Source organism: Ruegeria sp. ANG-S4 (assembly GCF_000814005.1).
In the GTDB taxonomy this organism is placed as follows: Bacteria; Pseudomonadota; Alphaproteobacteria; order Rhodobacterales; family Rhodobacteraceae; genus Ruegeria.
In genome coordinates this window covers 1-57,671 of record NZ_JWLK01000003.1, presented here as the reverse complement: position 1 = coordinate 57,671, position 57,671 = coordinate 1, and the positions used below count along the sequence as shown (strand labels likewise).

The following is a 57,671-nucleotide window of genomic DNA, read 5'->3' as shown; positions in this document are numbered from 1 at the left end:
TGCCCATGACTGCAAGGATGGTGAATACGTAAGGCATGGCGTTCATCAAATCTGATTTTTGCGGAGGGTGTGCTCGGATGGTGCATCCGGTTTAGCGACGGCAGGATCAAGCGCAGACAACACCGCTTGTTTCTGAACGGGTCGCTTTGGCTCGGCACTAATGTCGTAGCCAAGGAAAAACAGCAGCATTTGCAGGCCTGCGATGATGGGCAGAACGGCGAACATAACCGTACCGGTCGAGGCAGGTACGCCGCTGTGTATTGAGATGATCCATTCAATACTGCCAAATATCAGACCAAAGACCATAAGCAGGCTGCCAATGATGAGATTCAGGGATGCTATATTGAAATCGCGCATGACATAAAGATACGTGAAGCGCCGGATCGTCGCCTTGATGTGCTTTGTCAGGAATTCATGAAATATCTGGCGGATATGCAAACCGCTCACCTCATCTCCGTACACGGCCCGCATCGGGATATCGATGATCACAGCCCTCAGATCGCCCAGCCTGATTAGCATGTCAGTCTCAAAGAAATAACGTTCCGATATCGCGTCTAGATCAATGGACGCCAAGGCACGTACATGAATTGCGGTGTATCCATTGGTAGGGTCGAAGATGCTCCAATATCCGCTGGACAGCTTGGTCATGAAACTGAGCGCAGCATTCCCGAACAACCTGACCTTGGGCATGCTGCGAACCGCCCCGGCAGAGAAGAAACGATTGCCCTTTGCATAATCTGCCTCACCGGCGATGATCGGACTGATGAACAAAGGGATCAGGGACGGGTCCATTTGCCCGTCGCCATCGACCTTGACCACGATGTCCAGCCCTTCTTCCAGAGCGGCACGATACCCAGTCATCACGGCCCCCCCGACGCCTTTGTTGACCGGGTTGCGAAGGACTCGAACACGACTGTCAGTAACATTCTTTTCGATAAAGTCGGCGGACCCTTCCGGGCAGCAATCATCTACAGCAAGAATACGTTCCACCTCGGGACCGATTGAATCGATCACATCAAGAACAAATGCTTTAACTTTGTAACAAGGAATAACAACAGCAACACGCACTGAACGCTCCTATCGGATTAGGTAATTTAGGCATAACTTGCCGCGGTGTTTAAGACTAATCCTTATTTTCCACACTTTTCCAGACTGTGCCATGTCCACCCGCATATGCGACTATGGCGGTTTGACAACTGATTCCGGTATTTATCCGGGCCGTCAATCTGGGATATTGCTTTCAAAATCCGATTCGCCTTGAGAGGAACACCAACAGGGTTGTGACAAACATACGCGAGCCGATGATATCAGTCTTCAAATGATCTTAACGGCCACGCGTCCACTCGTCACCGCCTCTGCGCAGTCGAACCGCAAGATGCACGCATAAGTAAACAGCACAATTGAATGGTTGCTGCAAAAAAAGCTTCAATAAATCCGATTTGGACAAGCTTCCCTTTTGATCGTTTTGCATAAGCGCAGGGTATAGACGATTCACCTCGTCTACCCCCGCATCCTGCCGGCGGCGCACACGAACGAGATTTGTAAACCCTTCGACCATGGGCCATTCATACGCGGCTTCGACCTCGATCCGCTCATGCGGCGCGAATGTAAGACGTACGAACGTATCGTCTGAAATAATAGAAGGGAATTCTCCCCAACGTTTACGGCCCGCCACATTCACAGCAAAAAGCCCGGCTCCAACCGCGCCGTCCTGGACGAACGGCAAGCGGACCCAAAAACGCGCATATGCACGGGTCACCCAACTCTGCGCGCGCATGACGTGTATGGTTCCTGTCGCATAGGTCGGTTCAGCAATGCCGAGAGCTTCCTGCAACTGTCCAAGCAACTCGGGGCTGCAGATGACATCCGCGTCCAGATAGATGCGCGCTGTGTCCATTGCCACTTGATCTGCACAATTCAATGCGTTCGCTTTGCCTGCCTGCGCAATGCTCAGTATTGTCAGACCCCAACCCCGATCTGCGAACCGGCCGCTGTAGCCGCGTGCAAGATCTTCGGTTTGGTCAGTACATGCGTTTGCGGCAACAATAACAGTCAAAGACGCAATTACACCCTGTTGCTTCAACAAAGCCTCAAGACAAGGACCGATATACAACTCTTCATTATGGGCGGCGATGATGATACTCAGGGCATCCGCGGCACTATTCGCAGAGGGCATATTGCCTGTCGTATTTTTATCCAGGACTTGCATAAAATCGCTATACTCAAAACCTATTGAGGTGCATCCGCACGTCGTCAGGATTCATAAGTTTTGTAACCATTCTGGACATATGATTGTGGCTCGGTCATCAAAGAGGATATGGATTTTATTATAGCAAGTGCTTTCGGATGCCTGAACTGAGAACTCCATTGCGCCCGGATTTTTTAGCTTTGGTCAACCAACCGACGCATGCAGGGCTTACTCAAAGCATACTTGAGCACTGGCAAGACGGACGTGGATTTACGCTCGCAACGCTGAACCTAGATCACATCGTCAAAATGCGCCAAAATCCAGTTTTTTTAGGATCGTACATGGCGCAGAGCCATGTCGTGGCGGATGGAAACCCGATTGTCTGGCTTTCGCGCCTGGCTGGGAGGCGCATTGAACTGATCCCGGGATCAGAGTTGGTTATGCCTTTGGCTGCCTTGGCCACCGAGCATGACATTCCGGTCGCCCTTTTGGGTGCAACCGAAGAAACGCTGCAACTGGCCGCCGATAGCCTGAGGAAAGATTATCCCAAATTACAAATCGTGGCGCAGATTGCTCCACCCTTCGGTTTTGATCCGACCGGAGCAAACGCGGATACGTATCTGGAAACTTTGCGCCGCGCCAATGCAAAGCTGTGCTTTTTGGCTCTGGGCGCCCCAAAACAGGAAATATTTGCCTCGCGCGGTATTTCTCAGGTACCTGAGTGTGGGTTCGTGTCTATAGGAGCCGGTTTGGATTTCATTGCCGGTCAGCAGACCCGAGCCCCGCAATGGGTCAGAAAACTGGCGTTGGAATGGGTTTGGCGCATGCTGGGTAATCCGCGTCGCCTGGCTCTGCGTTATACACGTTGCATATCGATTATGCCGGGGTTGATCTGGCAGGCCATTAAGGACAGGGCTCATTCATGAATGACCTAGAGGCAGGCATTTCTGCATCCGATCCGGATTGGAAGCGGGAAAATCCGCAAAGATTCTGGGATCCGTCCCGCAAATTTCTGCGCAGCATCCGGCGTTATCAACACGCCATGGAAACACAGACGTTCTGGGCAGGGATCGCCCGAAGAAAATGGGCCCTTACCCATCAATTCTGGTCTCTTGTAACACAGGCAGAGATTCCGAAAGCCACTAGGCTTGGGGGTGGGTTACTGTTGCCTCATCCAAACGGGGTTGTTATTCATCCCGAAGCGGAAATTGGCCCTAATTGCATTTTTTTTCAACAGGTGACTATCGGCGCTGTCGCCGGGAAAAAGGGCCTTCCCGTCATTGGTGGGCATGTGGACATCGGGGCTGGTGCGAAAGTATTGGGCCCGGTTCATATTGGTGATCACTCAGTGATAGGAGCGAACGCTGTCGTCACAAAGGATGTACCTGCATATTCCGTGGCGACCGGGATTCCCGCGCAGGTTCGCCCGCGATAATCCTAGATCAGCGAGGGGCCGACCTAGATTATGGGCTGGCCTGCAACATCCTGTTCCCGTGAACAACAAATAGTAATTCTCGACGGCTGTGGTCGATGACAACACGCCCTACAGCCTGGCGAGGTTGGCCATGACCACGCCTCGGGGTCCGGCCCGTGCCGCCCGCGGATATGCCAGCAATCATCTTTATGTTGATCCCAAGCACAAGGATCACGATGACTTTGATCTGTTCCTAGCGACCTGGCCTTAGATGGTCATATCTCAGGGGTCTTCCGGCTCAGATTAGCCGTTTTTAATGGCGTTGTTAATGACCCTTGCCGGCTTCAGGCCCGACACGCGCGGTTCTGGAGCAAGAGAACCTGATTGCACCAACACTTCGGATGATTTTACGTCGAACCCTGAAAGGTAGCCATGGGCCGGACACCTATCTTACGGCCCGCAGCCATCCAACCGTATTTACCGCCGAGCACCTGTCTGCGGACCGCATGCTGCCGCGATGACCCCCAAAGATGTTCCACCCTTGATACAATTACAGGTGCTTGGACCTGTCATTGAATTGTTCCGCTCCTTTGACTTGGTATTTTGCCACAAAGGAGAAACAGCATGGCACCGAAACCAACCCCGGAATTCCGCGCCAAAGCAGTGCGTGTGGCGTTGACGAGCCGTCACCTCTTAATATACAATCCTGCCCCCTGCCGGGATCCACCCCTCTTTCGATCCGTCCCTGGAAGCGGCCCTGTCGCCAGCGCAATGTTGGTCGCCGAGATGCCCGAACTGGGCCATCTCTCAGGAGAACAGGCCTCAGCTCTGACTGGCCTTGCTCCGATTGCACACGACAAGTGGTACACTGAGAGAAAAGCGAGCTATAAGCGGTGGGAGACTGCTTCTGCGGCATGTGATGCTCCACACCACTATCGTTGCCCGCCATCACAATCCCGTCGTGAAAATCTTTGCCGACCGACTTCGCGATGCAGGCAAACTTCACAAAGTCATCATCACGGTCGTCGCTCGCAAACTGGTCACAATCGCCAAGTCCCGTCACATATGGAGTGCTCATAGCGCCTGAGAAATACCGTTTCTAGGCGAACGTAGTCATTGGAAATTCAATTTTCTATATGTTAATTCTATTGAACGTTTTCTCCGGGATATTCCGGATGATCATCATGATCAAACGCCAAACTGAACGGACATAGATTACGTTCTGTTTTTTCTCAACGGCACGGGTGATGGCTTTGCCTACTTCTTCCGGCTGTGCGGTGAGTTTGGCGGGCAAGTCCATGCCTTCGGTCAATTGTGTGGCAACGAAGCCCGGCAGAACGGTTACGACATGCACGCCTTTTTGGGCCAGCCTGTTCCGCAAGCCCGAGAGAAAGGCGGTGAATCCGGCTTTGGCAGAGCCGTAGACATAATTGGTGGCGCGACCTCTTTCGCCCGCCACCGAACTGATACCAACCAGGGTTCCGTAACCGCGTTCTTCGAAACAGTTGGCAAGAGCCGCGAGTATGCTGGCGGGGCCTTCGAAGTTGCTGCGCATCACGCGAGTAGCAGCTTCCAGATCACGCTCGTTTTCCGACTGGTCGCCCATCAACCCAACGACGCAAACAGCGGCCTCAGGCAATTCCGGTAGATGATCAACGAAGCTGTTGTGAGACTGGATGTCGAGGGCGTCGAATTCATGTAGGGACACCTCGACATTGTACCTAAGTGAAATATCTGACCGATCCGCTTCTAGCGTGCCTGCACGCCGGGCTGCGAGTTGGATCGGATGACCAAGGGATGCGAAAGCATGAGCCGTGGCCTTGCCAATGTCAGAGCGCGCGCCCAAGACCAGAACAGGTGATTTTGTCATAGGGCGAGCCTTTCCGATTGCGCAGACGCGAAAGCGTCTCGCCAATTGTTATCTTTTCGCTCTGCGCGAAACGCCTTGATCCTGTTATCAGAGGCGGCAAAGGTCTCTGCAGACATTCGGCTATCCTTGGCCAGATAGAAGCGGCCGCCATGTCCAAGAGTGATGCGGTCAAGTTCGGTAAGCAGACGTAGCGTCTTCGCGTTGATCGGGAAATCAAGCGCCAGGGTATAGCCTTCCATTGGGAAGGAAAACGCGCTGTCTTGTGCGCCAAATCGCTTCAGAACAGCGAGGAACGACCCTGCTTGTGCCTTGGAGATTACTTTGAGCAGTGCAGAGAGACCTGCTTCGGACGAATCCAGTGGTAATACACATTGGAACTGAGCAAAACCTTTGCGTCCATAAATGCGGTTCCACTCCAAGATCGCGTCAAGGGGATAGAAGTAAGCATCCCAATCGACAAGTTGCTGCCCTGCCTTTCGCGATCCCGCCCGGTAGTAGAGCGCGTTGAAGGTTCGGACGGTAAGCCCGTTAAGCACAAAGCCTGGGAAGTCAAACGGAGCCTTACGCTTCGGCTTTTTGGGCACGATGAAAGGCATCTGACGATGTGTTTCGGAAAGATCATCGCGCCGTACATGCTCGCCGAACATGACCAGTGATCGGCCCAAATCTGCCCCGCCCGCCAAGCAATCAATCCATGCAACCGAGTATGTCGCCCCCTGGTTGGCTTCAAACATATCCATCGCAGCCTTGAAGTTCCGCACAGGGTGTATGGTTTGGCAGATCCAAGCTGTTTCCACAGGACGCAAACGGATCGCGGTCTGTGTGATGATCCCGGTCAAGCCCATCCCTCCGAGTGTATACTCAAAGAGCATGGGGTTTTCCGCACGACTGCAGCGAGCGACCGAGCCGGAGGCACCCATGACGTCAATCCAATCGACGCAGGACCGGAAGCTACCGTCTTTATGATGGTTCTTACCGTGCACGTCCGCTGCAATGGCTCCGCCAAGCGTCACGAATTTCGTGCCGGGTGTTACTATGGGAAACCAGCCCCTCGGAAGAAAGGCAGCGATGATGTCGCCGAGTAAAACACCGGCTTCGGCCGTCAACTGGCCGGTTTCGGGATCGAATGCCAACATGCGGTTCAGGTGGCATGTTGTGACCGTGGCGGCTGAATTGATTGCGCTGTCACCATAGGCACGCCCATTGCCGCGCGCTATGAGAGTAGGCTCCGACCGTACAAACTCCTGCAGCGCGGCCACGTTGCGCGGCGCGTGAATGTTGGCCTCCAAAATTGGATAACGCCCCCAACCTGACAGTTTCATGCGGTCACCTCTAGGCGGCTGTCGGTAAACACAAATCGCCTGTCGAGATTGTATTTCACAACATAACCAATACTCAGACCAAGAACGGCACCGAGTTCCCGCATGATATCTGTTTGCCAGACCAACCAGAATACAGTCTCGGCACCCCAGAAAATCGCCGTCGTGATCAGTCCCATTGCTGTGTAAAAGGAAAATTTCTGGCTGTGAGCCCTCGCACCGGAACCGAAGTCGTAGAAGATCCATCTTTTGTCGAGAAGATATTTGATGAACAGGCCCACAAACGTCCCCGCTCCAACCGCTAGCGCGAAAGTTTTTCCATCGGTTCCTTGGGTGAGGACCAAACGCTGAACACCCAAATTCGCGAGGGACGCAATAACAGCAAAAGCTGCGTATCGGAGCACAAGCACAAGAAGGGTCAAAGAAACGATCCTGCTATTACAAACATCAGTATGATCAAGAAACAAGTCTGACTGACGTGATCCTTGGCAGCGTAGACAACCGGATCGTCATGCATCCTGCCGCGATGGGCGATCATAACGGTACGGGTAATCCAATAAAGCAAGATGGAGCATACACCCCAAAGCGCCTTGGGTTGAGGATACAGCTCAATCACAGCAGGCGAATTCACATAGAGTGCCATAACAAGCACAGAGACATATCCAGCGCTTATGGAAATCATCGATATGATAGGCAGATCATCCACGTGATATCCACGCCCAGAGGCTTCGAGCTTGCCGTGTTTGACACTGTCGACAAGCTCTGCCTGCCGTTTTACCGCCGCCAACGACAGAAAAAAGAAGATCGAAAACGCAAGGAGCCAAACGGATAGAGGAATCCCAGTGGCAGCCCCACCTGCCACGATGCGTATCGTGTAAAGTCCCGCAAGCACGCAAATGTCAATGACGGTACGTCGTTTGAGATACAGGGAATAACCTGTGGTCAAGGCGTAATATCCGATCAAGACGCCCAAGAAGGCAGGACCTAAAAACGCCGCGATAACCGCTCCTATCGCCAAAAGACCTACTACCATCCATGTGCCGGATTCAATCGGAATGATGCCAGCCGCGAACGGCCTCATACGCTTACGCGGGTGAACGCGATCTGCACTTAGGTCGAGCAGATCGTTCAGAACATACACGCTGGATGCGACCAGACTAAAGGCGATGAGGGCCAGCAATGACGCAAGGAAACTGGGCCCGTCAATTTGGTGTGCCGCTAGCATGGGCAGAAAGACCAATGCGTTCTTAATCCATTGATGGGGTCGGATGGCTTTGAGATAAGCACCTATCGTAGGCGTATGAGTCTCAAGATGCTCAATCTCATCGGCTATCTGTGCGGCGCGTGTATTTACCGACTTAGGAGTGTTGACGGTAATTGCCCTTTTTGCATGTTTCCAGACGGCAAGATCGGCCTCTGAATCGCCCATATAGGAAAATTGCTTCTCGCCATATGCCTCGCTCAAAAACTGCGCCTTGCGTTCGCCTTTCAGGTTTTCTGTGCCGTTCGAGCCGTGAATTTCGTCGAACAACATGAGGTGATTGCCAATATCCTGAGCAATTTTTTCATCAGACGCTGTAACCAGGGCAGTACGCCCACCTTCGTCGCGCCAAGTCGCAATGTAAGAAATCACCTCGGCATCATATGGAAGTGTCGACACATCAACCTGCGCCGACCCGGCAAGATATCGCTTCAAAGATGCTTTCCCCTGAAGCAGAGCCGCAGCGGAAAGGAAAGGACTACGCCAATCCTGACTGAAAGCGGACCAGAAACTTTCAAAAAGCATATCGCTTTTCAAGAGTGTATGATCCAAGTCAACAACAAGAATTTCGGGCATAGAAACCGGGAAAACTACCCTTAGACTAGTTCACGGCTCGGATATGCGAAAAATCTGGCTTTGTCTCCCCCCGACGAAAAAATTCTGGTTACCTGTTCTGTTTCTAGTGGAATTCGTTGCAGCGAGAGTTCTGTGGGCGAGCTCCACAAACTCCTTCTCCGTGTGAATGGGAAGCCGCCCGCGATGGTTTGTGAATATACAGACAACTAAAGACACCAAATCCTGAGTCTCTGTCTCGAACATGTCTACAGCTAGAAATTAAAGTCCCCGTAACAGAGCTATTGCACCTAGAACTTCTCTTTTGCGAGACGCTAATTCATCCTCATCAAGCCGCGTGGTCGTTGTGACAGATTTGGACTGGGCTTTCAGCATCGGGTGATTCTTCACGATCAGAAACCGGGAGCCGGCCCAGTGGGCCGCGCTTTCACAAAATCAATCTTAAGTTGGAGGCTCGACCAGTCGCAAGTCCGAAAGATTGTCGGTACTACAATCTGTATTATTCTGCAAAGAAACCATAGTTTGGATTGGTAGACCAGCGGGAGGCGCCAACTGCTCCCATCCGTTGCAGACCGACAGCCGCTGTTGATCGGGCTGAAGCAATCTTCAGAGGTACAAAAGAGATTAAAATCCAGTCAATCCAGAAATGCTGCGTGCTGCGTAAGGGGAATGCGGCGCAGAATGAAACAGAGTCGCTCCTGATGCCACGATTTCGGTCAGCCGCTCGTGCTCTAAATCATTTGATGGCTAACACGACTGCGTTGGTATAGGGTCGCCTTTGGCTCGAAAAGCGTGCAACAACAAGACGACAAGGAATTAGGTGGTATGCGTGTACTGTTGACCGGCGGCGCCGGGTACATTGGAAGCCATACTCTGTTAAAACTGCTACAAGATGGCATTGACGTACTGGCGCTAGATAATTTCTCCAACAGCTCGCCTGAAGTGTTGCGCCGCGTCCAGAAACTATCCAACTCAAGCTTTAAAACTCACGTTGGTGATTATCGCGCCCCTGATGTGCTTGATGAGGTCTTTGAAAAATTTCGCCCCGACGCGGTCATTCACTTTGCGGGATTAAAAGCGGTTGGTGAGTCCAACGAAAAACCACTGACCTATTACGCGCAGAATGTTTCGGGCAGCATAAACCTGCTGGACTGCATGCAGCGGCACGGTTGCCAGAGTATCGTCTTCTCATCTTCTGCCACGGTTTATGGCGAGGCGCAGTATCTTCCGTATGACGAAGATCACCCACTAAACCCCACCAACCCGTACGGTCGCACAAAGTACTTTATCGAAGAGATTATCCGCGATTGGATTGCTTCACGACCGCACGCGTGTGCTGTCCTCTTGCGATATTTTAACCCAGTTGGGGCGGATGAGTCTGGCGATATTGGAGAGGATCCGCGCGCGATCCCAAATAATCTGCTGCCCTACATCTCTCAGGTGGCAGTCGGCAGACTCAAAGAGCTCAGCATTTTTGGAGGCAACTATGAAACTCGAGATGGCACGGGCGAGCGTGACTATATCCACATCGATGATCTTGCGGTAGCTCATCTTGCCGCTGTCAAATACGCTCACGAAAACCATGGATGCGAAGCCATTAACGTCGGCACCGGAACAGGCATAACTGTATTGGAAATGGTGAAAGCGTTCGAGGAGGCCTCAGGCAGAGAAATCCCATTCAAAATCGCGGAAAGGCGCCAAGGCGATGTAGCGCGTAGTTTTGCCGAAGTGTCCAAAGCACAAAGGCTACTTGATTGGACCGCTGAGCGTGGCTTAACTGATATATGTAGAACAGCATGGAACTGGCAGTCTAAAAACCCGTCAGGCTTTGAGCATTAATCGATACCTTGAGTTTTTGATGCTGCCTGAGAAGCAATGAACAAAGTTACCCATATCTTTACTTAGGGATCAATAGCTGGCGACCTGAGCCCCAAGTTTCCTCCAACCTTCGGAGTGTCCTAGGGTTTGGTTTGATGGCCCTACGCGGCCAGTTTGTCCATGTCCATTTTCTCTGCAAATTCCATCGGTGTCAGGTTGCCCAACGCCGAATGTGGTCTTTGATGGTTGTAATCCTCCTGCCATGCTTCCAGCGTTTCACGGGCCTCGGCCGGTGGGCTGAAGAGCGTTTCATTCAGGCATTCGTCACGCAGCTTGCCGTTGAAGCTTTCGATGAATGCGTTCTGGGTTGGTTTTCCTGGCGCGATATAATGCCAATCAATCCCGGTGTCCTGAACCCACCGCAGGATGGCCATGCTGGTGAATTCGGTGCCGTTGTCGGAAACGATTGTCCCCGGCGCCCCGCGTTCGGAAATGACCCGGTCCAACTCCCGCGTGACCCGCAAGCCCGACAGCGACGTGTCGGCGACCAACGCGAGATTCTCGCGTGTATAGTCATCCACCACGGCCAGCATGCGAAAACGACGACCGTCCGTTAGCGCGTCAGACACGAAGTCCAAGCTCCATCTTTGGTTAGGCCCATCCGGCACAACCATCGGCCTTCGTGTGCCCAATGCACGCTTCCGTCCGCCCCTGCGACGCACTTGCAGTTTCTCTTCGCGATAGATCCGCCGGAACTTCTTGTGGTTCACTTGCCAGCCCTGCCGTTCCACCATCACATGCAGCCGCCGATAGCCGAACCGGCGACGTTCCTTGGCGACCGCCTTCATGGCATTACGCAGCTCCGTGTCATCGTCCCGGCGCGACTGATACCGCACCGTCGACCGATCCACGTCCAGAGCAGAGCACGCCCGACGCTGGCTCACCTGATGGACCTCCACCAGATGCGCGCTTGGCATGCTCGACCATTGTCCTCGGACCAATGACGGACAAGGTCTCGCCGTTACCACTTTTTTTGAGTTCACATCCCGAAGCATCGTATTCGCCATTGTCGCTCGGACCAATGGCGCGACGTTGCGAAATATGATCCGAACGAGAAACTGGCCGATTGGGTGCGCCATGCTGCGGATGGTCAAAGCTGGGCGCTCGACACAGAAGGGCGCACTAACTCGGGTTTAAAGAAAAGCTATCAACCAGCGGGGAGCCGTGAGCACCCCGCCCTGGAAATGGTTCTAGGCGTCGTCAATTAGCCTTTTAGTACCCATAGCTGTCTGTCTTCTCAAGGTATCGGCACTTGTTCAGGACGACACCCATCAGATTGCTGCGGGCGGAAATCTCGCGCTGGCATTTTGTTATTTCCTCTGCGGTCGTACTCTCTGCAGCGGCAACCAGCATAACGCAATCAATCTGATCCAGAAACGCAATCGTGTCATCGCAGGCCAACATGGGAGGCGTATCAAACAGCATGACATCCGGTTGGTAGCGCGCTTCCATGTCATCAATCACATGGGCTGCATCTTTGTCCTGTAGCAGCTCGGCAGAGTTCGCAACAGGCTTCGTATTCGTCGCGAAAGCCAGTCTTTGCTCATAACATATCAGATGCGCTTCCGGAGCGCTGCGGCCTTCCAGGGCATCGGCAAAATTGTTGTCCATTTCCGGTTGCAACAGCTTCCCGATTGTTGGGCGGCGCATGTCCAGATCTATCACCAGGACTTTTATGCTGCGCTGGCGTGCAAGACCGAAGGCAAGGTTCAGACAAAGAGTGGTCTTGCCGCATGCTGCCCCCGCTGATGCAATCGCCACCCTGCGCCAGTTATTGGCATTCATCTGATGCAACATCCGGGTGCGCAGGACATCAAAGGAAGCTGCCTGACTATTGGCCTCTACCGCAACAATGCGCGCTTTCTGCAATTGGTGAGAGGACAGCCTGATGTTGTCCAATTCGCTCCAGCGCTGGTTGACGGCATCTGCAACTGACGCCTCACTCTTGTGATCCATCTCGGGCACTCGCGGAGCCGATGACTGCGCTGCACTGACGATATCCGTCTGGTCCTGACGCGCTTCCCGAGCCTTTTGAATTGCGGATTGGATGCGTTCCATAAGAGTTCCTTTCAACCAATCCCAAAGCGGTCGAGAAGCCCGCCGATCCCCAGTTTTTCTGCGACCTTTTCGACAAAAAGATCAATGGGCAAATAGTGAAGGTGGATGAGATACAGCGCGACACCCAAACCAACGATGGGTGCCAGAGCTCCAATTGCGATCAGGCTTCGACGCATAGCCCTTTCACGCGCCGTGTGAACGTAAGGTATCGTCGTAAAGGCCGGAACACCAAATCTGTTTTCCAGATCAACTGACCGGCGGACAGTATTGTTGAGAATCTCGAGTACCAGGAACAAACTCACAGCCAACCCGACACCTCCGGCGACACTTGCTGCGAGTATGAGTTTTCGATTTGGCTCCGCCGGGTCGGACGGCACGACAGCTTGCTCGGTGACCGTTATTCGCTGACCCCGAGACTGAGCCTCAATCTGGTTTCCGGTCCGCGCTTCGGCCAAACTGGCGGTCGCTTGCGTATATTGCAGGCGCAAATTCTCATAATCTCGTTCCAGCGTCCCCAAGGAAATCGCGTTGGAGGGAGTCGCGTCAATGGATTTTGCAAGACTGCCGAGCTCAGTAATGATGATGGCCTTTTCTTCTTCGATAAAGTTAATCTGCCCATCGATATCCGAAAGTTGCAGCTCAAAGGCCGTGATATTCGGCGACGTTTCAGTGCCCAGCCCCAATCGGATATTGGCGGCCTCCAAAGCGGCGATCTGACCCTCGAGGGACCTTATCCTGGGGTGGTCCTGAGAATATATAACAAGGGCCGAAGCCCGCTCGTCCTGCAACTGCCGTAATTGACGCTGTTCGGGTGTCAGACTTTCACCGGCCAGGTCCGATCTTCCGGTACGGTCAAAAATTTCAACCAGGCGCGCGCGCCGATCCCGCAGACCGGAAAGCTCGCGATCCAGTTGCAAGATACGCTCCTGCAGTGATGATTGCCGGGTGCGGCGATAATCCAGGCTGTCTGGCAAGGCCTCTTTATGGGCCTCTTTGAACTGTAGTATTTTAGCTCCCTGCTGGCTTAATTCGTCGTCCAAACGCGCTACTTCCTGCACAAAGAACTCCAATGTCTGACCCGTCGCATTTGTGCGCATTGCTACGTTTTCCTGCAGGATCTGGGTCACAAGCTCATTCGTCACCGCGGCGGATGTCTCACCGTCCGGGGCGGCAAAGGTAACGGCCACAAAAGAGGCCCGGTTCTGGGAATGAAACGGAAGCTGGATTTCAATGCGGGAACGCATGTCGTTCACGATCGCATCCGGAAGAAGATCAGGTTGATCCGCGTGCACGTTGAAGCGTCGCGACAGGTCCAGAAGGTTGGCTCGGGTCAGCAAGCGCTGCTGAATAACTTCCAGGATTTCAACAACACTTGCCTGCACCGTCGTCGAAGCAAGTTCCCCTGGAATTTGGGGTGATTCCACAACCAACTGAGCCCGCGCTTTATAAACAGCCGGTGCGGTAAAGGCCACGACCAGCCCCGCGATCGCACAGCAGATGACAATCAGCAGCAGAAAATGTATCCGGCGAATAAAAAGGGAAAGGTAAAACCGGAACTCGTTCATCATGGCGAATTACCACCTTCATCAAAGCTGGAAGCAAAGAAGGAGCCGTCATCGAGAACTTGTTGAACCGTGTGCCGGGTGATACTCTGGTTGCCGCGCGTAAATGCGTAAACCATCGACAAATCACATAGCTGATTGACCAGACGAGGCACACCGCCGGTTGCGTCATGGATCAATTTCATCGCGGTGGTGCTGAACAGATTCCGCTCTGCCCCGGCGACGTACAGTCGGTGTGAAATATACTTGCCTACTGTTTTGGCCCCCATAACAGTGAGATGAAAACTGGACGCGACGCGCTGCGCAAACTGGCGCATTTCAGGGCGATGAATAATGTCTCTCAGTTCTGGCTGCCCAACAAGAACAAGCTGTAGAAGTTCATCCTTATTGGAATTGATGTTGGTGAACATGCGCAGTTCTTCCAGAGATTCTGCGCTCAGGTTTTGGGCTTCATCGAAAATAAGGATGACCCGATGGCCGCGGGCATATTCTTCAATCAGAAACGATTGGAAGGCAGAAAACAAATCGACATAGTTCATCTCAGCGGGGGCTGGCTGGTTCAAGGCCATCAGCACCCAGCGCAATAGTTCCCCACGATCACCATGGGCATTCGCAATCAAGCCTACGGTTACATCGTCGCTCACGGACTTTAGCAGATGGTGCAGCAAAGTGGTTTTCCCAGTCCCGACTTCTCCGGTGATCACGGTGATCGGTGCCCGGGTCAATATCCCGTATTCCAGCATTGTATAGGCACGTTGATGGGACGCGGACCAATACAGAAAATCGGGATCCGGCAACAACGAAAATGGTCGCTCGCTCAGCGCAAAATGGTCGGTATATATGTCCAGAGAACTACACATTGCACGATCATCTTGCCCGGATTCCGATTTGGCATTCAACGCTTCTGGCTTTCTCGGCTGTCCTTCTGAACTTTGGTCGCCGGCGTCACACCGGATTTCCCTTTCTGGGGGGAGAGATTCCATAGACACCTCAATCGACGGTGCATCGTCGGCGTCATTGTGTTGGCACGGCCGCTCTCGGGGCGCGCGCCATATTTTACGTAAAAAGGGCGGAGTACGTAATGTCCTGCCCTCGGTCGGAAGACGATACGACATCTACCTACACTACCTTTCCGATTCAACTCACTACAGGCTGCCACCTTGCAGTCATTCTACTACAACACAAATTCAAGCGTTGGTGACTGCATCAGCTTTTGAGAAAGCAAAGTCATGAACAATATATGTAAATTAGATCAAACATATAAGTCCTGAGCGCACAAAACTATTTCACATGGGTATACCAAAACAGCCCAGCCAATCAGATAATCTCCATAATAAGTCTTTTCATCTTACTGAGAATAAAGAAACCTTCAGGGCGAAGGTCTTAAGGTGACGCAGGCGGGGCGGCTTGGTACGGGTATGCTATCTGACCGCCAAAACTATGCCGATTTAAAGCCCAATATCCACAATTATGACGGCTTGGCGAGGTCAGGGAAACAATAAGCCTACTCAGGTTGAAACCGTTGTAAGAGTAAGCAAGCCACCTCAGGCTCCAACGGGACAGGCCGTAAAGCTGTTCCGAATTGGTTCAGACATCCTTTAATCCGTTTCGCCGCATGGGCTTGTGGGCCCATACGGCGAAGAGCAGCTCAAGACTATCTCAGATGCGACTCGCGGCCATTTTGGTGCATCGCCCCCCGCGAGATCGGGTCAGCTAACGCGTCTGCGGCGGCGCAAGACACCAAGCCCGGCCAGACCACCGATCAGCAACAATGCTGAAGCAGGCAGTGGAACAGGTGCAGGTGCCACAGTGAAGCTAGCGACCACAAAGTCATCATTGTGTTCGAACGCACGAACCGAGAATCCGTTTGTCAGAACATTTCCGAAGAAGAACGTCCGGCGATCCGTGCTTGAATATCCAGCATTATCACCGCGAACGTTGATCCAAGCGTCATCGTTGTCGTCGATGTGGAAACCCTGGCTCCAATCGAAATCCAGCGAATACGGAAAGAAATGACCGAAGGTGATGGAAACCAGGTTAACAGCCGTATCAAAGCGGAAAGACAACCAATCGCTTCCATAGGCCCCGTCGATATCCGGACTATCCCCGCGGCGTCCATTATCAACCCCGACCCCGCTGTAGCTGCCGGTGATTAGGGCGTTGCGACCCCGATCATACGTCGAGCGCGCTCGAACGCTGCCGGATACACCATCTTCACTGAAGTAAGCGGTTTGCACCCCGGTGCCACTCAAATCTCCGCCATCGTGGCCAGTGAGATTAATTGTTGTGGCTTGCGCGCCTGTCGCAAACACAAAGACAGTTGATGCAACTGCCATTACTTTCCTTATCATAGCCCAGAACCCTTAACGATAAAGCAATAGTTAACCTGCCTTTATTTTTAGCAGACGATTGACTGCTTCGCAAAGACTTACCTTTGATTTGGCCCCTAAAATTTCCGTGTATCAATTCATTGGCCCAAAAATGGAAACAGATTCCAATCATTCGCGCCCATTGAACCCTGCTTCATCGGGCGTAGACATCTCGTTCAAACAGCCTTCTAGATCCCGGGCGCTTAAGAGTCGCAATGGAGCTCGTGTTTGTCGGTGTCCATGACAACCCGTGGTTCAGGGCAAAGGCTTCCATCAGATCACTTGTCACGCAAAGTCCGGTCGGACGCGCAAAGTATTGCCCAGAATCAGCGCCCCCTTGCCAGTTCAAGGCTGGCACGGTTTCCAACTGGCTTTTCAACATCTCTGTGTTTTAGAGTACCTTTTAAGATCGGCTGCAAAGCTGTCGAAAGCGAAAATAAAGGGCAACACGGTGATCGGGGCACTCTTGTTGGGTATGTTTTCCGGAATGCTTGCGGGCGTTCTGTGCCTTTTGCTTGGGTATGGTTTCTGGATTGCGCTGATAAGCTATTCCGTCATTGGGATGATTTTCCTGCTCGGGGCCTCGGTTGCACAAAAATTCTGCAGAAAGACCCAGAAAACCAAAGCCCCCAAAGCCAAACTTGCGCGCTGATGCGCCTTACTCCACCACTTTTCTGACCCAGCCCAGAAACGCCTTGTCCGCGCTCCTCAGTGGCCTCCGACCATTGCGGGTCCACCAAGCTTGCCAGTCGCTTTCCAGAGCGTAGACATCCCAATCCGGGGCAAGACGGCGGGCTTCCTCCAGCGTCTCCGGCTTCAGGGTCAGGCCCTGCCCCGGCTCTACCACCACATCGCGGCGGCTGACGCGGATGATATCACCCGGTTCCTCCTCCAGATGATAGTCCGGCAGGTGGTCGGCCGAAATCATGTCGCGCAGCATCTTGCGGAACACCCGGCGGGGTGAAGCGGATCCAGACTTCTTCAACAACGTCCCGACCGACACCCGCCACTCGGGCTGTCGGCCGCAATGCTTGCGGGCCAGTTCGTAGATTCGCCGTTCCAGCGGTTTGCGCAGGCGGAAGTAATCGCGGCTGAGCGTCAGCACCGATTTCGCAAGCACTGCCCGGAACAGCCAGTCCGACAGCTTGACCGAGACGCTGACCATGCGCCCTGCCCGCGTGTGGCGCACGATCTCCCAGCTTTCGATCAGGCCAAAGCCGGTGGTCGTTTCCAGCCCGCCGGTCACCATGTTGGTGGTGATCCGGGTGCCAGCCAGACGCTCGAACGCCTCACGCAACCGCTTGTACCCATCGCCCGAGGTTTCTCGATTGGTCGCCACCAACAGGTCATGTGCCTTGAGGTGCAGTACCCGGCTGACCGCGCGGCCCGCGTTGATCGCCGCCATCAGCTGGCTGATGCAAAAGATCAGGATGTCCTTGTCATGGATCGTCGCCAGCCCCCGCACTGAGGGCGTGACGGTGATTTCCACACCGTTATGCTCATAGTTCAGGATGCGCCGATCCGGGCGCGTGGATAGCGAAAACATGGGATGCTCCATCGACCCCATGTCCGTCTTGGGTAGCACATCGAAGATGTCGCAGACGAAAAAATCCGCGGTCGGATACCGATCCGGTAACAGCCCCCCTGCCCCGGCAGGGATGTCCCTGCTCATCAAAAATCACTCTGAACTGAAACGCTCCAGCCCATATCTCTGCCCCTGATCTGCCCGAATCTTTTTCGTGGTTTTATTGACGCCCACCCTAAAGTTATCCACAGGCCTGGTAAAGCACCGGATCGTGGGTTCAGAGTCGGAGCATCGTGGGTTCAGAGTCACTTGATCGTGGGTTCAGATTCACTAGACTTCAAAAAGAGCCAATGAATATATTATTTTTCAAGGGGTTATAGGCGTCATATGACTCCCTTAACCAACAAATAACCATATTCTAACTAAAAAAATGGGATACCCTTCAAAATCTGCCATTTTCAATGATTTCAGCGCTTTGATTTCCTTAGAAAATATCTGGTCATGTCGATAGTTCTTTCATGTGCTGCGTTTTGTGGTACACTGAGAAAAAAACGGCACATCGAGCAAAAAACCATGGCTATATCTTCGAAGGACGGGCTGCCCCCGTATTTCAATATCGATCCCGACGGCGCCCTGATGGAACTGGGGGCGCCTTCGACAACAGCGAATTTCGCCACTATCGCCAGCGCCTGTGCCCAGGGTCGGGAAGATCTCGCCAGCCGGGGTCTGAAGGATGGCGACGACCGGCAGCTGCGGCTGTTTTCAACCTGGGAGATCACCCGCTATCTGATCCCCGTTGCCGCCCCCCATTTTCGCCGGGTGCTTAAAGCCAATCCAGATCTGCCTCAGGGCCGGTCCGAATCCGAAGGCGGTGCCAAGTGGTTCACCCTGGATGAGGTGCTGCGGCTACGCGCGTATTTTGCCTCAGAAGGCTCCAAAGCCAAGGAGTACCGCCCCTACCGTCCTGAAGGGCTGCCAGCCAAACTGGTGTCCGTTGCAAATTTCAAAGGCGGCGTAGGCAAGACCTCGACCTGCGCGCATCTGGCCATGTCGGCAGCGTTGGACGGCTACAAGGTGCTGGTGATTGATTTGGACAGCCAAGGGTCCATGACTTCGATCTTTGGCGGCAAAGTCGCGGATGAATGGCAGACGGTGTTTCCCCTTCTGGCCCGTCACTATGCTGGGTATCTGCGCCGCGAAAATCAGGGGCGGCTGGACCGGGGTGAACCCCCCCACCCTATCGATGACACGCTGATGGAGGCGCTTGATACCCGCGCCGATAACCTCATCCAGAAAACGCACTGGCCCAATATCGATCTGATCGGAGCACAGTTGAACCTTTACTGGGCCGAATTCCAGATTCCGGTCTGGAGGATGCAGGCCCGTGGCTGGAAGCTGTGGGATGCGCTGACTGAAGCGCTGGAAACAGATGGTATTCTGGATGACTACGATCTGATCTTCCTCGATACCCCACCTGCCCTTGGTTTTCTGACCATCAACGGGCTGGCGGCGGCGGATATCCTGCTGGTGCCCATGGGGGCCTCATTCCTGGAGTTTGATTCCACCGGGCGGTTTTTTGACATGCTCCATTCGACCTTCCAGTCGATCGAGGACGGAGAGAACGTGGCCGCGCGTGCACTGGGGCGCGATGAGATGGCCTTTGAATGGGATGAGGTACGCACCATCATCACCCGCTATGACGGCACCCAGCAGGCGGAACTCGCCGGGCTGATGCAATCCTATCTGGGTGGTGCCCTGTCGCCCCACCGGCAGGAGTTTACCGCGCTGATCGGTCAAGCCGGGGAACAAGTGAACGGCATCTACGAGGCCGATTACCGCGATTTCAACCGCGAGACCTATGCGCGGGGCCGTGAGACCTTTGATGAAACCTATGCCGCCTTCAAGCGGCTGGTTCTGGGTATCTGGCGGCGCGAAGAGCTTGCGCGGCAGGCTGAAGAACAGCCGCAGGTGGCGATATGAACCCCCCTGCCCTGCCCCGGTGAATGTTTCGTGCGCGAAACATCCGCGCCCCGCACCGTACGGACCGGCAAACGGATGGCATACAACAGAGTCTATGATCGGTGGATAAGGAGGATTTGACATGGCAAAACGCAAACGGCTGACCCCTGCCCGCTCTGATCTCCAGCCTGTCGGAGTTCCGGGCACGGCACCCGAAACGAAATCCATGTTCCCGCCCGTTCAATCCGCACCCCCCATTGCGCAGGTGGCCGGTGATACGGCATTGCAGGCGGCGGTGGACGATCTAAGTGCCGAAATCCGAACCGCCCGGGCCGAGGGTCGGCTGGTGCAGCAGGTGCCGCTGACGGCTATCGAAGAGACCCATCTGGTGCGCGACCGGATCGCGGTGGATGGGGACGAGATGACGGCCCTGATCGAAAGCATTCGCGCGCGTGGTCAGCAGACCCCCATTGAAGTGGTCAAGCTGGCCGAGGGCCGGTTCGGCCTGATCTCTGGCTGGCGCCGCCTGACCGCATTGAAGACCCTGCATGCAGAAACTGACGAGGATCGTTTTGCCACTGTACAGGCGCTGCACAGACGTCCGGAAGGCGCTTCGGACGCCTATCTGGCGATGGTCGAGGAAAACGAGATCCGCGTCGGGCTGTCTTATTACGAACGCGCCCGGATCGCGGCGCGGGCGGCCGAGCAGGGGGTCTATGCGGACGAAGGAAGCGCCCTGCGGAGTTTGTTTTCGACGGCTAGCCGCGCCAAACGGTCAAAGATTGGCTCATTTATAGTAATCTACCAAGCACTTGACGAAGATTTGCGGTTTGCTGCTTCAATACCCGAGCGTTTGGGATTGGCTTTGTCAAAGGCTCTGAAGGACGATCAGAATTTGAGCACGCGCATTGCGCAAAGGCTGAGCGACGATCCTCCGGAAAGTGCCGATGACGAAGCCAAGGCGATAGCTGAACTAATCTCCGACGTAGGGCGTAATGGGAGGCCACAAATGCCTGCCGCAGAAAACAGCAGTAACCCGGCGGAGGTCATAGCTGGAATCCGTATTCAACAGATTGAGCGGGGACAAAAGCTGGTACTGAGCGGTGACAAATTGGATGCTGGTTTCATTGACCGGTTAAAGATCTGGCTGGAAACTCAGGCCGACTGATGTTTCGCGAGCGAAACATTTTTCGATACAAGTGATAAGAACTTTGCTCATTGCTCCGGTAGATCCATGCCTTGATCAATCGCCTTTTCTCTTGAGGCATATTCGTAAATACGCGCACCCTGATCGGCCGCAAGAGCGGGATCGTGTGTCTAGGGATACAGCGTATCTTTGAAGAAACTATGGACCAGCCTCCAACCAGATAAAGCCAGTCGCCGCTCGGGCGTTGATGCCAAGACGATCAATGGTCAAAAGTTCGCAATGGATTTCTTTATGGTGACAGAAGACGATAAAGACTGATTTACTCAAATTACGCATTTGGAACTGAGTATGACCTTTCTAATCATTGTCATTAATTTTCTTACAACACCTTCGAATATGTTCTTTTGCCTCATTTTTCTGGGGCTTTTTGCATTGGTGATTTGGTGGAGGAGGACCGCCCTGATCTGCCTGGCAATGGGTGTGGCGGGGTTTGGACTTCTGGGTTACACGAGTCTGAGCGAAGTGCTGATTGCACCTCTCGTTGCGCGGTTTCCTCCTATCGTTCTGGAGGACGCGTCACCGCCGTTTGGGTTGATTGTGCTCGGAGGTGGCATGAATGAAGTACACGCGGCCCATAACAATGCTTTGATGGATCTCGGCGATGGAGGGGAGGCGGTTCCAATAGCTGTATTGCTGGCCAAACGCTTTCCGAGTGCAAAAATACTTTTGATAGATGGGGCAGGTTCCACACCGTCTCCATACCGGCCTGCCGAAGGAATGGAGCGGGTCATGACGGCATTTGGCATTTCACCCGACCGTATCTCCATCGACCCCGTGACAATGACCACTCAGGATCGCGTGCGCAGTGCCCTGTCATTGATCGGTGACGACAGAGATCAGGATTGGTGGGTCATAGCGCCATCCCATCGCATGCCGCGCATTATCGGGGTGTTTCGCGCGCATGGGTTCGAGCCGATCCCATACCCGATTGATTTTGAATGGATTCCGCCTTTTGATCCGTTCTATCGTTATGCCCTGCTTGATGGCTTGCGTTTGACTGACAAGGGGGCGCATGAGTGGCGAGGATTGTTGTTCTATCACCTGCGCGGATACACATCCGAATTCTTTCCGGGGCCGTAGCTGACCCTGAAATCGAAGTTGGCGTATTTCAGAGGTTGCAGCCTTGTAAAGAGGGGTCTGTTTGACAAGCTATGGAATGCGGCTAAGTCGCAAAAAATGGGATGTACGTCGCTCAAACGTCGTTTCGAAACAATGTTGTTCCGAGAACGCGCGCGCGCGTTGTGCCGCCTCTACGATGCGATTGCGATCCGCATGCAACCCGGCAATGACTTGCGCAAGCGCCTTATAATCCCCCAAGGGGGCCAGAAAACCGGCCTCGGAAAGCGTGGCAATCCCTGCGAAGGCTTCATTGTCGTATCCTGCGATCGGTAATCCGCAGGACATTGTTTCGGAATATGTGCTTGATGGGTCCCCTTGCAGATGACAGCAAATGAAAAGATCGTACTTTTCCTTTAGCACGGGGACCCAACCGGTGAGGAAATCCGTTGGCGGGAAGATTGAGACGTGAGCGGACAGGCCATTTTCTTCAATTGCGCGCCTGAGTGGTGCTTCCTGTTTGCCGGCACCATGTATTGACAATTCGAATGGTATTCCAAGCTTGCGCAGTTCCAGTGCAACTTTTGGAAGGTGCATCACGCCTTTCATGGGAAGGAAACGTCCGCCAAACACCAGTCTCAACTTGCCTGAAGACAACACCCGTTCAACCCTTTTCTGCAGCAAGCAAGAATTAATTAAGTCGGACTTTCTGACGCGATTATCAAAGTATAATAATGCACCCGGACAAAGCGCTCGGTAGGCGTCATAGGTAGGCGTGCCATTGCATTGTAGGCCGGCGGACAACCGTATCAAATATCGCTTGGTCCGCGCCGCCCGCCATGCCCAAAGCTTTTGCCGCAGTTTTATAATGGAGTTTGTGGCACCGGAGTCGATAATCTGCCATTCGGTCCTGAGCGTGTATTCCGACACATGTACCACCGGCACCCCGATTTTGTTACACAACTCGGTTGTCGCCCGCTCGAATGGTGAAAGGAAGCCCACGACAAGTGCTGCTGTCTTCAGCCTGTCGGCCAGCTTGCGCGGGTCGGACGGTCGGAATTCGATGTTGTGATTCAAAACCATGTCACTGACATCGACTTGATCCATGTCGGTCAATGACCACGCAGACACCTCAAAAAGGCTGGTTACGGGCCCAGGCCAGTTTTTTGCGTATTCAGCCGCGCCATCAAGGTATTTTTGCGTTACAACAAGTTGCCCGTCCTGGGTCCGGTGGGCCTTTAGTACCGGCAGCAAAATCAATTCCGTCGCATGAAGTGGTTTTGTCATGTGAGCAGATCAATCAGACGATCCAGATCGGTAAGATCAACGTTGAAACCGTTTTGGGCATGGTCTCCAACCAGAAAGGCGAAGCGCATATTCATCCGGTCGGTGAAATCCTTGTAAGGCATCGCAAAGCGATCCGGGGGCTCGAGAACAAGAAGTGCGGCATCATCAGCCATAGTATAGATGGCATGTGCAAGATGGCTGCCTTCGACACTTATGACCAGTTTTGCGTCTATCATTCTGCGGCAAACATCTTGGGTGCTGAGGACCGCAGGTTCTACGATATCGAAGCCCAGATTAGTCAAATGTTCTTCGAGATCATGCTCATTCGCAACGATGCGAGCTTCGCCCGTTACACCGCGTTTGAGATACACCCGCTTGAAGCTTTCGGAAGCAGTTTCATTTATCGAGTGACGCAGGCGTTGTCGCAGCGTCTGATAACGACCCTGTTTCAAGCTGTTTTGCGCAAAATCTCTGTAGACGATGACTTCGTGGCACCGGGCGCGACCGACCCGCAGCGGACGGGGCAATCCCAGTATCTCCCGGTAACCAGCCTCGTGTTCGTAGGCTTTGGTCTGTAGGCCGATCCTATTGTCACCAGCTTTTGGAAGTAGTTCCAGCGGGAATTCATCGAGAAGAAAATTGCCAAAAAAGTTGCTGCCAGGTGAATTTGATACTAGGTGGACATGATCCAGCTTTGTGAATTCCCTCGGGTGACGCTGGAACAGCTTGTCTGGTCCGAAACCATGTTGCGCCTTGAATGCTTCGCTATAAATCCAGGCGCCATTTATTCTGACATCGCGCAGCAGATATGCTGTTGAACGGGCATGCGTCGCCGTGCCCCCAAGCACTCTGGGTTTTTCGTATTCCTGAGAGGACCATGGGGAATAGGCGCTGATTTTATCCAGAGTACCATCCAGATAGATCGCGGGTGCCACGGTTGTTGTTTCCTCAGCACACAGGTCCCAGGTTTTGACGGCAATGTCCTTGAGGTCTGGCCGATGCCCAGACCTTAACCGGTGAAAGGCCCACAATACCTTTGCATAATTCAGCAAGATGGATCTCGTAAAAGACTGATGACCCAATTCTGGTCTGTCGGGTCCAATTCCGGAAAAAGGGGTAAACACAGGATGCGCGCCGCAATATCTTGGGCAACCGGAAGCGTTTGTGGAACTGCCGATGGCAGGTCGCGATAGGGCTGCATATCCGAAATAAGCGGGTAAAAATAACGTCGGGCAAAGATATTATGCTGTGCCAGAAAGTCGTTTAGGGCATCGCGGGACAACGGATAGCTCTGGTCGACCATAACCGGGAACAAATAGTGGTTCGTCGTGACATCGGCTGGTGGCCGGGCAAAGCTCAGCCCCTCGATCCCGGACAGACCGTCAATATATTGATTTACCAGCTTTCCGCGCGCTTTGATGTTGCCGGTGACATAAGGTAATTGTTCAAGACCAACGGCTGCGTGCAATTCGCTCATTTTGGCATTTATTCCCCAATTAAGAACGTTTGTTTCGCCTTCGAAGCCATGATTGATCAGAGCATCTACGCGCTTCAGGAGCGCAGGATCACGCGAAAAGACAGCGCCGCCCTCCAGCGTATTGAACACTTTGGTTGCGTGAAAGCTTGTGACTGCACAGGTCCCGTAATCCAGAAGGCTTCGCGCGCCGACGCGAACCCCGAATGCATGTGCTGCATCATAGACAAGGGGGATGCCGTGGCGTTCTGCAAGAGCATGAAGTTCAGCAAGATTGCACGGATTGCCAAAGCTGTGAATGCCCAGAACGGCTTCGGTCTTTGGTGAAATGAGCCGCTCTACGGCGCTTGGAGAAATATTTAGGGTAACCGGATCGATATCCGCAAAGACAGGCTGCGCCCCGGCCATTATGATCGCGTTTGTCGTCGCCACAAAAGAAAAGGGTGAGGTTATGACTTCGCCTGTGACACCCAAAGCCCGTAGTGCAATCACAAGGCCGAGGGTGCAATTGGCGACAACCCTAGGGCTGGGGACGCCCAGATATTCACCAAGTTCGGTTTCGAACTTTCGTGCGATTGGGCCGTTATTGGTAAGGATACGCGACTCCCACATCGACTCCATATGGCGCACCACCTTTTCCAAAGGCGGTAAATTTGGTCGGGTTACAAATAACTCTGTAGAGTGCGAAACACTTGGTTGGGTTGGCCTAAGGGTCTTTTGTGCGACAAGAGACATTTTTCGCCATACCTTTGATGTGAACGAATATATTGGAACAAAGGTTGCCTTCCCGGTCAAGCTTTGCGGTCACAACGAATTGTGAATGTCTGAGCCTTCAATGGTGCGGGTCGAGACAATCAAGCCCTTCTGTCAAAAGAGACGGTGAGGTGCCGTATTGTCAAATATATCTGAACTGCGGCGATAACAGACTTTTGTAACCAAGCTGATTTGCTCGGATTTTGCCCGTGTAATGGACCTGTTTTAAACTTGTTATTCCCAGAGCGTTAAACATAGGTTTGGCTAAATACAAACGGATATGGCAGAATCTTTGGACATTGCGCCGGTGGATCGCGGGAAAAGAGAATTTAAATTATGAAGTTGACGCGTCTTGCTGTTCCGGAAGTGATTTTGGTTACGCCTAAACGATTTACCGATCCTCGCGGGTTCTTTGAGGAAACCTATAATCAGGATAGTTTTGCTGCGGGTGGTATCAAGACAGTGTTCGTTCAGGACAATCATTCCCTGTCCTGCGCCGTCGGCACTGTACGCGGCCTGCATTTCCAAGCGCCGCCAAAAGTGCAGGCGAAGCTGGTGCGCTGCGGGCGGGGACGACTTTTCGATGTCGCGGTGGACATCCGTAAGGGTTCACCCACATTTGGCCAGTGGGTCGGTGAGGAATTGAGTTTCGAGAGTGGCCGGATGCTGCTGGTACCTGCGGGTTTCGCGCATGGGTTCATGACATTGGAGCCCGATACCGAGATCATATACAAATGTTCGAATACGTACGCTCCGGAAACAGAAGGCGTTATTCGGTGGGATGATCCCGATATTGGAATCAATTGGCCGTTGGGTATGGTCGAACCGCAATTGTCGGATAAAGATAAATCAGCGCCATTTTTGCAAGACACAGAGACCCCGTTTACGATTGAGGATTGTTAATGAAAATTTTGGTCACGGGCGGCGCGGGTTTTATCGGCTCTGCCGTTATCCGCCGCGCGATTGCCGAAGGGCATTCTGTTGTGAATGTCGATGCTCTTACCTACGCGGCCTGTCTGGACAATGTTGCCACGGTGGCGCTTGCGCCTGAATATAGCTTTGAGCACGCCGATATCCGGGACGCCGCTGCGATGGCCAGCATTCTGCGCAGGCATCAACCCGATGCGATCATGCATCTGGCCGCCGAAAGCCATGTTGATCGTTCTATTGACGGTCCCGCCGCCTTTATCGACACCAATATCACCGGCACCTATGTGCTGCTGGAGGCGGCGCGTGCCTACTGGATGGATGCTGGCCGCCCCGAGAGCTTCCGCTTTCATCACATTTCGACCGATGAGGTCTTTGGATCTTTGGGCGAGACCGGCCTTTTCACCGAAGATAGCCCCTACCAGCCCAATTCGCCTTATTCGGCCTCGAAGGCCGGATCTGACCACCTTGTCCGGGCCTGGCGCGAAACCTATGGTCTGCCTGTGGTGCTTACCAATTGCTCGAACAATTACGGCCCCTATCAGTTTCCGGAAAAGCTGATCCCGGTCGTGATCCTGAATGCGTTGTCTGGCAAGCCCATTCCTATCTACGGGGCGGGGGAAAATATACGCGACTGGCTGCATGTCGAAGACCACGCCGAGGCGCTGCTTGTGGTGTTGGAAAGAGGTGAACTGGGACGCAGTTATAATTTAGGCGGGGAGAACGAGATGACAAATCTCGATCTGGTCAAAATGCTCTGCGCAATACTCGATCGTTTGAAGCCCGACAAAATGCCCTATGCCGATCTGATCACCTTCGTCACCGACCGTCCCGGCCATGACCGTCGCTATGCAATCGACCCGACCCGGGTCCGGGAAGAACTGAACTGGCGCCCTTCTTACACACCTGAAACCGGGCTGGAGCAAACAGTTCAATGGTATCTGGACAACGGCGCATGGCTGGCTGCTCTGCAGGACCGCAGCGGTGTGGGAGAGCGGCTTGGGGTCGCTGAATGAAGGCACTGATCTTCGGCCATAATGGGCAGGTGGCCACGGAACTGCGCAGACGTGCGTCAGCGCATGGCATCACGATTGAGGCGCTGGATCGCTCCCAAGCGGACCTGTCTGATCCGCAGAGTTGTGCTGACGCTATCAGAAACATGGACACCGATGTGATCATCAATGCCGCGGCCTATACGAAGGTCGACAAGGCCGAAGATGAGGCCGAACTGGCTCAGGTGATCAATGGCGATACGCCAGGTGCCATGGCATGCGCCGCAGCAGAAAGAGGTTTGCCCTTCCTGCATATCTCGACCGATTATGTTTTTGACGGGACAGGGGATGATCCCCGAATGCCGCTGGACCCAGCCAGCCCGTTGGGAGTTTACGGTCAGACCAAGCTGGAGGGAGAGCAACAGATCGCCCAGGCAGGGGGGTGGTTTGCGATCCTGCGGACAAGCTGGGTGTTTTCAGCGCATGGCCATAACTTTGTCAAAACCATCCTGAGGCTGGCCGAGACCCGAGACGTGCTGACCATCATAGCGGATCAGATCGGGGGGCCGACCCCGGCGGCCGATATAGCTGACACGTTGCTAGCCATAGCTAAAACCGGACGGCAGGCCGAAGGCGGCCTGTTTCACTATTCCGGTGCTCCAGACGTCAGTTGGGCAGGTTTCGCGCGCGAAATCGTCTCTCAGGCGGGCCTGACAACACAGATCGAAGACATTCCAACAAAAGACTACCCGACCCCAGCCCCCAGACCCCTGAATTCGCGTCTGGAGTGTTCGCGGCTTAAAGATATCTTCGAAATTACCCGGCCCGACTGGAAAATCGGTCTGGCCAATGTATTGGCTGAATTGAAGGTCGCGAGCGGCTGAATCCTGAAAGGACAGATCATGCAGCGCAAAGGTATTATTCTTGCCGGTGGGTCCGGCACTCGGCTTTATCCGATCACCATGGCGGTCTCAAAACAGCTGTTGCCGATCTACGACAAGCCGATGATCTTTTATCCGCTCAGCGTCCTCATGCTCTCCAACATCCGCGAGATCGCGATTATCACGACGCCACAGGATCAGGATCAGTTTCAGCGTCTGTTGGGTGACGGCAGCCAGTACGGCCTGTCGCTCACTTGGATTACTCAGCCATCGCCTGACGGGCTGGCGCAGGCTTATATTTTGGCCGAGGACTTCCTTGCGGGTGCTCCGTCCGCGATGATCCTGGGTGACAATATCTTCTTTGGCCATGGTCTGCCGGATTTGCTGCGTACCGCAGATGCGCAAGAGGACGGTGGCACCGTATTTGCCTATCGCGTCGCTGATCCTGAACGCTATGGCGTGGTCGATTTCGAAGGTCAGAAAGTACGCGGTATCATTGAAAAGCCAAAAGAGCCACCCTCAAACTACGCGGTGACAGGGCTTTATTTCCTAAACGGGGATGCCCCGGCCCGTGCCCGTCAGGTTCAGCCGTCAGAACGTGGCGAGCTTGAGATCACGTCATTGCTTGAGATGTATCTGAACGAAGATCTGCTGAATGTTCAGACCATGGGTCGTGGCTTTGCCTGGCTAGATACTGGTACGCATGGGTCGCTGCTGGATGCAGGGAATTTCGTGCGTACGCTGACAGACCGGCAAGGCATGCAAACCGGCAGCCTAGACGAGATTGCCTGGGAAAACGGTTGGATTGATGATGCGGCCCTGGAAGAGCGGATCCGACTGTTCGCCAAGTCCACATATGGCGCGTATCTGACAAACTTGTTGGATTGAGCCAGAAGCCCCTGATGGGTATCGCAGTTGTCGGCGCAAAGCGCTTTACAATCCGTCCGGTGCTGTGGTCACAGGATGTACGACCGGCCAAAGACCGTTCAGTCTTGGGACACACCGGTCCGTCTGTATGATTTCACCACATCCCAGACTGTTTCCTGCATCAGTTGGGCAGCCGTTGGTCCGGGGTCGGCTGCAGGTGTCCCGTCGGCCTTGCTCAACTCATGCGGCAGCCCAACCGGTGATTTTTGATAGAGTACGGCATAGTGGGTCAGAGCAACCAGATAGGTACCGTAGTCGTTGAGGTGGATATCGTCAGAAAACAGATCCCTGCGACCCGAGATTGAGCCAACACCGTCGCGCCGTTCAATCTCTTTTACGAACTGCGACATAACTTGACCGGCGGGGATGACATAGACAGGTTGCGGGTTATCTTCGTGGGCCAGAGCACGCCGTAGAATTTCTGTTTCCCAATAACGCTCCAAATCCTTGTCCAGCCGTTCCAGCCAGTCTTCTTCACCGTCTAGCGAATGCCATGTTTCGTAAAGGTAGACACGCATATCCGGATTGGACTGCCTGCCGAGCTGGACCCATTCATGCAGGTATTTTGCGCTGTCGAAATATTTGATGGCAGCCCGGATTTCGACCATCTCGGTCAGGATCAGGGTGTTGTAATCTCCGGTGGCGATTGCTTCCTGGGCATCCGCGTAGTCCGAGGGTGAATTTCTAAGCTCGAACCCATTGATCGTTTCTTCTGGTTCCCAATGGGCTTTCAGCGGCGTTCCCCACCCCAGTTGACTGCTGTAATCGTGGTCTTTTCCGGCAAGCTGCGTCAGCATGGCCGGCATGTCGGGCCCCACAAGGCTGTGCCCAAGATGAAAAACACTCTGCGGTTTGGTCGGGGCAGGGGCCGGCAGGTCATAGAGGGCATCAAAGGCTTCGGCCTCCATGGGTTTGGTTGATCCCAGCCGTGCCAGCCCAACAACGGTGGCTATGGCAAGCAGGGCAAAAGCGGGAATGTAGCGTTTAATCTTCATAATTAGGGGCCGTGCTATGAACGAATGGACAGGATATTTCCGTAAGGCTTGCATAAATGGAAACACTATGCGCAACGGCGCCTAGTCTGGTTTCGATAGGTAGGACTTCGGCACGATCACTAGATTTTAGAATAAAGCCTGTGATGTTCTGAAACGGTAGTCTGACTTCCACCTCCTCAAGCCTAAGAACCTGACCAGTCAGTGGGTAAAGCGCCTTGTAGAAACTTTCTTTCATGCAAAAGACCTGCTTAGCTAGGTGCCCGCATCGCTCTTCGCAGTGCGCGTCCAACCACGCCCGCTCAGAGGGGGGGCAGATGACATCTTCGAGGTCGGGGTCCAACGGTGTTCCGGGCTCGATGTCGATACCGACGCTGCGCCCGGAACTGCTCTGGGTCACGACTGCAATGCAGACGTCATCACTATATGTAGTTGATACCACCAGACAATCCGACCAGATCGGGCTGCAATCCGGGGCCATCAGTACGGCTTTGGGTGCGTGGCCCATATCTAACATCGCCTGGCGCGCGGCGACGCGGCCCGATGTAAATTCCAACGTGCACTTTTCCACAGCGCGCACCATCGAGGGCATTTCTTCGGGCCGTAGCGTGTCTTCTGAGGCCTTGGGATTGGTCACGCCAATACCAATATTGGGGGCTCGAGTATCTTGTTTAAGCTCGGCCTTTATCAACACAAACCTGTTCACGCTGTCCGTCTGCGGGCCCGCATTTCGCGGCGTCGGGCCATGGCATCGCTGCGCCGACCGGCCTTTTCCGGGGACGGCTGAGCAGCCTTGTCCTCGACCGGTTTCGACCCGGTTTTCTTGTCGACGGTTTCGGCCAGGCCTGCCAAGGTCGGGAACCGAAAGATATCGGTGATGCTGAGACCGGGCACGTTCAGCTCTTTGCGGATTTCTCGATGGACTTGAACGGCCAGCAAGGAATGCCCGCCTAGATCAAAGAAATTATCCCGCCCGCTGATGTCGGAAACCCCCAGAATTTGCGACCAGATCGCTGCAATCTTCTGCGTGGCTGAATCGCCGGAAGCCGGAGCAGATGCAGACGCCGCAACACGCGGCTTCTGAACGATCGGGGCGGGCAGGGCCTTGCGGTCGACTTTGCGGTTAGGCGTCAGCGGGAAACTGTCCAGCGTCATGAAATGCGTGGGCACCATGTATTCCGGCAATTGAGCAGATAGGGTCTGACGCAGCACCTTGTCGTCCACCGGTTGGTCGGCCGTCATATAGGCCGCCAGTTGCACCAGACCTGGCGTGTCTTCCCGTGCGATGACAACCGACTGCCGCACGCCGGATTGCGCGTCGATTAGGCTCTCGATCTCGCCAAGCTCGATACGGTAGCCGCGCAGCTTGATCTGGTGATCCGCACGGCCCAGGAAATCGAGCCGTCCGTCTGTGCGCCAGCGTACCAGATCCCCGGTGCGATAAAGTCTTGCGCCGGGCGTGTCCGAGAACGGATCGGGGACGAAGCGCTCGGCTGTCAGGTCTTCGCGCTGCCAGTAGCCACGGGTCACGCCCGCGCCGCCGATGTAAAGCTCTCCGGCCACGCCAATGGGGACTGGGTTTTTGTCGTCATCCAGCACATAGACCTGCGTATTTGCGATCGGGGTTCCGACATTGACCACGCCGTCCACGGGCGCGGCGGTTTCGGTCGTGGACCAGATGGTCGTTTCCGTGGGCCCGTACATGTTTTCAATATGGGACGGAGAAAGCTTGTTGATCTGTTTCACCAGCGATCCGGGCAGGGCTTCCCCACCGATCATCATGTGATTGACCTTGGACAGCACAAACCGCGCCTCGTCATTCATGAGGATCATCTGTGCCATGCTGGGGGTGCATTGCATGTGGCTGACCTTGTGGCGGATGATCTGGGCCGCGATCGAGAAGTCATCCTCGGCCAACCCGACATCCTGATTTGAACGCCGCAGAACCTCGGCCAGAGGTTTCAGCCCCTCCATCACCTGATCCACCGAGATGCCATAGTCGATCAGGCAGGCAATCTCATCAACGCCGATCCGTTTCAGTTCCTCCACCCTGTTCAGGCAATCTTCGACCGTGCCGAACAGGCCGGAATCCTCGAAATACCGCAGGAAGGCGAAATCGAGGATACCTTCCATTTCCTCGTCAGACAGGCTGCCAAGGTCCAGCTGGAACGGGTTCGACACGCCTTGCGGTTTCTTGAAGGCCGGGAAAGCCCAGGCATATTGCTTGATCAGCCCGGCGGCCGAGCGCAGGTAATCCTTCATCGGCTCACGCGCAATCTCGCGCACGTCTTCGCGGTCTTCTCCGACAAAGGTGTGCAGCATCAGGGTAACCTTGTGGTCATCCGGGTCATGACCCGCCTCGCGCAGGGCCGTCTGATAGATGGTGATCTTGTCGGCAACTTCCTGAACGCTTTGCCCCAGCAGGTGGGTCAGAACATTGGCCCCGATGGCACCGGCCTCGCGCCAGGTATCGGGGTTGCCAGCCGTCGTAACCCAGACGGGCAAGGTCTTGGAGACCGGGCGCGGTTGCGTGACAACGCCATGCATCTCGCCGGATTTGGTTGGAAATTCCACCGTTTCCCCGGCCCAGAGCCGGCGCAGCGTTCCGATTGCCTCTAGCATGGCGGGTTTGTTTTCCGGGGGTGTGTTCTCGGGTTTAAGGACAAAATCATCCGGCTGCCAGCCGGACGCGATGGCCAGGGCCGCGCGCCCATTGGTCAGATTGTCGATCACCGCCCATTCCTCGGCAATGCGTGCCGTGTGATGCAGCGGCGCGACGCAGCTGCCCGCGCGTACCCCGATATTCTCGGTCACAGCGGCCACAGCGGCTCCGGTGACCGACGGGTTGGGGTAGGGGCCGCCAAAGGCGTGGAAATGACGCTCGGGCGTCCAGACGGCACAGAACCCGTTCTTGTCGGCAAATTTTGCACCCTCAAGCAGCAGCTTGTACTTGTCCCGGCCAACGCCATCATCATTGCCCCAATAGAACAGGCTGAATTCCATTCCCTTGCCGGTGATGGATTGTCCGGGGGCAGTGTCTCCGGCCACCAAGGCGCGGTTTTCGTCATCGCTGAGAACGATCTTGAAGCCGCGCGCCAGCGTCCAGAACAGCTCAAGCACCGAGATGTCGAAAGACAGGCTGGTCACCGCTAGCCAGACGCTCGCCGGATCGTGGGTGATGCGGTCGTCCATGCCGGTGAAGAAGTTTGACACGTTGCGGTGTTCGACCATGACACCCTTGGGCCGTCCGGTCGAGCCCGAGGTATAGATCAGATAAGCCAGGTTGGCCGAGGTCACGCCGATGTCCACGTTGCCGGTCGCGGCTGCTCCCAGCCGTTCATCTGTGTCCAGCAGCAAAGCTTGCGCGCCATGATCGGGCAGGTCCTGCGCCAGCGCGGATTCCGTCAGCACGACCTTTGCACCACTGTCCTCAAGATACAGAGCCGTCCGGTCGGCCGGGTAGGCCGGGTCCATCGGCACATAAGCCCCGCCCGCCTTCAGAATCCCCAACGCCCCGATCAGCAACAGCGGAGAGCGTTTGACATGCAGCCCCACAAGCGTATCGGGGCCGACCCCCATCTCACGCAGGACATGGGCAACCTGATTGGCCAGGGCATTCAGCTCGGCATAGGAAAAGCTGAGGTTTTCGAAGACCAGCGCAGGTGCGTCCGGGGTGCGTTCGACCTGGGCTTCGAACTGCTGGTGAACACAGGCGATTTCGTCATAGGCGATGACCGTGTTGTTCCAGTCCTGCAGGATCTGCGCGCGTTCCGTCTCGGGCAGAATGGAAAGCTCTGCAACAGGCAGGCCCATTGTGGCCGGGTCGGAAAGAGAGACGAGCAGGCTTTCGATCCGTGCAGCAAAGAGGTGCAGAGCGGCCTCGGAAATATGTCCGCTGTCGGCAAACAATACCGCCTGCTCGCCGGAGGTGGCCAGCGTCAGGCTTGTGCCCGGGATCAGCCCGGCTGATACGTCATCGGACAGACCGACCACAGGTGTTTGCAAGGGTGCCGCACCGGGCAGGCGTGCGGGGAGGTCAGCAGCAAACGGACCCAGCTCATGGGCCTGCGCGATGGTCTGAGCAAAACTCTCCTGCGCGTTCGAAAACGTCTGTTCGGCGTCAAAGCGCACCGGAACCCAGCTGTTGAGGTAGGGCGACGTCGACTCGTTCAGACGCAGTGCCAGGTCAAGGGTGAAGGCATCCCCGAGACGTGCCATGAGGGCGGCCAATGCCGCCTTGGCTGTGGCGCCGGCAAGGCCCGCCGGCATATGCAATGGCTGCGATCGTGGTGCGCCGGAAGGTGCCGATGCGTTGATCAGGGGAATTTCAACGGATTGCAGCGCCTCAAGATGGGCGCGCCATTCCGGCTCGGCTGGAAGCGCGTCAGCGATGGCCCGACCAATCGAAGCCGCCTGTTCCGCAGCCAGCGAGGGCAGGGCGCTGCCGCCGTTCAAAATGCCATCGGTCGGTACAGGCGCACCCAGACCGTTGCGCAGATCGCCGATCTCGATCGCACCCTCACCGGTAGCAATGGTCACACTCTCGGGGCTGCTGGCAAGAATGGTGCCGGGGGCGGCATCGGATTGCTGATCGCTCACCTTGGCCGCGCCGACCAGCCAGATCTGCCCATCGCGCTCAACCTTTGGTCGGCAGAGCGGGTTCCAATAATCCCCATGATCCAGCGCCCGGACCAGTGCGACCAGTTCATGCGCCGGTTTTGCGAAATCCAGCCGGGCCGCGGCCTCGGGGCGGTCGTTCTTGGCGAAATAACTGCGCTGCGACAGGTCCTGTGGGGCAGGGGGCTGATCCGCCTCCAGCGCCCGGATCACATCGCCAAAACTGTCGATGGCTGCTGCATAGCATTTGGTGTTCAGGGTCAGAGCGGTTTCGGTACTGCTGATGTCGAACAGGTTCTGGGCAACGATGCCGCCTTCATCCACCCCACCCGAAATCATATGCCAGGTAATCCCGTGCTGTGCCTCACCATTCAGAATCGCCCAGACCGGGGCATTCAGACCGGCATAGCGGGGCAGGGGACCGTCGTGAAAATTGACAGCACCCTTTTCGGCCTTGTCCAGCAAAGTCTGCGGCAACAGGTCCAGATTGGCGATGCTGAGCAGCCAATCAAATGACACCCCTTCGATCCGGTCCGGCAAGTCCCGACCGGGCGCATGGAGGGGCAGTTCATGCGATTTGGCCCATGTCTCGACATCCTTGTTGCGAGTGGCAACGCCCTGAATGCTGTGCCCCTCCTCCAACAGCATTTCCCCGCATTGAATGACAAGGGATTCATGGCCGGCAAGAAATGTGCTGAACGACATCGTTACTCTCCAATAACAGGCTTGGGCAAATTGTCCTGCTTGCGGTTGCGAAAAATCGCGCGCATGCAGGCAGTCAGGTCATGCCAGGCCAAGGTACGCAAAAAATGGGGGGGAACACCGCTGCGCTTGCGCGTGATCAGGCAACGCAGCCAATGCAGAAAGCCACCTATCAAATGCACGCACGTGGCGCAGGCGGCATAAAACGCTCCGTGGTTTTTGACGAAATAATGCAGGCGGGAATCAAACCAATAAGTTGGCACGCGCTGCCATGTTTTCATGCCGGTTGAAACGGAGCCGATATGCATAACCTCGCTGGGGCGCACATAGTCGGTCCGGTATCCGGCCAGGGTGGCCCGGCGGCACAGATCGGTTTCCTCGAAATACAGAAAGAACCGCTCGTCAAACAGGCCGATTTCATCCAGTACGCGCTGCCGCATAAGCAGGCTGGCCCCGGCCAGCCAGTCGACCGGGCGGGTTTCGGACGGGATGGGAATAGGCACGATCCGGTTTTTGAACAGCCGTGTAACAGGGCCAAAGTTGATACCGCTTTCAAATTCACTTGCAATCGAAGGGAAACGAAAGCTGGTCAGGTGCGGGTCACCGTCGTCGCCATAGATATAGCTGCCGGCAAAGCCCGCCTCGGGTGCGGTTTCCAGATGTTCCAGCAGCAACCGGATTGCATTCTCGGCCGGAAAGGCGTCGGAGTTCAGGATGTAGACATAGTTTGGCTGCGTGCCATCCGACAGACCTGCCCGGATGCCCACGTTGTTGCCCGCGCCAAACCCGCCATTATGGCCCGACTGGATGACCCGAACATGGTTGTTTTCATCCCAGCCCTGATCCTGAACATGCGCTGAAATGGCGTCGAAAGAACCATCCCGTGAGTCATTGTCCACAACGATGATCTCTCCGGCGATGCCGTCCATAGCCTGCCTTGCGGCCTCGATCGAGCGCAAGGTCATGTCCGGCGTCTTGTAGTTCAGGATGACCGTCAGAAGTTTGGGCTCAGACATGGCTATTCCGCCGCTTCCTGTATCATGGGATGTGGCCGTGCAATCTGGCGCTCTGCGTTTTCCAGACAGGATTTCATCTGGGCCGCCAGCACCCGCACATTTGGCTCAAGAACCATCGAGTCATGATCTCCGGGCACTTCGAATACTTCGATATTAGGGGCCCAGGGCGTCCAGTCATTGTCATGGGTCAAATAATAGCGCTCGTGATGCACCAGCTTGCCCAGTCCAAGCTCCCATTTCCCGACCAAAGGCGGGCGGAAAAGGGTCAGAGGCCCGTCCCATGGGTGCAAGGGATAGCTGTTGACGCTTTCCATGAAGGCGGCCTCGATCTCGGTGTCGTGGAATTGCTGCCCGGTTTCGGACGTTTCTTCCTTGGGCTGACGTTTTTGAATTTCCCATGCGATCCGGTTCTTGGCCCATTGAATCGGGTACCTGGCACCTTTGCTGCGCATCTCCTGGAACTGGATCTTCAAGCGATCCGCTTTGCTGAGCGGATGGCGTACCGGCAGCGGCGTGTCCAACATCACAAGCGCGGCGATTTCCTCGCCAGCTTCGGTCAGTTGGCGCGCAATTTCATAAGCCGTAATCCCGCCGCCCGAGAATCCGCCGAGCATGTAGGGCCCAGTGGGTTGAACCCGCCGCATTTCAGCGATGTAATCCTTGGCCGCCTCGCGCAGATCACGATGCGGTTCCTCATCCCCATAAAGACCGCGGGCCTGCAGGCCGTAGAATGGCCGGTTGGTCCCGACCAGATGTGCCAGATGGCGCAGGTTCAGCACGTTGCCAAACATGCCCGCCACCAGGAAGAAGGGTGTCTTGGGCCCGCCTTCGCCGGAATGCATCGGCACCAGATGGGTAAAGCGACGTTCCGGTGTGGACGGTGCCGACTCGGCAGGGGTATCTTCCCCGCCGTCTTTCGGCACGCCTCTGGCAGCGATGAGATCGGCGCATTTGCGGATGGTCGGAGCCTCGAACAGAACCGAAATCGGGAAGTCCACGTTATAGGCTTTACGGATCTGCGCGAACAGCCGGACAGCGATCAGGGAGTGACCGCCCAGATCGAAGAAACTGTCTTCGACGCCAATTTCATCCACGCCCAGAAGCTCCTGCCAGAACCCGGCAAGACGGCGTTCGATATCGTTTTCAGGTGCGACATAGTCAGAATCCAGTTCGGGCCGCTGGAATTTCTGATCCGAGCTTTCGGTGGAGGCTCCGCTGTCGGCAGCCTGTGCAATCAGCCCCTCCAGATCAAGCGAGGACAGGATGATCTGCGATTGTCCGCTGGTTAGCGCCTTGAAGAACAAAGCAGGCCCTTCCGATGCCGGAATGCCCTGTGACAGGTTGTGCCGCAGACGTTCCTCGGCCGGGGACAGGGGTGGCGGCGTGTCCACCTCGGAGGTGACCGCCGGAGTGGTTTCGGTAAAGGCGAAGTCCACCGCATTCTCCATCCGGCGGATCGAGAAGCCTTCGACCTCGATGCAGACCGTACCGTCGGGTGCGGCGATGGTGACATCGAAACTGGCAGTTTCGCCTTCAGCACGGTTGTCGTCAGCATTGCGGACCCAACTGACGATCTGCGCCGGCAGCGGAGCATATACACGCACGGACCGGTACGAGACCGGCACCCACAGGTGAGAAGCCTGATATCCAGCGATCAACTCCATCGCCCATCCCGTCGCCAGATCCATCAGGGCAGGGTGCAGGTGATAGCCTGCCTCGATATCCGACTGCAGGCCCTCGGGCAGGGCCAGATGAGCGAGACCTTCATCCTGCCCCAGCGCGGTCGAGGTCAGCACCCGCCAGCGCGGGCCGAAATTCAGATGCGCCTCCTGCAGGGACCGCAAGCGCCCTGCGCCTTCGGCCTGATGGGCCGGGCCACAACGGCTGGCGATGGCCGCCATATCCAGCGGTGCGGGTGCGATCAGTGGAAGCAGCGACAGGCTGGCCTGTGTGTTCAGTTCGAACGTGTCATCCGATCCGCTCTCAACCGTCAGATCATAGCCGACATCGCTGCGTGGCAAGCGCAGGCGGATCTGCTGATCTTCATTGTCCGACACCGCAAGGGGGCGCAGGAAATACAGATCACGGATTTCAAACGGGCCGGTTTCGCCCTGTACCCGCAGCGCCTCAGACGCCAGTTCCAGATAGCCGGTGCCGGGCACCAGAGCGTGACCGGCCTTGGTCCGGTGATCGTTAAGGAACCATCGATCATGGGCGTTATAGGTCGCACAGAGCAGGCGGTTTCCGGTGTCATCGAATGTTGCCTGATCCAGCATTGGCACATCTGCCGAAGTGACGGGCGCGGGCTCAGCGGATCCGGTCCGGGCCTCCATCGCGTCGGCGGCCATGCCAACATCAGCCCAGATGCCCCAATTGACCGACAGAACCTGCGTTTTGTCACCGGCGCGGGCACGGGCATAAGCATTCAGATAGTCATTGGCGGCCACATAATCGACCTGACCCACAGGGGCTGTTGCCGTCGAGGTAGACGAGAACAGAACCAGCCAATCCAGCGATCCGTCGGAGAAAATCTGGTTGATGACCTGCGTACCGTGAATTTTGGGCGTAAAGACGTCCTCGATCTCCATCATGGTCTTGGTCATGATCGGCGCATCGTCGATCAGGCCAGCCGCATGGATCACACCGTTGATCTGGCCGAATTCCTGTGTCGCGCTTTCAACGCATTGGCGCATCTCCTCAACGTTGCTGACATCGACCGACATCGGCAGGACCTTACCGCCTGCAGCTTCAAGCTTTTCAATGGCGCGGATGCGGCGGGCCGTTCTGTCTTGCGGGGCCGAGTTGTTCAGGACGTTTTCCCACTGATCACGCGGCGGCAGGTCTCCGCGTGCAAGCAGGACAATATTGGCATTCACTTTGGTAATCAGCGCCTCGGCCAGTGTCAGGCCAATGCCGCCAAAACCCCCGGTGATCAGATAAGTACCGCCATCGCGCAATGGCAGGTCATCCAGAGACGGCTCTGCCAGGGCCTGCGGGCGGTATCCCTGTTCAAACCGTTTGCCCGCGCGAATCGCCGCCGTGAACGAGGCAGGCGGGGCTATCAGGTCTTCGAGCACCTGATCGGTCAGGCCGTCGGGCAGGGCAGGCGCGCGGCGTTTGCCCGAGCTTTGCGGCAGGTCGATATCCAGCAGCGCACAGGTGAGGCCGGGGAATTCGCGCGGGATAACGCGGGTCGGGCCGGTCACGGTTGCTTTTTCCGGGTAGGGCAAGGCCTCATCCCGGACCTGCAACGCGCCCGAGCTGAGGACATGGAGATGCAGAGGCATCGGCAGATCTTCATCCCCGATGGCCTGCGCCAGGAAGAACAGGCTGTAAAAGCCCTGTTCCAGATTGCGGTGGAAGAAGCTGCCGCCGGGGCGGAAGGTCTCGGCCTGGGTCAGCAGCCAGCCATGTACGATCCGGGTTGGGATACGTTCCTGCGCGACCAGATCGCGGATCAGCGCATCATAGCTTTCGCGCCCGCGTTCAGGGGCCAGTTGATAGTGATCCTCGCTGATGCGTGCAAAGGCATCGCCGGGCGTGACCGTCACCACCTTATGACCGGCCTGTTTCAGACGCTCGGTCAGCTTGTTGCAAAGCCCGGCCTCATCCGCAAAGATCAGCCAGCTTTCCTGTGCCGCCTCCGACAGGTCTCCGGTGACATCGACATCGCAGGCCGCGTATTTCGGCGTCCAGGCGACGCGATAGCCCCAATCGGCGGTATCTTCGGTGCGCATCAGCCATTGGCTGGCCGTCTCCACCTGTGTCTTACCGGGTTCGATGAAATAGGGCGAGCGCTGGAAAGCATAGGTAGGCAGAGGCACCCGGTTACGACGCGCCTCGCCCCAGATCTGTTCCCAGTCAAACGTGCCGCCCAAGGCCCAGATACGGCCCAGCATGGCCATGAAATAAGCATCGTCAGCCACGTCATCATTCGGATGCCGCAGGCTGCTGATCACTTGATTGGCGTCCACCTTGTCATGCTGCCCGGTCAGCGAAGCCAGCGCTTTGCCGGGACCAACTTCGATGAAGATGCGCTCGGGGTTTTCGGCCAGTGTGGTGATGCAATCGGCGAAATGAACAGTGTTGCGCAGATGGCCGACCCAGTAGTCCGGATTCGTGGCATCAGCCTCGGTGATCCAGTCGCCGCTGCGGTTCGAGGGGAAGGGGATCTGTGGCGCCTGCAGGTCAATCGAGCGCAGATAATCGCCGAATTCCTGCAGGATCGGCTCCAGCATCCGCGAATGCGCGGCGATATCAATCGGGATGCGCTGACAATCGACACCTTGATTGCGCAGGCGTTCCTCCAGATCGTCCAGTGCCGCCTGCGGTCCGGTTGCGACGCTCAGGCTGGGGGCGTTGACGGCACCCAGATCAAGCGCGTCTCCTAGCAGCGGTCTCAGATCGTCGGCGGGCAGGGGGACACTCAGCATGCCGCCAGCGGGCACCGTGTCAAACAGACGCCCGCGCAGATGCACCAGACCGATGCAATCCTCAAACGACATCACGCCCGCCACGCAAGCGGCGGTGTTTTCGCCCATCGAATGACCGACCAGAGCGGTGGGCTGAACGCCCCATCCCATCCAGAGCTGCGCCAGCGCATATTCGGTGATCATTATCAGTGGTAGCTGCACTGAGGGGGTCTTCAACCGTTCACCTGCGGCCTCTTCCTGCCCCGGCTCAGGCAGCCAGATCGCGCGGATATCATAGTCGAGCTTGGCTTGCAGGATATCCAGACCCCGATCCATCCATTCGGCAAAGACCGGTTCGGTTTCATAGAGATCCCGCGCCATACCCGCATATTGTGCCCCGCCACCGGGGAACATGAACACATGCTCGGGAGTTTCCGAGATCACCGAATGCGTGAACACCCTGCGCGGATCGTTTTCCTCAAGGATCGCGGCGGCTTCCTCATGGGTTTCAGCGACAATCACACGCCGCTTTTCAAACCCGCGGCGCCCGTTTTTCAACGTCCAGGCGACATCGGCCAAATCCTGATTAGAATTGGCGCGCAGATGCTCGGCCAGCGCCGCGCTGTTGGCATCCAGCGCCTTTTTGCCCCGCGCCGAAACCGTGAGGATTTGAAACGGCCAATCTGACGGCTCAGATGCAGCCCGCTCGGGCGCTTCCTCCAGAATGGCATGTGCATTGGTTCCGCCAACACCCAGAGAATTGACCCCGGCGCGGCGCGGCCCCTTGTGCGAGACCCAATCGGTCAGAGTGTCATTCACCCGGAACGGGCTGTTCTCGAAATCGATCGCCGGGTTGGGCTTTTCAAATCCAAGGCTGGGCGGGATCTGCTTGTGGTGCAAAGCCAGTGAGGTTTTGATCAGGCTCGCAACACCGGCTGCTGTATCCAGATGGCCGATATTGGTTTTGACCGAGCCCAGTCGGCAAAAGCCGGTCTCTTGTGTGGTTTCCGAAAACGCCTGCGTCAGCGCGGCCACTTCGATCGGGTCTCCAAGATAGGTACCGGTGCCGTGGCATTCGATATAATCCACCGTATCGGGGCTCACGTCGGCCATAACATGGGCCTCGGAAATCGCGGCAGCCTGACCATCAACGGATGGCGCCAGATACCCGGCCTTGGCCGCGCCGTCATTGTTGATGGCGGTGCCCCGGATCACACCCCAGATATGGTCGCCATCCTCAATGGCATCAGACAGACGACGCAGGATGACAGCGCCCGCGCCTGAGCCAAACACCGTACCTTGCGCGCGGTGATCGAAGGCGTGGCAATGGCCGTCTGGCGAGAGCACCTCACCTTCTTTGTAAACATAACCCCTATTATGAGGGAGTTCGATCGTGACACCCCCAGCGATCGCCATATCGCACTCACCGGTCAACAACGCCTGTGTCGCGTAATGAGCTGCAACCAATGAGGTCGAGCACGCCGTTTGCACATTCACGCTCGGCCCCTTGAGGTCGAGGATATGGCTCAGCCGGGTCGACAGAAAGTCCTTGTCATTGCCGGTATGGCGCAGCAGGAACATACCCACGGCATCAACCAGATCCCGGTTTGAACAGACGTTGAAATAGAAATAGCTGCCCATGCCGCATCCGGCGAATACCCCGATGGGTCCGGGAAAACTCTCCGGCGGATAGCCCGCATTTTCCAGCGCTTCCCAGGCGACTTCAAGGAATTGACGATGTTGCGGGTCCATGATGGCGGCTTCTTTTGGAGACAAGCCAAAGAACTCGGCATCGAATTCCTCAAATCTGTCCAAGGGGGCCGCAAACGGCACATAGTCAGGCCGCTCAAGCAGATGCGGAGCTTCGCCATTCGCAAGAAGCTGCTCCCCACTGAGTTGGCGAATAGATTCCACCCCTGCACGCAGATTGCACCAATAGGTGTCAATCGAAGACGCGCCAGGCAAATGCGCAGCCATGCCAACGATTGCGATGTCGCCGTCCCTGGCAGAAATATTCACTGTAGAACCATCCATTAATAAACCGGTTTGAGTTTAGGTGGCATAGTTGGGATTGCCAAACGAAACCGTACGAAGACGAGGTGTTGCAGCCCCTTATATTTGCACAATCATCCCTGCGCTGGTTCGGATTTTCAATCACTTTACGGGGTGTGTGCTGTGAATCAGGAGGGCTCAAAGGTATCTCGGATCCCAACGCGTGGGGCGTTTCCGGTATGTAGACAATCTGGCGACATGTTCACCATTAAGCCGAGTTTTATTCTGGCTTGGAATAGAGATGGCTGCCACACCGCCTTTATAACGGCACAGCAAACTGGGAAAGCAGCTTTTGCCGATGGCTCATTTTGAGAAGACCGGTCTTGAGCGAGTGAAGCTCGTGCGCGGTCAGTACCCGGTTGCCCGAACGACAACACCTACCGTTGCATAAAGAATGCTGACATCTGTTTTAAAAGTCAGATCTTCTGCATAGGACGTGTCGAAATCAGCGCGGCTTGCAAATGTGCTGGCGTTCCGCTCTGACACCTGCCACAAGCCGGTCAAGCCAGGCCGCAGTGAGAAATAGGCCTTACCAGGATAAAGATTCTGCTGCTCGGGCATCATCGGGCGCGGTCCAACCAAGCTCATTTCGCCCATCAGAACGTTCCAGAGCTGGGGCAACTCATCCAGTGACGTTTTGCGCAGGATTTGGCCAAATGGAGTGATCCGAGGATCATCCTTGAGCTTTTGGGTCTGTTCCCATTCTAGTCGGGCCAGGATGTTCTGAGCCAGATATTCATCCAGCAATGCTTTTGCATTCGGAACCATCGTACGCAGCTTCCACATGGTGAAAATTCGGCCATTCCGACCGACGCGCCGCTGACAATAAAACGGGTTGGCCCCATCCAGTGCGACCATAACCGCAAGCAAGGCAATAAGCGGCAGAACGATCGGCGATGTCACCAAAACCATCGCTATATCCAAAAGGCGCTTAAAGACCTTTTTATATAGCAGAGCTGGGTTGATTGGAGGGCTACTTGTACGAAAGACAGAACGAAACGGTTTGGTCTTCGTGCTTATATGCGCATCTTGAATAGACATTTTTACCTTTAAACCCAAAACTATAATATGGGTTCACCATTACACTACACTATTAAAGGGCGGAATACGTGCCCTCCGACTCGATAAAACAAGCAAGACCTATAAACGACGCCCCACGCTCTACCGTTATCTCGAAGCTTATACATCATCCGGTGCGAGTACAAAGAGACAATTTTACGGAAGTGACAAATTTCTGCCTCAATTGCGCTACAATTGGGCTACGCACCCGTGATTGTTTACTGTCACTCTGAGTGCATCAATCAAGGGTTGAACTGCTTCGGCCATGTGGCCCTTTGATGCGCTTTCCTCAAGGTTCAGGGAACGTTGTCCGACAGATTCAATTGACAGAATTCTGCAATGAACAGAAGGTCTCGATTTGTTTGAGGATCATTTTTATATTAAATAACAAAGCCCTACGATGACCCTGCGCAAGGATTTCGGTATCAATCTCTGACCTTTTTGCCAAAGAATCAGCAGTTCATCAATAAAGCTGCCTAGAAATTGGCAAACCAATCCGAATGACTTGAAACCAATGCATAACCTTGGGCCGCTGCAGTATGATTAGCCTTTAAGCGCGCCCGGATTGTGGTGCCGGAGGAACGCGGACGTCCTAGTCAAAATGGGTGCGACGGCTGAGGCATCGGCTCCGCTTCCAAGTGGTTTGCGGGCCGAATCTTTGGGTATCGCGTTGGGTGAAGCGTTCTCGGTGCCACAGCGTCGCTTTTTGGAAAGATCATGTATTGGCACGACCGGACAAACGACAGACTATGGTCAAGCTGTATTAGTTTTTTATAGGTGCGCTGGATTATGTCCAAAACTTGGGTCGTTGCTGCGGGGTTCTTTGATGGTCAGGACGATGTTTGGCTGGATGATTTTATCTCGGATGACACTATAGAGTTCAAGAAGGTCGCCCCGGCGCAAAAACCCGGGGACTGGCACCATCGCCGGTCTCAATTGACCAGCCTGGGGGAGTGGAAAAGTCATCTGCTGCATGTCCGTAGTGCCTTTATAGACCGACCGGACGGGATCATCACTTGTTTCCCCCAGCTGGCCCTTTGCGCGGCGGTTTTGAAGAGGCTGACATTCAGTTCGGCAGGACGCCCGAAGATCATCGCTTACAATTTCAATCTCGGGGCGCTTCCGAAAGGTGTCAAAAAACGGCTGCTTCGGCTGTTTTCCGAACAGATAAACACTTACGTCGTGCATTCGCCCACCGAAATTTCCAGCTATGCGGAGGTCCTTGGGGTACCGGAAGATCGCGTGGTATTCATCCCGTTGCAGCGCGGAGAAATTGACCTCCAACGCGACGAGGATAAGGATTCTCCTTATATCCTGTCGATGGGATCCGCCGGAAGAGACTTTGATACCCTCATCAAGGCTGTGGACAATCTGGGCATACGCACCGTGATCGTGAGCAAGCCGAGCATTGTTAAGGAATTGCCCAAAACTTCGAATGTCGAATTCCTGAGTGGACTGACTCAGGAAAAATGTCTGGAACTTCTGGCATCCTGCAGGCTCTCGGTCACACCAATTTCGAATCTGGAAAGCGCATCGGGACAAGTGACGTTTCTGAACGGAATGCGGCTGGGAGTTCCAGTTGTTGCAACCAGCTCTCCCGGCACTGACGGATATATCGAGCATGAGCAAAACGGCATATTGGTGGAGCCGTTTAACGTCGGGGCCATGCAGGCGGCCATAAAGAGGTTGTGGGAGTCCGAAACACTGCGCGATGCGATGTCCGACCGCGCGCGGACGGATGCCCGGGAAAAGTTTTCTGACGAAGCCATTTCACGGGAATTGCATCGGATCGTCCAGTCCGTGTCGAAAACGCCCTAGCGCAATCACGCGCCGTATCAGGCTTTCAAAACGTCCTGTTCCAGAAAACGAACCAGTTTCTGAGCGGTGATTTCCGGATTGAATGCGTCTATAGCCCGCGCGCGCGCGGCATGGCCAAGCTGTTTGCAAAGGTCCAAATCGTTCAACAATTCATTCAGGATGTCCGCGAGTGCGTCGACATCTTCGTTTGCAAAGAAGCGACCCGTAACTCCATCTTTCATGAGTTCCGGGATACCGCCTACGCTTGACGCTATTGTTGCAGAACCAACGGCCATGGCTTCTAGGACTGCATATGGAAAGGTTTCATATCTTGAAGAAACCACGGTCACAGCATGCGTGTATCGCAGGTTTTGCACTTCGGATTTACTAATCGATCCCGTGATCACAATCCGACTTCGAGCATCAACGGACAGTCTCTGGCAAAAGTCCTCTAGGCTTACACTTTCACCTTGAGCGCCCCGCACTCCCTGATCCGGCCCGACGAAGGTGAGAAAAGCATCTTGCCCCAGCGAAACCAACCGATCAAAGGCGCGCAGTATCACATCGCCACCTTTAATCGAATCGAAACGCCCTACGTACAAAATACTCTTGGTCTCTTTCGGTGTAAGATCGTCGTAAGATAATTCGGGTACGGACTGTATGCTATTAGGGATGACGGTTGTCGGAATATTTTCGACTCGGTATTTTTGGCGCGTTTTGTCGATCACACTTTTCGAAGGGCCAATAATGCCAGCACAGCACTCTAATCCTTTGCCTTCTCTTTTTGATCGACCTGAATCTATTCTGATAAGCGAGTTCTTTGGTACGTGTTCTTCAAGTAAAAACCAAGGGCCATGCAATACCACAACGACCGGAACTTTCAAATGCGGCGAAAGGAATTGGGCAAAACCGTGAGTTTCTTCAACCAATAAAACCTCTATTCCAAATCGATCAATTGCTTCTTTGGCTGCGGTCAAGATGGCGTTTGCTGTTATGGGCACTGTTGCAATATCCCGGCCAAGCATCCAGTTTGCCTTTTCTATTGCCGTCCATTTGCGAAACTGAGGAAGCGGGATAATTCGGGTTTCGCTTGGTGAAGTAATGCTACCCGTAAGGATGACACCCTCATGCCCGGTCTTTGACAGACCTTTCTCCAGATTGAAAATTGAAGTCGTAATTCCGTTTGCAGTTTCTCCACCTGGCCAGGATGGGGTGAGCATTCCAATTCTCATTGTCAAAAACCTCGGCGTGCTGAATAGCTTAGAATATTGAAAGAAGATTTCGAGCTACAACGTCCATCAACCATCCTATTCCCATACCTGCAAAAATCAGAGGAACATAGCGAAACTCCTTCTTCCACAATACCCATTTTTCTTGACGCCCCATGATCAGTAGAAGCAATATTTCTGGAGTCCGATGCAGAGATACGACCCAAAACGCAGCCTGCGTGGAGTGCAAAACGGGCAGCGCCAGAAGTAATCCCACCCAGACAGAGGCTGCCTGAACAATGCTCAGAACGGTCATCTTTTTAAACCTGCGCTGCGCGCTAAACGCTTCTCTCAAAACGACAAAACCACTTAACGGCAAGCCAAGGGCCAAAACTTGGAGAATATGTGCCACAGGTTCGTAACGGGCATCATACACGATTTCAATGAGCAAAGGCGCCAGGACAAACAGCATGCCGCAGCCGATCATTGACGCTGTGTCGAAAAACTGACGGTACTTGTAGTAATCCGCCCGAAAGTGATCCAGGGTCTCATGCTTGTGGATTTCCGAGAACAGTTGTAGCCCGACCTGAGAATGGATTTTGTTTAGGAGCAAGGTCGGCATGTCAATCAACTGCCTGGCTATATGGTAGTATCCAAAATCACTAGCCGAAACAAAGACACCTATTATCAGCCTGTCTGCAACGTTCGTTATCGCCGTCAGGGCAGAATGGCTGATGATCCAGCGGGCGCGCAGAAAGATCACCCTTATATGTTCTTTATGCCAGGTCAGTTGCATCGCGGGGCCGCGAAACATCACGAGACTAAGAAACACTTGTATTGCTGCAGATATTATGGAGGCAAACACCAGGGCCCAGATGTTCTTCAAATATAAAGCAAGCGAAACAACCACGACCAAAGAGAAAATGGCTAATATTACCTCTTTGACAGACAGTATCCCGAAATTCATCTCACGTTCATAGATGTATTTATTGGGGATTTCGAAGCCAAGAATGAGAAAGCTTAAGGCAGAGAGGCCAATCGTTGCCGGAAGAACCGGGTCAGCGTAACCACTGGTCTCTAGAAGTATTCCGGTATTTTGCAGTAAGATAATTATCCCTGCAATGATCAAGATAATGATGCCAAGCAGACCGCCGCGCAGGATTTGTAGCGTCCAGCAAGACCGCAGAAAGTCAACATCCAGCCCGGATTCTTCACGGGTTAGAATGAGTGACCTTATACCGAGGTCGGAAAACATGGTCAGAACAAACAGAATAGAAAGGAGAACTGCGAAGGTCCCGAATATGTCCGGTGCCAAAATCCGGGTCAAAATAATTGTGGATATTAGTCTGAGCGCGGATACAAATATAAACGTTGCCCCAGAAAGAAGGCCGGACAACATGACTTTCTGCTTTAGGCTTCTTTGATTGGCTGGCGTGCGTATTGCGCTTATGATGAGCTTTGATCGCGACAAGGGTCTAGTTTCATCGGTTGGAAAACGCAGCTAGCTTCTGGTTCGAGACTTGTCTCTAGAAATAGCCAACCTTTGATAGCAATTTGACAACACGCCGGTATATGAATGGGGGCAAAACGTTGCCCATGAACTGCCGGCGGGCAATTTTCTTGTCAAATTGATCAGCGGTGCCCGGACGTGGTTTGAACAATGTTGTGTGACCTTTACGTGTGTCGTCCCACGTCGCGGTAAAATAATAGAGCGCGATCGACATGCGCGGGTCACCGTTGGGATTGTTCACCGGCTCGGGGTTGCCGTGCCATGTGTCGGAACCGGTGCTGAAGCAGCACATGCGATTAAAGATGGGCACATACGCGTTGACTTTCTCTGTCATGTCCGTGCTCCAGATTTCGAACTGCCCGCCCCACTCTTCTTTCCAGTCCTGGTTCAGGTAGATGAGTACGTTGAGGCGACGCTCTAGGTTGAGCTTGCCATGGTGATTGAAGTCGGCATGAATATCCAGATGTCCGCCATTGGCGACCTTATGAATTCCCCCGCCCATGAAATACGGATCCGGAATCAGGCCTTCTATTCCTGTCAGTTTCTCCAAGAACAATATGAAAGGCCGAGAGTTCAGGACGTAGAACAGATTGCGTGTGTATGGCAGCAGGCGTTCCGGTGAATAGCTGGTTTTAAGACGCTCCTGAGCACGGTCAAAACTTGATTCAGGTTCGGGCAAGTCCTCAAGTTCCTTGCGCACGCGTTCCAGAATTTCAGGTGGCAAGAAGTTATCAATGCACCCATGTGCGTAAGGCTGGGCACTCTGATATGCTTCGGCGTACGGTTGTGCAGCCGCTTTTGCGCTCTCGGTCGACAGACTTAGCGTTTCGGGGTCCATCTGGATTACAGGCTGTGACATGTAGTGAATTCCTGATAGTGATTTGTTTAATCGTAATTAGCTTTGGTTTCGCGCGGCATACCGTTCAATTGTGGCTGGCACGCAAATGGCTGCGAGTTCATGTCTATCGTGTTAACCTCAATGCTCCCAGCCGTGTTTTAATTTGCAAGGTCTTATATCCCTGAGACAAATCGTTTCAGTTGTCCTTCGGTGGCGCGAAAGCTATCCAACAGCCGTTCTTCTGCTGCGGCTTCGCTCTCGCCCTGCATGATCGGAGTGATAAGGCGAACAATTGCGCTGTCTGTACGGCCATTGGTTATCTTGCCCAGCGTCAACAGAAGCCTGGCCGTGAACCCGGATGCCACGCGTGTCCCCTGCTGTTCATACCAATAATAGACCAGCATTCGGTCTAGCCCCTTTTGTATGACTGCACGATTGGCTGGAAAGCTTGCGGTGCCATTAGATAATTCTATGCGTTCCAACCAGGCGATTTCCCATCCCGCACCCGGCAGACAGACCTCGGGCGAGTGGACACCGCCTGTGTGCTGATCCTTGTACCAAGCCATGAAGAGGTCTACTGGCGCCACGGTGTCCGGCCTGGACAATGTCACCTGAAGATAGTCATCAGCGGCCAATATGCGTTCGACCTCGGGCTCCAGCGCCCGGGAGCGGCCGACCTGCCATGCATCGACCCTCTTGGGGAACAGCGCGAATGGGTAGCGATTCGCAGTCGGAGCTTCGCGTTCAGGTATAATTTGCCAAAAGACGCTGAGGCTCACCACTAGGATGGTTCCACTGATCAACGCAATTGATGGCGTGACCAGCCTGATACGTTTGGCTTGCGTCCATAATCCTTCGGTTTCCAGGTCCAGCGCTTCGGTCAAGTTTGAGTATTCATTACGCAACCGCATCAGAATCCAGGCGATTGCAAAAAGAACGGTTATACAGCAGATGAAGATCACCCATCCTTCGAAGAAGTGTGAAAACCCTTCAATATAGCCGATCCCGTAGAAATTCACGATAAGCCCCGCAGCGGCTATACGGATTGAATTCATGACTATGGTGATTGGGACAGCCGAAAGCAGCAGCACCGCCTTGTGCCATGTGGGGCCTTTATAAAGGACCGCAAAAATGTAGGAGAAGCTGAGGATCGGGAAGAGATAACGCAGACCCGAGCAGGCTTCTGCCACATGCAAACGATACACCCCCAGATCAATGATATTGCCGTCAAGAAACACCGGTACGCGTAGAATATCCAGAAAATAGACACCCAATTTGGATGAGATCAGCTGTAACCATGTGGAAACGCCATAATACAGGGCACCGATCAGCGGCAGCATATAGACTAGGTGCAGCACCGGAGGCCAGAATTGCTTTCCCCTGCGCCAGCCAAAGCTGATCAGCAAAACGGCGCCAACCCAGAGGATCAGCGCATAAGCAACAAAATCGCGTATCCCGATCAGTCGACCCATCATTCCCAGCATCAGAGCAAGTATCAGCAGGACAAACCCGGGCCAGCGATCGGGGACCGGCCCGTGATCAATATTGACGCCTTTCAACTGTCTCAGGAACAGTAACGCGGAAAGTATGGGGATCAGCGGTCCGTGGCTGTATTCAGGCAGCTTCCATGCGTCGATCAGTTCCAGGATTCCGTCCCAGAAGAAGGCGGCCGCGCCCAGTGTCATTAGAAGCAGCCAGAAAACCCCTTCGGACGATGTCACATCGGTCAGAACTTTGTTTGGACTATAGCCGCGCATCCCACTCTTTCAAACAACAACCAAACCGAACAACTCGCACCAGGAAGCTTCTTTACTTTTAATGCATGATCCGGCGCAGGTCTATCCTTGGGGGAAACCCCGACAAAACCGTCGCCGATTTTGATGGGCGGCCTTAGGTGCTGTTGAAATTATGTAGAGCAGGAGTGAAAATTGGTCAGGATCTGGAAACACAACTCCGTGAATTTTCACCGCGACCGCCATCGGCGGTGATTTCCATCTCAGGCATGAGCATGTGCTTATTCTGTCGCAGATAAGGTACTGAGGATTTCCCTGGTTCTCTCCAGTTGCGGAAAAGTCTGGTTGGCCGATAGCGTCAGAGCCTTGTTTAACACTCTGTACGCGTCGTCGGTGCGCCCGAGAGCCAGATACACCTCTCCCAGATGATAATGTACCAGTGGGTTATTTGGCAGGCCGATAGCTGCGTTCTTCAGATGGTCCAGCGCCTCTGAATGATTGCCGCGCCGAAAGACAATCCAGCCGTATGTATCCTGAAATGCCGGGACGTCGGACCCGCGCAATCGCCTTGCAATCGTGTAGGCCCGTGACAGGCTGGTTGTATCATCCCGGTGTGTTGTGATCAGGCTGGCAAGGTTATTTGCAAAGATCAAATTTCCGCTGTCATCCGCATAAAGGCCTTCATACAGCTCAATAGCGCCGTCGAAATCCTGGAGACGCTCAAGCTGTTCGGCCTTGAGCAACCGGGGCAAAAGTGACCCCGGTTGAGTGGCGACCGCGGCGTCTATTACCTTGGTCAAGTCCTCTTCGCGTTCTTGCGCAACCAACAAACGGCTCAGCTGCCGCAATGCCCGGAAATTAGCAGGGTCTTCAGACAGCAACCCGCGATAGCCGGCTTCCGCCAAATCTTCTTCACCCTCGATTATATGCAGCCCGGCACGAAAGAACTTCAGGGTGGCGTTGTCCGGGTCTTGCTGCATCCTTTCGGTCAGGATTGCCTGGGCCAGTTCGGCGTTGTCGCTCTGAACAAGGGTGTTGATCAGATCAGCCAATGCTGCGGTGTTGTTCTCGTCAGCTGCCGCCAGATCGCCCAGAAAGGCAAGGGCATCTTGGGTGCGGCGCTGTTGCAGTAAAAAGGCAGTCTCGATCTGATCGGCGGCAGCCACGGCCGAAGGCCGCTCTTGCGCCCTGAGTTGCCGGATCAGGCGCGAGACATGGTTCCAGTTTTGGTTGCGCAGCTGGACTTCAGCCATGGTTGCAATCAGATCGACATGTGCGGGTGCGACCTTCAGGGCATCTGCAAGCACCGTCTCTGCTACATCGAACCTGCCATCCTGCAGAAGAAACGTCGCATAGCGCAAAGACTCACTCGGAGCACGCTCCGAGGCTTCGACCGCCAAAGCGTAGCGTTCTCCGGCCAGTTCACGAGCCCCCGCACGCTCATGGGCTTGCCCCATAAGAACCATGATGTCGGGATCGCGCGGCGCGTTTGCCTGGGCGGTGCGCAAGGTCAGGATAGCCTCTTCCGGCAGGTCGTCTTCGATTTGCCAGGCGGCCCGCATTTTCAGCGCCTCAACGTGGCCAGGGGTATCGGTCAGAGCGCCATCAACCCAAGATCGGGCCTCTTGTACCTGCCGCGAGCTGACCAGCATCCTAGCCAGGTTTACCTTTAGGTTGGACGTGTTTTCTGAAGGTTCGGCACCGTCCAGCAGTTGCTTCATCCGAGAGATTGCAGAAGCTGTCTCGCCGTCCTCAAAATCCAGCACGGCGCGCATCGCCAAATACTCGACCGCCTCCGGGTCGTTCGCGACAAGACGGTCCACTTCTGCTCTGGCTGCTTCGTTTCCGCGAGTCCGTTTCAGGAAGTTGACAACCTGCAGGTTCTGGTCTGCCGCTGCCCCTGGTGCCGCTGCCAGCTCACGCAGATAGGCCTCGGCCCCTTCAAGATCCCTCTGCTCCAGATACCAGGACAGCAACATGTTCCGGGCTTGAGGATCCTGAGGGAATTGCGCCATCATGTCCATAAGCGCATCCCTTATCCCGCCCACATCCCGGCGTTCACTCAAGACATGCAGTTTTGAAAGATGCAGCTCATAAACATGAGGCAGGTGCGTTAAAGCCTGGTTTGCCCGACGCAAGGCTTCTGCTGTGTCCTCTTTGGCCAAGGCGTGATCTATCAAAAGTCGCCAAGCCAACAGGTTGTCTGGGGACATCGCAACATGCTGCCGGGCGATTGCGCTGGGTTTTGTCAGCCCCGACATGTCTCCGGTCAGCAGGCTTTCCCGATAATCCAGCACCGCATTCAGAAAAATAACATCAGGATCCTCGGACGCCAGATCCCGGGCAAACCGCCCATGATGCTCGGCCTCTTCCCAAGCGTTTATCTCCAGCATCATACGAGTCAAGGCGGTGCGGACGATCAGAAAGTCTGGGTATTGCTCTGCCAAACGTAGAAACTGGCTGATTGAATCCTGAACATCCCCCTGTTTGGCCAGCGTTTGCGCAAGAAGCAGACGGCCCTCTTTGTGATCAACGTCGAATTTAACAACGTTACGCAGTTCAACTATCGCACGCTCGGTATCCCCGGCGGCCAGAAGTTCAACGGCTGACTGAAGATGCCGTTCAGCTCGTTCCTCAGAGTCTTCACACCCGGCAAGCAGCAGGGATAAACAAATCAGCAACGGGGGTAAAAGCCTGGGATGTCGCAACGTTGGTTCGCTCATGGATCAGAGAAAGTCTTGATAACTTTTCCAGATATCAGTGGTAAAAAGAGTTGGTAGTTTAGAACTCGAAGGCGCGAATGTTACCCCTCGAGTTGATCAAAAAACAATACATGTTTGTAATCCGGAAACTGCTGTCGCGCTATAAATGTTCTGCAACTGATACATCTCTACTGAAGCATGTCCTGATTGAAATGCGCTCCTTGGAGAATCGCGCCCTGCTCAGGGCATTCAGATGAAAGCAACTTTCACACGGGCTGGAAGAAAACTTGGAAACCCAGTTAAAAAAGCGGGTCGATATTGTTGGAAGTGGCTATAAAGTACCCGGCAAGAGGTGAGGCTAGACTTTGGAAAGACTGAAAGAGCTTTAATATGAAATTTGTTTTCGCGCTCGTCGCTGCGACCATCATGTGCTTAGCTGTAGTATCGGCTCAGGCGCAAGGCTACCGTATTCAGGCAGGGGATACGCTGCGTATCGAGGTACTGGAGGACGAAAGCCTGAACCGCGAGGTTCTGGTGCGTCCCGACGGTAGAATTAATGTTCCGCTTGCAGGTTCCCTGCGTGCGGGCGGGCGGAGCGTCGAACAGGTCGGCGATGAGCTCACCGAGATTCTCGCTCCGAACTTTGCCTCGCCACCCAATGTTTTCGTCTCTCTTGGGGCGCTCAATGTACCACGGGAGCCACTGCCCGAGCGTACGATTGATGTCTATGTCATCGGTGAGGCGGGATCACCTGGCAGGCATGCACCGGTGCGCGGGACAACACTTCTTCAGTTTTTCGGCGAGATGGGTGGATTTTCCAGATTTGCGGCTACAAAACGAATCATGTTGCGCCGGACGGACAGCACCGGAAAGGAAAACGTGTATCAGTTCAATTATGATGCGATGCTGGATGGCACAGGGACCGGCGGTAACACGCAATTAGTCGATGGCGACGTGATTGTAATTCCACAACGGCGCCTGTTTGAATAACAGCGAAAGTGGCCGGCCGGTGAAATACCAACTCGTTCTGCGGATAATATTGTTCGGTATTGTGTGTGGTGTCCTGCACTTGCAGAACCGCGCTGACGCCCAGGTTGTCGAGCTGGGGCCGGGTGGAACACAGATGACTCTGGGGATTGCGCAAAGGTTTGAAAGCGGCCGTAACCTGAGGCTTGAGGTTCCGGAAGAAGGCCACGGAACAATCTCCTCAACGATTTTGTCCTTTGGGGTTTCCAGCGAGACTCCGATCCAGAGCCTTAGTTTGGACGCGGTCACTGCTCTGCGATGGACGGATCTGCCAAACGAAGATAGCGATTTTGACATTGGTGATTCCATCTTCGAGTTCGGCTATGCTCGGGAGGGAGCCAATGCCGGGCTTGATTTTGGCGTTGACTTTTCCAGTTATGACATCGGGCTTTTTCGATCTCTCAACGACTTTATCGATGATGAAGGGGTGCTCGATTTACCCTCTGACTTCGGCGATTTGACGGGCGATGGGACCCGCAGAGAGTTCAACTCGGTTTTCCAAATGGATTTTGGGCGCCAGGATCTGATCAGCTACAACTTCCGCATAAACGCCCAAAACCTCGACTATGTGGATCAAACAAGCCCCGATCTTTTTAACAGTGACACCATTGGTGGGAGCGCGGGTATTGGCTTTGTCCTGTCACCTGTCACGACCGCTACGATTGACATACGGGCGGAGCGATACGAGGAAGATAATCCTGATCAAACCGACCGTAAGAGCAAAAGTGTTGTGTTCGGGCTGTCTCAGGAGGTCTCAGCACGTACGCGGTTCGACGTCGCATTGGGATATACTGAAATCGATGAGCGTGAACTGATTGCAGGGGATGACTTCACCTCGGGCTTTATCGGAAGAATAGGCGCTGAGTATGATATGCCCAATGGCGAGATTACTTTTGACGCCGAGAGTGAGCTGTCGCTGGCCGGGCGCCTCAATTCGTTTCGCATCGGTCGTAGTCGGGAAATTCTGGGGGCCACCTTTTCGGTCAGCCTGGGTTTTGCACATACAGATGGTGGTAGAACAGAACCGATCGGTTCGTTGAGATATGCGAATGAATTCGGTGAAAATGAACTTCGCATTTTCTTTGACCGGAATATCGTCATTACGGACGACGAAGTGTTCCGTGATGAGTATATTCTCGATTTCGGCTATATCTGGGGCCTCGGCCCGTCTTCGCGTCTGGGGCTGGGTGCAACACATATTCTCACCGATTCCACTGAAGTCGATCCGCGCGTGGAGCGGACAGACCTGAACGCGGTATATAGCTATGAGCTTGAATCCCAATGGATCATAAACGCTGGCCTGAACTACAGTGTCCGCGATGAGGACGGGGTTGGTCGGGCGACGAGCCCCTTGGCATTTTTCCAGATCGGACGAGAATTCGCCTGGCGGCCATGACAAGAGCTGTTCAGCATATACTAGGGCAAAATTCAAATTGAACCCGATCAGCACGAGCAGAGCCCAGCCTTACCGAAATCTCTTACCCTCGGTTGGAGAACAGGTTAACCTCAATTCCAAGGCATTTCAGCGGAGCAGGTCAACCAGACTCTACACAAAAACTGGAGACGTATCAGGGGCTCAGGTCAGCGGAAGCTTGGGTAGCAGAGCACTCAGACGGGTCGCCAATCCCTTATGGTCTGATTTCAGGGGGATAGGTCAAATCCCTTCCAAAATTAAAAGGATTTTGGCATAGGTATCGAGGACATTTTAACAGTTGGGGCATTGTATTGCTGACCGACATACCGAACGATTCTGAAATGGAGTACACCGTTGGCAACGCCGTATTACTATCTCCCTGTTCTTTCGCCGGTATACAGAACTCTGCATCGAAGGATCAATTTAATCAGATATCAAGGTAATGACTTTGATTGCCCAGTGTGCATGAGGTCGTGGAGCAAAAGCAAACCTTCTGAAGCATGCCCTTTCTGCGGATCATCAACGCGACAAAAAGCCCTTGTCATTTGGCTCGAGAAGTTTCTTGAAACGCGCTCTGGACCTCTGAAGACTCTCCTTTTTGCACCCGACTTTGGGATTGAAAGGTGGCTTCGGAAACAAGAGCAGATCGACTTGAAGACCACCGATTATTCGGCACCAAACGTAGATTTCCACTGTGATATTACTGATATCCCAGAGGCTGATGAGAGTTATGATCTGATTTTATGTTCCCATGTGATGGAACATATTGTGGATGATCAGGCCGCGTATCAGGAACTTTGCAGGATTTTGCGACCCGACGGATGCATGGTAATTCAAGTCCCCTATGCACGCGACGAAGCCGTAACCGATGAAGACGCAAGCGTTACCGACCCTGCCGAAAGAGAAAGAAGATGGGGGCAATTTGATCACGTTAGAAGATATGGAAAAGATATCGTGGACCGAATGGCACGCGCGGGCCTAACGTGCGAGGTATTACCACTTAGCACTTGGATACATCCTGCCGACATGGAGCGATTTGAGTTATGGGATGACGTAGTCTTTGAGTGCCAAAAGAAAGATAAGACGTGATCATCTAGGGTCAGGACCCATTGA

At 54.5% G+C, this 57,671-nt stretch carries 42 protein-coding genes and 1 pseudogene (1 of these 43 running past the window's edge); 16 read left to right on the top strand and 27 right to left on the bottom strand.

Annotated elements, in window-relative coordinates; all coding sequences use genetic code 11:
• The 3 genes from RA28_RS10655 to RA28_RS10645 form a co-directional block, all read right to left on the bottom strand.
• Positions 1 to 46: the 5' portion of an EamA family transporter gene (locus RA28_RS10655; protein ID WP_082029810.1), read on the bottom strand. Its footprint begins 314 nt before the window's first position; the window shows 46 of its 360 coding nt (coding positions 1-46); it begins with the start codon at positions 44 to 46; its stop codon lies beyond the left edge, outside the window.
• Positions 46 to 1,068, bottom strand: a complete 1,023-nt coding sequence (locus RA28_RS10650; protein ID WP_039528112.1) for a glycosyltransferase family 2 protein — start codon at positions 1,066 to 1,068, stop codon at positions 46 to 48. Before RA28_RS10650 ends, RA28_RS10655 begins: the two co-directional genes overlap by 1 nt.
• 256 nt (positions 1,069 to 1,324) lie before the next feature.
• Positions 1,325 to 2,176 carry a glycosyltransferase gene (locus RA28_RS10645; protein ID WP_039528148.1) on the bottom strand — a complete coding sequence of 284 codons (852 nt, stop codon included), beginning with the start codon at positions 2,174 to 2,176 and terminating at the stop codon, positions 1,325 to 1,327.
• A 116-nt stretch (positions 2,177 to 2,292) separates the two neighbouring features.
• Here RA28_RS10645 and RA28_RS10640 point away from each other — a divergent pair, with 116 nt between their 5' ends.
• The 3 genes from RA28_RS10640 to RA28_RS23145 all read left to right on the top strand — a co-directional run bounded on the left by RA28_RS10640 (position 2,293) and on the right by RA28_RS23145 (position 4,682).
• Complete coding sequence (locus RA28_RS10640) at positions 2,293 to 3,114, top strand: WecB/TagA/CpsF family glycosyltransferase (RefSeq protein ID WP_241481112.1); 822 nt, start codon at positions 2,293 to 2,295, stop codon at positions 3,112 to 3,114.
• Complete coding sequence (locus tag RA28_RS10635) at positions 3,111 to 3,623, top strand: serine O-acetyltransferase (protein ID WP_039528108.1); 513 nt, start codon at positions 3,111 to 3,113, stop codon at positions 3,621 to 3,623. Before RA28_RS10640 ends, RA28_RS10635 begins: the two co-directional genes overlap by 4 nt.
• 603 nt (positions 3,624 to 4,226) lie before the next feature.
• On the top strand, positions 4,227 to 4,682 hold the full coding sequence (locus tag RA28_RS23145; RefSeq protein WP_082029809.1) for a transposase: 456 nt from the start codon (positions 4,227 to 4,229) through the stop codon (positions 4,680 to 4,682).
• A gap of 52 nt (positions 4,683 to 4,734) precedes the next feature.
• Here the strand turns inward: RA28_RS23145 and RA28_RS10625 are convergent, their stop codons facing one another.
• The 4 genes from RA28_RS10625 to RA28_RS10610 are packed head-to-tail and all read right to left on the bottom strand — an operon-like array spanning position 4,735 to position 8,628.
• Positions 4,735 to 5,472, bottom strand: coding sequence for an SDR family oxidoreductase (locus tag RA28_RS10625; RefSeq protein ID WP_039528103.1), 738 nt, complete (start codon positions 5,470 to 5,472; stop codon positions 4,735 to 4,737).
• Positions 5,469 to 6,794: an FAD-binding oxidoreductase gene (locus RA28_RS10620; RefSeq protein ID WP_039528100.1), complete on the bottom strand. Its 1,326-nt coding sequence runs from the start codon at positions 6,792 to 6,794 to the stop codon at positions 5,469 to 5,471. Before RA28_RS10620 ends, RA28_RS10625 begins: the two co-directional genes overlap by 4 nt.
• Complete coding sequence (locus tag RA28_RS10615) at positions 6,791 to 7,213, bottom strand: GtrA family protein (protein ID WP_039528098.1); 423 nt, start codon at positions 7,211 to 7,213, stop codon at positions 6,791 to 6,793. Before RA28_RS10615 ends, RA28_RS10620 begins: the two co-directional genes overlap by 4 nt.
• Complete coding sequence (locus tag RA28_RS10610) at positions 7,210 to 8,628, bottom strand: UbiA family prenyltransferase (protein WP_039528095.1); 1,419 nt, start codon at positions 8,626 to 8,628, stop codon at positions 7,210 to 7,212. Before RA28_RS10610 ends, RA28_RS10615 begins: the two co-directional genes overlap by 4 nt.
• A 789-nt stretch (positions 8,629 to 9,417) precedes the next feature.
• On the opposite strand from RA28_RS10610, the gene galE reads away from it, so the two are divergent.
• Positions 9,418 to 10,464, top strand: coding sequence for a UDP-glucose 4-epimerase GalE (gene galE / locus RA28_RS10600; RefSeq protein ID WP_342585419.1), 1,047 nt, complete (start codon positions 9,418 to 9,420; stop codon positions 10,462 to 10,464).
• Between the two features lie 140 nt (positions 10,465 to 10,604).
• Here the strand turns inward: galE and RA28_RS10595 are convergent.
• The 5 genes and pseudogenes from RA28_RS10595 to RA28_RS10575 form a co-directional block, all read right to left on the bottom strand.
• Positions 10,605 to 11,525, bottom strand: a pseudogene (locus RA28_RS10595) (IS3 family transposase); the annotation flags it as partial.
• A gap of 190 nt (positions 11,526 to 11,715) precedes the next feature.
• Positions 11,716 to 12,561, bottom strand: a complete 846-nt coding sequence (locus tag RA28_RS10590) for a CpsD/CapB family tyrosine-protein kinase (RefSeq protein WP_052261433.1) — start codon at positions 12,559 to 12,561, stop codon at positions 11,716 to 11,718.
• An 11-nt stretch (positions 12,562 to 12,572) separates the two neighbouring features.
• A complete protein-coding gene (locus RA28_RS10585) occupies positions 12,573 to 14,129 on the bottom strand; it encodes a GumC family protein (RefSeq protein WP_039528083.1) in 1,557 nt (518 codons plus the stop codon).
• A complete protein-coding gene (locus RA28_RS10580; protein WP_342585418.1) occupies positions 14,126 to 15,106 on the bottom strand; it encodes an ExeA family protein in 981 nt (326 codons plus the stop codon). The genes RA28_RS10585 and RA28_RS10580 overlap by 4 nt, the downstream gene beginning before the upstream one ends.
• A gap of 726 nt (positions 15,107 to 15,832) precedes the next feature.
• The gene (locus RA28_RS10575) at positions 15,833 to 16,459 is read right to left on the bottom strand and encodes a VPLPA-CTERM sorting domain-containing protein (RefSeq protein ID WP_039528078.1); all 627 of its coding nucleotides are present in this window, start codon (positions 16,457 to 16,459) and stop codon (positions 15,833 to 15,835) included.
• Positions 16,460 to 16,943: 484 nt separating this feature from the next.
• Between RA28_RS10575 and RA28_RS22675 the strand changes: the two genes are divergently transcribed.
• Positions 16,944 to 17,144 (top strand): hypothetical protein, encoded by a 201-nt coding sequence (locus RA28_RS22675; protein ID WP_152612066.1) that lies wholly within the window; start codon positions 16,944 to 16,946, stop codon positions 17,142 to 17,144.
• 6 nt (positions 17,145 to 17,150) lie between these two features.
• Here the strand turns inward: RA28_RS22675 and RA28_RS10565 are convergent, their stop codons facing one another.
• Positions 17,151 to 18,164, bottom strand: a complete 1,014-nt coding sequence (locus tag RA28_RS10565; RefSeq protein WP_039528070.1) for a replication initiator protein A — start codon at positions 18,162 to 18,164, stop codon at positions 17,151 to 17,153.
• A 426-nt stretch (positions 18,165 to 18,590) separates the two neighbouring features.
• Here RA28_RS10565 and RA28_RS10560 point away from each other — a divergent pair, with 426 nt between their 5' ends.
• The 3 genes from RA28_RS10560 (at position 18,591) to RA28_RS10550 (ending at position 22,263) form a co-directional block, all read left to right on the top strand.
• Positions 18,591 to 19,997: an AAA family ATPase gene (locus tag RA28_RS10560; RefSeq protein WP_039528131.1), complete on the top strand. Its 1,407-nt coding sequence runs from the start codon at positions 18,591 to 18,593 to the stop codon at positions 19,995 to 19,997.
• Between the two features lie 121 nt (positions 19,998 to 20,118).
• The gene (locus RA28_RS10555) at positions 20,119 to 21,144 is read left to right on the top strand and encodes a ParB/RepB/Spo0J family partition protein (RefSeq protein WP_039528067.1); all 1,026 of its coding nucleotides are present in this window, start codon (positions 20,119 to 20,121) and stop codon (positions 21,142 to 21,144) included.
• Positions 21,145 to 21,471: 327 nt separating this feature from the next.
• On the top strand, positions 21,472 to 22,263 hold the full coding sequence (locus RA28_RS10550; protein WP_039528064.1) for a YdcF family protein: 792 nt from the start codon (positions 21,472 to 21,474) through the stop codon (positions 22,261 to 22,263).
• 69 nt (positions 22,264 to 22,332) lie between these two features.
• Here RA28_RS10550 and RA28_RS10545 read toward each other — a convergent pair whose 3' ends face one another.
• The 3 genes from RA28_RS10545 to RA28_RS10535 all read right to left on the bottom strand — a co-directional run bounded on the left by RA28_RS10545 (position 22,333) and on the right by RA28_RS10535 (position 25,621).
• The gene (locus RA28_RS10545) at positions 22,333 to 23,499 is read right to left on the bottom strand and encodes a glycosyltransferase (RefSeq protein WP_193747395.1); all 1,167 of its coding nucleotides are present in this window, start codon (positions 23,497 to 23,499) and stop codon (positions 22,333 to 22,335) included.
• Positions 23,500 to 23,522: 23 nt separating this feature from the next.
• Positions 23,523 to 24,461, bottom strand: coding sequence for a glycosyltransferase 61 family protein (locus RA28_RS10540; RefSeq protein WP_193747394.1), 939 nt, complete (start codon positions 24,459 to 24,461; stop codon positions 23,523 to 23,525).
• A gap of 110 nt (positions 24,462 to 24,571) precedes the next feature.
• Positions 24,572 to 25,621, bottom strand: a complete 1,050-nt coding sequence (locus RA28_RS10535; RefSeq protein ID WP_241481114.1) for a DegT/DnrJ/EryC1/StrS family aminotransferase — start codon at positions 25,619 to 25,621, stop codon at positions 24,572 to 24,574.
• A 468-nt stretch (positions 25,622 to 26,089) separates the two neighbouring features.
• On the opposite strand from RA28_RS10535, the gene rfbC reads away from it, so the two are divergent.
• Genes rfbC through rfbA form a run of 4 tightly spaced genes read left to right on the top strand, consistent with a single transcriptional unit; the run spans position 26,090 to position 29,441 of the window.
• Positions 26,090 to 26,656, top strand: a complete 567-nt coding sequence (rfbC, locus tag RA28_RS10530) for a dTDP-4-dehydrorhamnose 3,5-epimerase (protein WP_039528055.1) — start codon at positions 26,090 to 26,092, stop codon at positions 26,654 to 26,656.
• Positions 26,656 to 27,696 (top strand): dTDP-glucose 4,6-dehydratase, encoded by a 1,041-nt coding sequence (gene rfbB / locus RA28_RS10525; RefSeq protein ID WP_039528052.1) that lies wholly within the window; start codon positions 26,656 to 26,658, stop codon positions 27,694 to 27,696. Before rfbC ends, rfbB begins: the two co-directional genes overlap by 1 nt.
• Entirely contained in the window at positions 27,693 to 28,556 is an 864-nt protein-coding gene (gene rfbD / locus RA28_RS10520) for a dTDP-4-dehydrorhamnose reductase (RefSeq protein WP_039528050.1), read from the top strand. Before rfbB ends, rfbD begins: the two co-directional genes overlap by 4 nt.
• 18 nt (positions 28,557 to 28,574) lie before the next feature.
• Complete coding sequence (gene rfbA / locus RA28_RS10515) at positions 28,575 to 29,441, top strand: glucose-1-phosphate thymidylyltransferase RfbA (protein WP_039528045.1); 867 nt, start codon at positions 28,575 to 28,577, stop codon at positions 29,439 to 29,441.
• 98 nt (positions 29,442 to 29,539) lie between these two features.
• Here the strand turns inward: rfbA and RA28_RS10510 are convergent, their stop codons facing one another.
• From RA28_RS10510 to RA28_RS10485, 6 genes are all read right to left on the bottom strand, one after another.
• Positions 29,540 to 30,475: a hypothetical protein gene (locus RA28_RS10510; protein ID WP_039528042.1), complete on the bottom strand. Its 936-nt coding sequence runs from the start codon at positions 30,473 to 30,475 to the stop codon at positions 29,540 to 29,542.
• Positions 30,465 to 31,109 (bottom strand): 4'-phosphopantetheinyl transferase family protein, encoded by a 645-nt coding sequence (locus RA28_RS22240; protein WP_152612064.1) that lies wholly within the window; start codon positions 31,107 to 31,109, stop codon positions 30,465 to 30,467. Before RA28_RS22240 ends, RA28_RS10510 begins: the two co-directional genes overlap by 11 nt.
• Before the next feature lie 65 nt (positions 31,110 to 31,174).
• Positions 31,175 to 35,794 (bottom strand): MupA/Atu3671 family FMN-dependent luciferase-like monooxygenase, encoded by a 4,620-nt coding sequence (locus RA28_RS10500; protein ID WP_039528040.1) that lies wholly within the window; start codon positions 35,792 to 35,794, stop codon positions 31,175 to 31,177.
• A gap of 2 nt (positions 35,795 to 35,796) precedes the next feature.
• Entirely contained in the window at positions 35,797 to 36,807 is a 1,011-nt protein-coding gene (locus tag RA28_RS10495; protein WP_039528037.1) for a glycosyltransferase family 2 protein, read from the bottom strand.
• A gap of 2 nt (positions 36,808 to 36,809) precedes the next feature.
• A complete protein-coding gene (locus RA28_RS10490; RefSeq protein WP_039528034.1) occupies positions 36,810 to 43,253 on the bottom strand; it encodes a type I polyketide synthase in 6,444 nt (2,147 codons plus the stop codon).
• A gap of 366 nt (positions 43,254 to 43,619) precedes the next feature.
• Positions 43,620 to 44,312 (bottom strand): sugar transferase, encoded by a 693-nt coding sequence (locus RA28_RS10485; protein WP_039528031.1) that lies wholly within the window; start codon positions 44,310 to 44,312, stop codon positions 43,620 to 43,622.
• Positions 44,313 to 45,119: 807 nt separating this feature from the next.
• Between RA28_RS10485 and RA28_RS10480 the strand changes: the two genes are divergently transcribed.
• A complete protein-coding gene (locus RA28_RS10480; RefSeq protein ID WP_039528028.1) occupies positions 45,120 to 46,148 on the top strand; it encodes a glycosyltransferase in 1,029 nt (342 codons plus the stop codon).
• A gap of 17 nt (positions 46,149 to 46,165) precedes the next feature.
• On the opposite strand, the gene RA28_RS10475 is transcribed toward RA28_RS10480, so the two are convergent.
• The 5 genes from RA28_RS10475 to RA28_RS10455 form a co-directional block, all read right to left on the bottom strand.
• On the bottom strand, positions 46,166 to 47,347 hold the full coding sequence (locus tag RA28_RS10475) for a glycosyltransferase family 4 protein (RefSeq protein ID WP_039528026.1): 1,182 nt from the start codon (positions 47,345 to 47,347) through the stop codon (positions 46,166 to 46,168).
• Between the two features lie 40 nt (positions 47,348 to 47,387).
• Positions 47,388 to 48,734 (bottom strand): oligosaccharide flippase family protein, encoded by a 1,347-nt coding sequence (locus RA28_RS10470; RefSeq protein WP_039528023.1) that lies wholly within the window; start codon positions 48,732 to 48,734, stop codon positions 47,388 to 47,390.
• 127 nt (positions 48,735 to 48,861) lie between these two features.
• Positions 48,862 to 49,704: a 2OG-Fe(II) oxygenase gene (locus RA28_RS10465; protein WP_039528020.1), complete on the bottom strand. Its 843-nt coding sequence runs from the start codon at positions 49,702 to 49,704 to the stop codon at positions 48,862 to 48,864.
• 152 nt (positions 49,705 to 49,856) lie between these two features.
• On the bottom strand, positions 49,857 to 51,440 hold the full coding sequence (gene xrtD / locus RA28_RS10460; protein ID WP_052261430.1) for a VPLPA-CTERM-specific exosortase XrtD: 1,584 nt from the start codon (positions 51,438 to 51,440) through the stop codon (positions 49,857 to 49,859).
• A 257-nt stretch (positions 51,441 to 51,697) separates the two neighbouring features.
• Complete coding sequence (locus RA28_RS10455) at positions 51,698 to 54,139, bottom strand: tetratricopeptide repeat protein (protein WP_082029804.1); 2,442 nt, start codon at positions 54,137 to 54,139, stop codon at positions 51,698 to 51,700.
• Positions 54,140 to 54,508: 369 nt separating this feature from the next.
• Here RA28_RS10455 and RA28_RS10450 point away from each other — a divergent pair, with 369 nt between their 5' ends.
• The 3 genes from RA28_RS10450 to RA28_RS22805 all read left to right on the top strand — a co-directional run bounded on the left by RA28_RS10450 (position 54,509) and on the right by RA28_RS22805 (position 57,647).
• Complete coding sequence (locus tag RA28_RS10450) at positions 54,509 to 55,108, top strand: polysaccharide biosynthesis/export family protein (RefSeq protein ID WP_039528014.1); 600 nt, start codon at positions 54,509 to 54,511, stop codon at positions 55,106 to 55,108.
• Complete coding sequence (locus RA28_RS10445; protein WP_152612063.1) at positions 55,101 to 56,540, top strand: hypothetical protein; 1,440 nt, start codon at positions 55,101 to 55,103, stop codon at positions 56,538 to 56,540. The genes RA28_RS10450 and RA28_RS10445 overlap by 8 nt, the downstream gene beginning before the upstream one ends.
• Positions 56,541 to 57,023: 483 nt before the next feature.
• Complete coding sequence (locus tag RA28_RS22805) at positions 57,024 to 57,647, top strand: methyltransferase domain-containing protein (RefSeq protein WP_052261429.1); 624 nt, start codon at positions 57,024 to 57,026, stop codon at positions 57,645 to 57,647.
• The last annotated feature ends 24 nt before the right edge of the window (positions 57,648 to 57,671 follow it).

Coding starts and splice junctions, on each gene's coding strand:
- RA28_RS10535 (WP_241481114.1), bottom strand. CDS start 25,621: ATGGAGTCGATGTGGGAGTCGCGTATCCTTACCAATAACGGCCCAATC.
- RA28_RS22805 (WP_052261429.1), top strand. CDS start 57,024: ATGAGGTCGTGGAGCAAAAGCAAACCTTCTGAAGCATGCCCTTTCTGC.
- rfbA (WP_039528045.1), top strand. CDS start 28,575: ATGCAGCGCAAAGGTATTATTCTTGCCGGTGGGTCCGGCACTCGGCTT.
- rfbC (WP_039528055.1), top strand. CDS start 26,090: ATGAAGTTGACGCGTCTTGCTGTTCCGGAAGTGATTTTGGTTACGCCT.
- RA28_RS10575 (WP_039528078.1), bottom strand. CDS start 16,459: ATGGCAGTTGCATCAACTGTCTTTGTGTTTGCGACAGGCGCGCAAGCC.
- RA28_RS10585 (WP_039528083.1), bottom strand. CDS start 14,129: ATGATGAACGAGTTCCGGTTTTACCTTTCCCTTTTTATTCGCCGGATA.
- RA28_RS10455 (WP_082029804.1), bottom strand. CDS start 54,139: ATGAGCGAACCAACGTTGCGACATCCCAGGCTTTTACCCCCGTTGCTG.
- RA28_RS10510 (WP_039528042.1), bottom strand. CDS start 30,475: ATGAAGATTAAACGCTACATTCCCGCTTTTGCCCTGCTTGCCATAGCC.
- RA28_RS23145 (WP_082029809.1), top strand. CDS start 4,227: ATGGCACCGAAACCAACCCCGGAATTCCGCGCCAAAGCAGTGCGTGTG.
- RA28_RS10580 (WP_342585418.1), bottom strand. CDS start 15,106: ATGGAATCTCTCCCCCCAGAAAGGGAAATCCGGTGTGACGCCGGCGAC.
- RA28_RS10490 (WP_039528034.1), bottom strand. CDS start 43,253: ATGGATGGTTCTACAGTGAATATTTCTGCCAGGGACGGCGACATCGCA.
- RA28_RS10485 (WP_039528031.1), bottom strand. CDS start 44,312: ATGTCTATTCAAGATGCGCATATAAGCACGAAGACCAAACCGTTTCGT.
- RA28_RS10645 (WP_039528148.1), bottom strand. CDS start 2,176: ATGCCCTCTGCGAATAGTGCCGCGGATGCCCTGAGTATCATCATCGCC.
- RA28_RS10470 (WP_039528023.1), bottom strand. CDS start 48,734: ATGTTGTCCGGCCTTCTTTCTGGGGCAACGTTTATATTTGTATCCGCG.
- RA28_RS10465 (WP_039528020.1), bottom strand. CDS start 49,704: ATGTCACAGCCTGTAATCCAGATGGACCCCGAAACGCTAAGTCTGTCG.
- RA28_RS10450 (WP_039528014.1), top strand. CDS start 54,509: ATGAAATTTGTTTTCGCGCTCGTCGCTGCGACCATCATGTGCTTAGCT.
- RA28_RS10610 (WP_039528095.1), bottom strand. CDS start 8,628: ATGCCCGAAATTCTTGTTGTTGACTTGGATCATACACTCTTGAAAAGC.
- rfbB (WP_039528052.1), top strand. CDS start 26,656: ATGAAAATTTTGGTCACGGGCGGCGCGGGTTTTATCGGCTCTGCCGTT.
- rfbD (WP_039528050.1), top strand. CDS start 27,693: ATGAAGGCACTGATCTTCGGCCATAATGGGCAGGTGGCCACGGAACTG.
- RA28_RS10565 (WP_039528070.1), bottom strand. CDS start 18,164: ATGAGCAGGGACATCCCTGCCGGGGCAGGGGGGCTGTTACCGGATCGG.
- RA28_RS10555 (WP_039528067.1), top strand. CDS start 20,119: ATGGCAAAACGCAAACGGCTGACCCCTGCCCGCTCTGATCTCCAGCCT.
- RA28_RS10635 (WP_039528108.1), top strand. CDS start 3,111: ATGAATGACCTAGAGGCAGGCATTTCTGCATCCGATCCGGATTGGAAG.
- RA28_RS10480 (WP_039528028.1), top strand. CDS start 45,120: ATGTCCAAAACTTGGGTCGTTGCTGCGGGGTTCTTTGATGGTCAGGAC.
- RA28_RS10625 (WP_039528103.1), bottom strand. CDS start 5,472: ATGACAAAATCACCTGTTCTGGTCTTGGGCGCGCGCTCTGACATTGGC.
- xrtD (WP_052261430.1), bottom strand. CDS start 51,440: ATGCGCGGCTATAGTCCAAACAAAGTTCTGACCGATGTGACATCGTCC.
- RA28_RS10590 (WP_052261433.1), bottom strand. CDS start 12,561: ATGGAACGCATCCAATCCGCAATTCAAAAGGCTCGGGAAGCGCGTCAG.
- RA28_RS10475 (WP_039528026.1), bottom strand. CDS start 47,347: ATGCTCACCCCATCCTGGCCAGGTGGAGAAACTGCAAACGGAATTACG.
- RA28_RS10620 (WP_039528100.1), bottom strand. CDS start 6,794: ATGAAACTGTCAGGTTGGGGGCGTTATCCAATTTTGGAGGCCAACATT.
- RA28_RS10550 (WP_039528064.1), top strand. CDS start 21,472: ATGACCTTTCTAATCATTGTCATTAATTTTCTTACAACACCTTCGAAT.
- RA28_RS10495 (WP_039528037.1), bottom strand. CDS start 36,807: ATGTCTGAGCCCAAACTTCTGACGGTCATCCTGAACTACAAGACGCCG.
- RA28_RS10500 (WP_039528040.1), bottom strand. CDS start 35,794: ATGTCGTTCAGCACATTTCTTGCCGGCCATGAATCCCTTGTCATTCAA.
- RA28_RS10560 (WP_039528131.1), top strand. CDS start 18,591: ATGGCTATATCTTCGAAGGACGGGCTGCCCCCGTATTTCAATATCGAT.